This is a genomic window from Roseivirga sp. (assembly GCF_049099775.1).
Taxonomy (GTDB): Bacteria; Bacteroidota; Bacteroidia; order Cytophagales; family Cyclobacteriaceae; genus Roseivirga.
Map to the genome: position 1 here is coordinate 288,358 of NZ_JAGDZM010000004.1, position 57,671 is coordinate 346,028.

Here is a 57,671-nt window from a genome sequence, read left to right on the forward strand (position 1 = left end):
GTAAACTACTATTAGCAGGTAGGTTCTCATAAACACCTACAATGCTAAACTGTATCTTTCTGACACTTATAACTTCTCCTACCGCTTTATTCTTAAAATACCTTTCAGCCATTCTTTGAGATATCAAAGCGCTATTTGGCTCTTTCTCAAAGTCCGGTTCCTTCCCATCAATAATATCAAGGTCAAAAAGGTCGAAAAAACCTGAGTCAACGGATAAGTTTTTGAATGAATCAGAGGAGTCATTTAATGATTGAAAGACAATGGTTTTATTCCAAGCTTCTATCCTAGTGTAAGCTTCTATTTCTGGAAACATTTCAGAAGCCGGAACGGCTAAAGCAGCTGTTAAACCACCATAATGATGACCTCTGCCTTCTTCCTTCCATTCTGAAACACGAAAAATTCGATCTGATTTCTCATGATAAACATCAAAGTTCAATTCATTTTGAACAAATAAATAAATAACGAAAAAGGAAGCCAATCCTACGGAAAGCCCTAGCAAGTTGAGCAAGGAAAACAGCTTATTCCTGACAAGATTTCGAAACGATACTTTTAAATAGTTTTTAAACATATCATTCGTCTTTTAATACCTCTACAGGATTAATCAAGTAAACTTTAACACTGTGAAACGAGGCGACCAATAAGAGTATGGCAGCAGCACCAAGAACAGCGAAAAATATCAGCGTATAGGGAATTTCGATGCGATAGGCAAAGTCGTTCAACCAATTATTCATCCAATACACCACCATGGGAATACTTATACATATGGCCAACATCAACCTTAGCAAATTAACGCGATTCAGCGTGCTCTGTATGGCCATAAAACCGGCACCCAAAACTTTCCTAATGCCTACTTCTTTGGTTCTTCTTTTGGCAGAATAGCCAGCAATACCAAATAAGCCTATAAATGCGACTAACGAGGCGATGATCATAAAGGTGTTGATCATTGTAATCATGACTTGCTCTTGCTTGTATTGGGCCTGTACTTCTTCATTCAGAAAATAGTATTTGGGTACTCTGCCTGCATTATGTTTCTCATAAGCCGCCACTATTAAATCAACTGTCGTGGGTAAATCAGTGGTAGAAAGTTTTACCACCAAATCTGAATCAATTTCTATGGGATGAAATATGACTGGCTCTACTTTATCTCTCTTAGAAGCGAAATGAAAGTCTTTTACAACTCCGATAATTCTTTTATCTCCTCCTTTAAAGTAGAGCATGCTGTCTCTACCAAATGGAATGCTTTTACCAATTGCATCACCATCAGGTGCTAATTCCTTTGCCGCAGTCTCATTAACTAATACTACAGACGAGGCTTTAATCTCTTGCGAAGAGAAATTTCTACCTTCTACTACCGACATGCCCATTGTTTCTAAATAATCCTCATCCACATCGAATAAGAAATACCTGGGGCCAGTATTTGTCAGACGCGTAATGTTACCGGTCTTCGTAGGAAGTGTAGCGGCTTTACTCACGCCTTTTACTCCGCTAATACCCTCAATTTCGTTTTTAAGAATGTTGGACATTCTATAATTGATTGATGGTAATACTAGTTGTTGATCTTGATCAAAACCAAGGTTCTCATTGCGCATAAAGTGCATTTGTCGATTGGCTGTAACTGCTAAACATATCAGGCCAATAAACACTATGATTTGAAAAACTGTAATAGCATCTATTAACCGTTTTGAAGACATAGCAGAAAGACCACCTTTGAACAATGAAACCACTTTCGTTTTAGAACTAATTAAGGCTGGATATGTTGATGCCAAAACACCTATCAAAAGGCTAAACATGAACCCCTTAACTACTATATAACCCGAAGTAAACACACTGATATTCAGATCTCTATCGACTAACAATTCAAGTTTCGGCAATAGTACTTCAACTAATACCATAGCCAATATAAAGCTTATTAAAACCTGTACTACAGACTCAATTGTAAACTGGAAATAGAGTGCAATTCTTCTAGCTCCAATTACTTTCCTGACTCCTATTTCTTTTACCCTTTCTAAAGACTGAGACAAGGCCATGCTAACATAATTAAAGACCGCACAAGCTAATATGAACACTGCTACTAGGCTAAAGATCAGCACATACCGTTCATCTGTCTTCTCCAAGACGGGACCATCTATATCGAGTGAGAAATGAACATCGGATAGTGCTTGAAGCTTAATTTCTGTATTGGCAGCTGAACGGTTTTCTCGGTATACTGCCGTTAACTTCTCTTCGACAGTTTGTAAATCGGCACCATCATTTAAGAGGAAATATGATTGAGTTCTTAAGTTTATATTCCACATATCCCCGCCACCATAAGTAACAGGATCATGTGTTAATAGGAAGATGTCAGTCCTAAATGAAGTAGTGTTTGGCAAATCCTTATAAACACCCGAAATAATATATTTCTGCCTTGATGTATTCATCGTTTGACCAATGATATCCTTCGTTCCGAAATAGGCAAGAGCCTTAGATTCACTGATTAAAATTGAATTCTTGGCATCAGGAAGAATCGGTTCCCTTCCATTTAAATATTCTAGGCTGAAAATTCCGAGAAAGGCCTTATCCACAGTCAGGTAGTCGACGCGTTGCACAGAATCTTGTAAGCCACTAAAAATGAAAAAACGGTAGTCCTTTTTTATCCTTGTGAAAGCCTGTATATCAGGAATTTGATCTGCTGCTAGAGGCGCCAATGCAGCAGTTGACGTACTACTTTTACTTAAAACGTCGCCACTTGCTTCATGCCTGACTAACCGATAAATCTGATCTTTCTTCTCATGAAATTGATCATATGACAACTCGTTTTGAATAAATAGATAAATAATAAAAAATGATGCTAAGCCTATAGAAATGCCCAAGATATTGAGCCCAGAGTAGAGCTTGTTCTTGCGCATGTTCCTAAAAGCGATCTTTATATAGTTTTTGATCATTTCTTATAATTAGTCGTTTCTAAGAATATTTACTGGATTCAATTTTATTGTTGATAAGCCCTTTGCTAATACAATGAGTATGGCCAATAGATAAATGCCCAAACCGGCATATGCACCATGACTAATTGTTAATGGCAACCTATTGAAGAATGCATTCAAAATGTTATCCATTAGAAAATACGCTGCAGGTATAGCCGTCAATAAAGAAAGAGTGATGACCGCAATATAGCGTTTTGACAGTGTCCATTGCAGTTCAAAAAATGACACACCAAGTACTTTTCTAACCCCAATTTCTCGCATTCTAAAAGTGATATTGAATGCGATCATGGCAAAGAGACCAAAAAGCGAAACAGCAATTATCAATGTCGTTACCCCATTTATTATTGTAGTCAATCTTTGAATACGGTGATACTTCATTGCATATGCATCGTCTAGGAAACTTGAAGTCATTACAGAATTTTTATATACACTCGCATAAGCCATTTCCAAAGACTTAAGACCTTCCTTCATGCCATCTTTATCGAGCCGAACCAATAAATTCTGTCGGGGCGTTATTAACTTCTTTGTTGGCAGGATAATTAATGGCCGAACTGGCGACGATGGCCCTTTTAAGAAGACATCTTCAATTACCCCTAAAACTCGTTTATTCACTTTCCCTTGCCCATACATTTCAACTTGGATCAATGTGCCAACTGCTTGTTCTAACTCAAGCTTATTAGCTAACAATTCATTAATTATAACACCTTCTGAAAAGTCAGTAGAAATTGCTGGGTCTATGTTTCTGCCTTGAAGCAGGTTAATCTCAAGGGTAGAAATAAAAGTTTCGTTCGTTTCAAAACTATCGGCATAACGCACTTTCTTATCACCAAAAAAGACATTATTCGCTCCTGCTGATCCAGTCGGAAGTGGCCCAACAGTGGTCCCTAAAACTCCGGAGTTCATATTTACCTGATTCAAAAATCTTTGAGCTTCGGCTTCATTTTTATTAGGAAAAGGAATTGAAACGACTTGATCTTTTGAAAAGCCAAGATCATAATTAAAGTAATGCCCCAGCTGTCCGTTCATAATTGACATTATGGTAATAAGAAATGCACAAAGGGTGAATTGAAACCAGAGTAAAACTCTAAAAAGCGTTTTACTCCTAGCATTACCCATCATGCGAGTTTTCAATATTTTACTTGGCTCAAAACGGGACAAAAAGAATGCTGGATAAATCCCAGCGAATAGTCCCGAAAGCACTGCATACCCTATTAATAGCACTATCTGCCCAGGTTTAAGATAGTTTATACTAAGCGTTACCCCCATAAGCTCAGATACGGATGGCATTAATAGTTCCAGCACTATAATTGCCACCACAAGGCTGATCAACGAAAAGATGATTGATTCAGTAAGGAACTGTGCGATGAGTTGCCTTGGTAAAGCACCATTTACTTTCCTAATACCCACTTCCTTGGCCCTTTGAATGGCTCTAGAAACGGCCATATTCACATAATTAGTTAGCGCAATGATCATTAGAATGGCGGCTAAAACACCACATATTAACATAGCATCTTTGTTGGCCCCCAACCCTTTGTTACGATTGTTCATTGAAGCTCCACTTTCTGACCAATCCCAATAAGAGTCAGTAAATGCGGTAAGACCAATTTTACCTGTATACATCCCACCTTCGGTCACATTTTTTCTATATACGGTCTCCAAACGTGCTATTAATTCTTCATCACTTGTGCTCCCATCTGTTTTTAGGTAAACGAAGTAAGTATTCATATCCCATGACTGTAAAGCTTCTAATGAGTGCTTTACCGATAATGGAATAACAATGTGTGGTTGGAACTGAGAATTGTCCGGGAAATCATTGAGAACCGCTTTCACAACAAATTCCCCTTGCGTTTCAATATTTAGGGACTTACCGACCGCATTTTCATCATTAAAGTACTTTAAGGCGGTCTTTTTCGATATCACGACACTTTTTGGATCGTCTAATGCTCCTTCCAAAGAACCATAGGCAGCACTAAAAGAAAATACATCAAAAAATGAATTCTGAAATTGATAGTATTGCTCGCTAATGGCTTGATTTTCCGCATTGATGACTTTTAAATTTCCAACGCCTGACGATGTCGTTGTCACGTCATCAATACCTGGTGCTTCTTTTTCAATAGCATCGGCAAATACAGCTGGTGCAAATACATTATAGCGTCCACCATACTTATCGGAATACTTAAGTTTTAAAATTTTTATATCCTCTACATCATTATGAAATTTATCATAAGAGAGCTCATAATTGATATATAAAGCCACAATGATAAAGCCCATCATAGCCGATGACAGGCCAATAATATTCGTAATCGTGTAAACCCTGTTCTTGCGAATATTACGTAAGGCAACCTTCAGATAATTTCTCCACATTTTAGTTTTCTCTTAAGGTTTCAACTGGGTTTTTTCTAGTAAACTTGAGCATACAGAAATAAATAGTAATGAGTCCAAGCAACGACATCCCGATCACCACCTGCAATGGAATTAAGGTGGTCAGATCAATCCTATGTGTAAATTCATTAAGCCATTGATCTCCCAGAAACCACGCTAATGGCACGCCTATTAAAAGGGCTAATAACATGGTGTATTTGAATTGCTTCGATATGGCTCCGAAAATATCTTTAAAATGCGCACCCAATATTTTCCGTATACCTAGCTCTTTTACTCTAGACTGAATACTAAGGCTTGTCATTCCGAAAAGCCCGAAGAATGATATGGCTACACTGACTACTGTGAAAAACAAAAGTGTATTTCCCGAAGCTTTATCCTTAGCAAGGATTCTTTCATAGTCGTCGTTCATTGAAGCATACTCGAATGGCTCGTCCTTTATAATTGAATCCCAAATTTGATTAATACTTGTAATTGCTTGGGCTGTATTGTTTCCTGAAAGCTTTATACAAGCCCTAAAAAGTCTTCTTTTATTTCTATAGAAAATGATTGGTTTGTCCTTATCCCTGAGGGTACCGGACTGAAAATCTTTAATAACCCCTATGACATTTAGCTTTCGCTCATATTTATCTTTTCCATTTGTAATAGAAGGTAGGTTATCAAAGTCTTGAATACCCATAATTTTAGCGGCAGACTCATTCAGAATGACTGAATTATCATCAGTCGTCAATTCATCATTCAGGTTACGACCAGCGAGTAATGTAATTCCCATAGACGGAATAAACTGATCATCGATACTCATGTGGAACATCCGTACTGTTTCATCTTCTGGTAGACCTGGCCAGTAATATCCTGTACTAGAATTGAAGATGTTGATCACGTTGCTATCGGTAAACGCTACTGACTCGACTAAGGGCTCTTTCTCGAGTTCATTGACAAACGCTTTGCGAATCTCAGGAGTAGCTAAGTCGACAGAAACCATGGTATCTCTCTGAAAACCAGGATCTTTTACTTGCATAAAACTTACTTGATTGTATACGACTAAGGCTATAATGCCGATAGAGAGCGTAATGGTAAACTGTAAGACCAGCAGCACTTTACTTAAGCCAACTTTTGAGGTTCCGACGTTAATTCTTCCCTTAAGAGAGTCTACAGGCTTAAATTTTGAAATGATTAGCGCAGGATAAAAACCGGACCCTATCACCAAGAAGAACCACAAGAGCACCACGAATGAACAGAAATTATAGTAACCAAAAGCGCCTATCATAGCATTAAGGTTAAAGCTCAAACCAGTCATTGAAGTGATGGATTCATCGAATACCTCAACCAAAATAACACTGAGTATCAACCCAATTGAGACTTGCATGGCCGATTCCGTCATAAATTGAATCATCAAGCTTTTTCTTGATGCACCAATAGTCTTTCTGATACCAATTTCTTTTGCGCGTTCCAAAGAACGGGCTGTTGACATGTTGAAAAAGTTAATACAGACCAATAGAATAATGAGCAAGCCAATTCCAGAAAGAATGTACATATTGGACTTACTTACTTGCCCCGGTATATCGCCAAATGCCGTAAAGTCTTGCATATGAATGTTTGTTACAGGCTGTAATTGCAGTTTATAACCGCTCATATCAAAGTCGCTGTTCTCCACGACAATATCCGCAATACGCTCATCGATAAGCCCTGCACTTACATCATTTATAAGCCTAACATAGGTGAAGCAATTAGAGTTGCTCCACTCCTGCGAAAGGGGTTTCCTACTACCTTTTTTTAGTACATCAATGCTGATTAAATAGTCTGGCCGAAAATGATTATTCGGCTTAACTGTATTAAAAACTCCCCTTACTACTAGCCTTACAGGCTCTTCTTCAAACCAAGTGTCGATTTTAATCTCTTGGCCAACAGCCGATTCGTTTGGAAAATATTTCTGACTTAATTCTTCAGATATCAAGATTGTCCCGTTGGTTTTCAGGGCTTGCTCTCCTTCTCCCTTGTGTATCGCAATAGAAAGGATATCCAACAGTTCTGGGTCGGCATAATAGCCATTTCTTTCTCGAATTAATTCCTCATCGACACGAAAAACTAGAGGCCCTGTTCGTTGAGCTCGTGCTGCTTGAGCAACTTGATCTACCTGAGTATCTAAATAAGGCTTAATGGCAGTTGGTACAATTACTCCTTGCTCGTTATTATCTCTAACACTGGTAACTCTAAAAACAGACTCATGCTCTTTGATCTGCCTGTCAAAACTGAATTCATAAATCAAATAAGTACCAATAAACAGGGCGCATAAAAGTCCGAAGGTCAAACTCGTAATGTTGACGATTGAAAAGAGTCTTCTCTTAACTAAATTTCTTAAGGCACTTTTAATATTCTTATTCATAATGAAGATCGTTGATAGGGTTTCTTCTGGCAGACTGAATAGTGATTGAAGACACGATGAACCAGGCTATTAAAAAAGTAAATACCACAGGTATCGCAAATAGTGCAAATGTGATCTCAATGCGGTTAATATAGTCTTCTAGAAATCGCTCTATAATGAAGTAAGCGATCGGAATGGCGATAAAAATCGATAGGATTAACAGTCTTGTGAACCCTTGGTTTAACATGAAAAGCAAAGTTGCCACTGGTGCTCCCAACACTTTCCTTATACTAATTTCTTTACGTCTTTGCGTAGCGGAGAAGCTTACTAAACCCAAAAGCCCTAAAACGGCAACGGCTATAGCCAAAATGGATGAATAATTGAGCGTTTTAGACCATAAGGCTTCTTTCTTATACAAATTCTGGTTTTCGGCGTCTACAAAACTGATTGCAGTTGGCTCATACGGCAGAATATCTTTCCATTGATCATTGACTGATTGAAGTACAGTAGAGAGTTTTCCGGCATCATATCTGACATAGACATTGTTAACGACATAGCGATTACCTAAATGACTCTCTGCAGTGAGAATGATCGAGTTAATTTTAGATTTGGCGGAATAAACCTGAATGTCCTTAATGACTCCTACAACACGGTATTTGCCATCATAAATCGTTTTTCCAATCGGATCTTCAAACCCAAGGGTAGTTACTAAAGATTCATTAATCAAAACGGCAATAGAAGGGCTGTTTTCATTTGGTTTTGCCACATCAGCACGGTCAAAAGCCCTACCAGCAACCAAATCAATTTCTAATGTTTTTAAATAATCTGGGTCGGCATTGCTTGTTGTTACAAGGACTTTCTCACCGTCCTTATCTTCTAAATAAAGGGCCTCAGCAAAACTACCGGCCGCTCCTATTTCAAGAATATTGGGATCCTTTTCCAGTTCATTTTTAAATCTTTCATAAATAGCTTTAGAGCCATCCGCCGGAATTGTCAGTTTAATAAGATTTTCATCATTATATCCTTTCTCTTTATTAATAAGGAACATGTGTTGCTTATTAATAGTAACCGTCACGATGATGAAAATGATAGCGATTAGAAATTGAAAAGTAACCATCGACTTAGTCAGCATTCGCTTTCCCCCCACACTTATTCCACCCTTAAATACGCGCGTTACCTTAAGCCGAGAAAGAAACAACGATGGGTAAATTACCGATAGCATCGACGCTATTAGGACACAAACAAAGCATGCGGCTAAAATGAACTTATCTTGCGTTAGACCACGATTAAACTGTTTATCAATAATAGTTTCGAAGGCTGGCAATGCCAATTCAGCTAAAATAATGCCCAGCACAAAAGAGATCAGACACAGTATACTTGCCTCAAAAAGAAATTGAGAAATCAGTTGTTTTTTACCTGCACCTATTGTCTTTCTAACGCCTACTTCTTTGGCCCGTTTTATAGAGTTTACGAAAGTAAGATTGGCGAAATTAAAACATGCAATGATCAAGATAAGGAGTGCTATACCTGAAAGAATATAAGACTGACTGAGTACGTTTTTACCATTACTACCTTCAAAATGAACATCCTTTAGCGGCAATAGTCCGTTGCTGTTAGCCCTAGCCATAGGACCAGTTCCATCAGCTTCAGGGTTTCGTGAATCCCTCACATTTTTCATTTTCGCTACAACACTATTAAGGTCCGACTCATCTTCAAGTAATACGAAAGATGTAATTGGAGTAATGAACCAAACGCTCATCGACCATTCGTCTTTAATTGTTTTTAGCTTGTTCCAAGACAAGAGCATCTCGAATGTGAAACTAGAGTTAGAAGGATGGTCTTTAATTACGGCACTGACTACAAAATCTTCGAACCCTTTACCTGCATCTATCCTTAAAGTGCGCCCCACGGCCTTGGCATTTCCGAAGTATTTATTCGCGGCACTTTCAGTAAGCACCAAAGATTCCAGGTTTGCTAACGCCTCGTCAAATGCACCATCAACTAACTCAAAGTCAAACACTTCAAATAGTGATTTTTCAGCAAAGGTTAGTCGTTTCTCATCAAGATACTCTTCCCCAACATTAACAGTGGCTCCTTCGTTTCTTAAACGAACGATAGACTTTATTTCAGGTATTTCCTCTGCAAAAGCTTTAGCTTCTGGGTAAGAGCTCGCATGCATTACACGTTCTTCTCCCTGAAAAGTAGCAATGGTTGAAAGTCTATAAATGTTCTCTTTATTCTTATGCCAACTATCATAAGTCAGTTCGTCCTTTACAAACATGCTGATCAGCAAACAGCCGGCTATACCAATGGCCAAACCAAAAATATTGATAGCGGCATAAGCTTTATTTCTTGAAAGATTTCGAACTGCAGACTTAAGGTAACTTTTCAACATAATTTATTCGCTTCTTAATGAGTTGATGGGGTTTGTTTTGGCTGCTTTAAAGGATATTAATACTACTGTGAGCCATGCGATTGCCAATGACAATGCCATTACTATAAATAATTCAATGCCTGAAAAGTCGACATGATAGACAAACCCTTCTAGCCATTGGCTCATCAAATAATAGGCGATTGGAGCCATTATAATCATGGCTAAAAGCGGTAATACAAGTGATTTAATGGTAAATTTTACGAGTATATGTTCAAGGCTAGCCCCTAACACTTTTCTTATCCCTATCTCCTTAATGCTTCTTTGTGCGTTGATAGAGGTTAGGCCAAATAAACCTAAACATGAAATAGCTATGGCGATTAGGCCAAAAATGGTAGCCAAGTTTTTAATGAGCAACTCACTCTGATACATGCGCTCATGTTCGGCATCCAAAAACTTATATTCGAAAAGGTAACCTGGCATAAAATCGGCGTATGTTTCCTCTAATTTCTTTAGTGCATTGCCTTCCTGACCTGGAGCGATTTTAATAGTTACATAGTCACTATTTTCTGGATAATTGACGATGATGAGTGGTTGGATTTCTTCATAAACTGAGGCAATATGAAAGTCCTTTATAACCCCTATAATCTTGGTATCCACCCCCCAGAAGTTTACCGCCATGCCAACTGGTTCTTCTACATTCATGCCACGGACTGTGGCTTCGTTAACTAGAATCCCCAAATTGTCACTTTCTATTTCTGACGAGAAATTTCTTCCTTCCACAATTTCAAGGTTCATGGTAGGCACAAAGTCTTCCTCTGAGAAGAAAAGCCTAAAACTGGTTTTATCTACCAGCGGATCTTTTCCTTCCCATTCAAAGTTACCTGTTGCTGAGCCTATATTAAGTGGACTACCGGCTACGACTGTGGTAGAGAGAATACTTGGACTTTTGAGGAGTTCTGCTTTAAAACTGTCAAATCGTTCTAGGAGATCACCATGGTTATAAAGCATAACCACCCCCTCTTTATCTATGTTTCCCTTACCATTTAGAATAAATTCTACCTGATTGTTGACCACCCAAGTGGCAAATATTAAGATACCTGCTATTACAAACTGAAAAAGCACTAGCCCTTTTCTGATGACTCTTCCGGTGCCGGAAGTTCCTTTAACATCAACTTTTCCCTTAAGGGCTTTTACAACCCTAAAACCTGACAAAACTAATGCAGGATATACACCTGATATAATCATTGTGAAAATGGCTAAACCAGCCAAAATGAATAGTAGACTACCATCAAGCCAATTAAGAGAAATAAATTTACCGGTTAGGTCATTGAATGGACTGATTAATACTTCTACTGCGACAATGGAAAGGAGAAAAGAGAAAAAAACAATTAATCCCGATTCTGTAAAGAACTGTTTAATCAGTTCAAACCTAGAGGCACCATTTACTTTTCTAACCCCTACTTCTTTTACGCGTTTAAAGGCATCGGCTACCGAAAGATTGATAAAGTTAATACAGGCAATGAAGATGATGAAAACCCCTATTAGGCTTAATAAGCGAACATATTCTATTCTTCCACCACTTTGAACACCATTTTCATAATTGCTTTTCAGATAGATATCATCGAAAGGCTTAAGGAATAATTCTCTGGTGTCTCCTTCGTTATTCTTTTTAAGAAGATCGCTAATTTTATCAGTAACCAGCTCATTATCAGCATTCGGAGCAAGTTTAACATAAGTGGCAATTCCTGAATTACCCCATTTCATGATCCAGTCATTCTCTTTTATCCAGTGTTCCATAGAAATGGCAAAACTGAATTCAAAACGACTATTTTTTGGTGGATCAGAGACAACAGCTCTTACGATAGCATCACGGTTATTGTCAATCTTAACCATTTCGCCGATCACGTCAGTTCTCTTGAACAGCCTTAAAGCCATACTTTCCGTAAGCATAATGTCTCCTCCTGTGGCCAACGTTTCTTCTGTGATTCGACCTTCAATCAAAGGATAACTAAAGACTTGAAAAAACTCCTCATCGGCCAAAAGCCCAGTTTGCTTAATACTGATATCTCCAACAGTTAACTGATGGTCTCTTTCATCTACCCGAAGGGCTTTCTCCACTTCAGGAAAATCGCTATCAAGTACATTTTTAATTATTCCATTTTGATTCCAGCCAGTACTAATCTCTCCATTATCACTGTAGTTATTGGACATCACCATGTGTATGCGCTCACTTTCACTATGAAATCCATCATAGTTAATCTCATCGTTTACCCATAGAAAAATCAGCAAGCTGGTAGTTAAGCCTACCATCAACCCAAAGACATTGATCAAGGTGAATTCCCTTTTCTTTACTAGGTTTCTGAATGCTATTTTAAAATTGTTCTTAAACATGATTCTATTCGTTTCTTAATACATCCACAGGGTTCTTTTGAGCATTTTTATGTCCATGGAGGGAAAGTACAAGCACTGTTGAGAGAAGCACTACGACGCTGGATACAATGAAAAAAGTGCTTAGGTTATTAACACGATATGGAAACCCGTCTAACCAACCAGAGATCAACTCATAGGTGACTGGAATTGAGATTAATAAAGAGATCAGCACCAAACCTATAAACCGACTGTTCGATAGTTTCATAAGGTTCAAGTAACCAGCCCCTAACACCTTCCTAATGCTCAATTCGCGTTCTCTGAATTTACTTTCAAAAGTGGCAATTGTGAATAGGCCGAGGAAAGCAATAATAACGAGCATTGCGGTTAAACCATTAAAAATAGTGATCAGCGTCTGCTCCCTTTTAAATGCGTTAGTATAAAAAGTGGCTAATTCAGAAGTTTGTAATGGTTTTTCAATACCCAGATCTTTCCACAATTTTTCAAGTTGAGCCATCACCACATCCTTTTCTCCCGCAAGAAACTTGAATTGAAGGTTTCTGATATTAGACTTATCAGTAGTCAAGATCACAGGAGCAATTTTTGACTTTACACTAGCCACATGAAAGTCCTTGACGACACCCACGATTTCAAAACGGTCGACTTTTTTCCCAATAATATCCTCAACCCCAATCATCTTCGCGGCGGTCTCGTTGATAATAGCTGCGTTTTCCAGTCTAGATTCCGGGATATCTGCAAAACTTTGACCTTTCACCAATTCGACCTCCATTACTTCATGAAAATTGAAGTCAACTGGTCCATTTCGAAACAAGGCTTGAGTTTCTTTTCCATCTTTTTTAACCGGTAAATACATTGCCATCAGGCTAGCAGGTAAAGAGGATCCTGTAACTGCCGAAATTTGAGGTATTCTGTCTAACTCCGATTTTAGCTGATCATATTTTTGCCCAAATCCATTTTCATACAAACCGATATTATATACGTTCTCAGTATTGTAACCAATATCCTTATTGATCATAAACTTCGCTTGTCCACGAATAATGAGTGCGCTCGAGAGCAGTCCGGCACAGATTACAAACTGAAAACCTACAATCAGCTTTCTCAGCAAGGGCTTGCTCATATTTGGCAAATTCCCTTTTAAGAGGCTTGAAATATTGAAAGATGAAGAAATAAGGGCCGGATAAACTCCTGAAATAACAATGACTAGTACTAAAGCAGATACAGGCAAAACAAGTAAATCAGGCTGCACAGCAAACGACAATTCTAGCCGTTTCCCAAGTAATACGTTTAAATCAGGTAAGGTCAACTCAACAGCAATTAATGCGGCTATAAGTGATATAATGGATACAAGTACAGTTTCACCAATGGACAGGGCAATTAGCCTAATTTTACTAGCCCCAAGGACTTTCCTAACCGCCATGTCTTTAGTTCGTGCAAAAGAGCCAGCTATTTTTAAGTTCACATAGTTGAAGCAGGCTACTAAAAAGATAAGTGCCCCTACAATAGAAAAAACGTAAACGTACTTCTTGTTACCCCCAAAAATCCCGCTTTTTCTTTCGTTGGCACGGCCATCCAAATAGAGATCACTGAATAAATCATAACTCATTTTACGAACATCCTCGTTGGTCGTATTTCGTGTATATATATCTACTAATTCGTTCGTCAAATCCTCTATTGAGTAATTTTCACGCATTAGCACATAATCTTTCCCCCAGCTAAATTGCCATTCGCCCTTATAACTTGAATATGGTTGAGCGTTCATGTCAGCGAATATTATTAAGTCGAATCGAAGATGGGAATTGCTAGGAATGGATTTTAAAACACCAGAAACACTGAATGTTCCTTTGTCTTTAAGCGTTATGAACTTGCCTATAGGATTCTCTTTCCCGAAATGCTTCTCCGCTACCTCGGAAGATATGACAACATCTTTTGGATCGTCAAGCGCGGTTTCTTGATCCCCTAATTTGAGATCAAAATCGAAAACATCGAAAAAAGACGGTTCAGCTGCATATATCAGACGTGATTCAAATGACTCTCCATCTACTTCATATGATTTAAAAAACGAAAATTTGTCTGTAACAGCTGCAGCCAAGTTTACTATAGCTTCCACACCCGGGCTCTCGTTCAATAAAGCGTCGTGTAAGCCAAATGGTGCATTGTTATAGCTTACTCCACTTTCCACCTCCAAACTAAGGGCAGGTATGTAAATTCTATCCGAATTCTCATGCCATTTGTCATGAGTCAATTCATCTCTTACGTAAAGTGATGACACAAGAAAACAGAACATCCCTAGCGTCAAGCCAAGGATATTTACCGCTGAGAATAGTTTATCTCGTTTTAATGAATTCAGTCCGTTTTTAAGTAATCTCATGTGCTTTTGATTAGTCGTTTCTAAGGATATTGGCAGGGTTCTTTTGGGTATTGAAATAGCTGTGAACTCCTAGAATAATAGCCGCCAACAATAAGACAGCCCCACTTGCTATAACAAAGTATGGCGCAACACTATTGATCCTATACGGGAAAGAAGCTAGCCATTCATTAATCAGTAAATAAGATACTGGAATTGAAACCGCTATGGCTACAAGGATTAACCAAGTAAACTTCTTATTCAACACTTTTATTAAGCTTAAATAACTTGCACCCAATACTTTGCGAATGCTCATTTCTTTCTCTCGCAGTTGATTTTCGAAGGTCGATAGGGCAAACAAACCTAAAAACGCAACAACCATTAAAAGACCAGTAAGTAGGTCGAATATATTTACCAAGCTCTCTTCTCTCGAATAGGAATCGGCGAAGTAGTCTTCCACTTCTACAAGTTCGAAAGCCTTTTCAGTACCAAAACCTTCAACTACCTCCCTAACCTGAGCAATAACGGCTTCTCTATTACCCTCTTTAAATTTGAACTGTAGATTTCTAATCTGATCCATTTGATTATCAATCAAGATTGGCCCAATCTCAGACTTTCCAGAACTGTAATGAAAGTCTTTCACAACACCTACGACTATCTTTCCAGTAATCAATTCTTTTCCGATAGGATCATCTTCCCACCCAAGGCGTTTTAACGCTGTTTCATTAATTATGGAAGCAGTCTTAAGTTCAGACTCCGTTAAACCGTCAAAACCGCTCCCATGTACGAACTCTAAACCAAACACATCATTGAAGTCAGCATCAGCAGCACCATAATAACAGCTTAAATCTACTTTTTCATCCCCCTGCTCAACGCTTAGCATGATGATGGAATTAAGGTTCGGCAATGGAGAACCAGTTACTTGTTCAATTTGAGGGATTCGTTCAAACTCACTCCTAGCTTCGGCATAACGCTCGAAAAGACCTGCTTCCGTTAGGTTCAAGCTTAAGATGTTCTCCTCATTATAGCCAAGGTCCATATTGATTAAATATCTCGCCTGACCTCTTATGATTAAGGCACTTGACAATAACCCAACACAGATAAGAAATTGAAACACGATAAGCCCTTTTCTCATCAGGGCTTTCGACGACTTAGGGCTACTGCCTCTTAATATTGAAGACAGGTTAAATCCAGAAACTGTTAAGGCAGGGTATAAACCTGAAATAAGAACTACTAATGCTAAAACTGTAATGGGGATCCATAGTACTTCCGGAGAACCTATAAAGTCCAAGGCCAATTGTTTATCGAGGATACCGTTGATAGCCGGTAAAGTAAATTCTACCGACACTAAAGCTATAATTATAGACAATAGGGATAGAAATAAGGTCTCTCCCATTTGTAGAAGTACTAATCTTGTTCTTGTCGCACCTATAATCTTCCTAATCGCTACGTCTTTAGAGCGAGCAAATGATCTGGCGGTTGTGAGGTTGATATAATTGAAACATGCCACGATCAATAGTAAGCCTCCTATTAACGAGAAGATGTAAATGTACTTTACTTGACCTCCGAAAAGGTTGCTACCAGCGCTTCGCATGGTACTTTCTCCCATATAGAGGTCAGTAAATTTGTTATAGACATATTTCCCAAGTAATTCCGAACTATCTCTTGCGGCGATTACACGTTTGGTATCTTCTAAAAGGTTATCGGGCGAATAATCTGGTCGAATTAAGATGTAATTTAATCCTGCACCGGTTCTCCAGTCATTATAGTTAAAATCATAAGGGGCAACTTTTGGGTTGATTAAAGTCAAAAAATCGAATTGAAGATGTGAATTTGCTGGAATTGGTTTGAGTACACCGGTAATTTTGAAAGTACCCTTGCTCAAAACGTCTATAAATTCCCCGATCGGATTTTGACCTGGAAAGTGTTTTTTTGCCATTTTATCCGAAAGAATAATTTCGTCAGTAGATGAAAGTATCGTTTCCTCATTGCCTTGTTTTAATTCGAAATCGAATACGGAAAATAAAGAAGGCTGGGTATAGAAGAACTCGTTGGATTCGTATTCTTCATCTTTGATCGAATACCTTATTGTTTGTGCCAAACTGATATTCACCGCATCTATAACACCTGGCAGATCCTCTATCATCGCCTCACCCAGTCTTACGGGTGGAAATAAGTTAAACGAAACTGGCCCTCCGCCAAAACTCATTTCAATTTTAGGCATATAGATTTGTTCTCCTTGAGAATGCCAATTGTCATGGGTGATCTCATCCTTCACATAAAGTGTTGTAATCAGAAAACAATACATCCCTAGTGTCAAACCAATGATGTTGACAGCAGCAAAAAACCTTTCTCTCTTAAGGCTCTTCAATCCTGACTTATAAAATCTGCGGAAACTGTTCATGTTGAATTTAAGTTTTGCTTTGGACTTTCGACAATTACATTCCAAGCACCATACCAAACTTAATTAGCTATATATCAACACTTTAATTATTGCTTCTTTAAAGCAAACATCCGCCAGCGAACTCTACTGACCGCTTGCGGACGCTAATCTTTTATTGGTCTACCCGTAAGGAGTTGACAGGGTTGACTCTAGCTGATTTATAGGATTGGAAAACGAGTATTCCCCAGACGACTAACATCAAAGCGACTAAAGGCACAAAAAGTATAATACCATTTAGAGCGATATGATAGGCAAATTCGGAAAGCCAATCATTCATGATATAGTAGACTAAAGGAAGCGTAATTAAAGCTACAAGGGCCATTAATTTCGTAATACTATTGTTCAGTATCCAGATGATATGTCCAATACTTGCGCCTAGAATTTTACGAATACCGATCTCTTTTATGCGCTGTTCCGCAATGAAAATTGATAGACCAAATATTCCCAATCCCGCTACAAAAATGGCTAGTAAACTGAAGGTAGAAAACACATCTGACAGCTTCTTTTCTTGCGCGTATTTTTCGGCAAAATGATCGTCTAGAAATTGAAATTCAAATGGATAATCTTTAGAATAAGACTCAAAAACGCCTTGAATATGCTTTAAGCTATTCTTAACATCAGCTCCATTCAATTTGATATATACTTGACTGAAGCCTTTGGTACTCGTTAACATTACCGCTGGTTCTATCATTTTCTTAGCAGAACCAAATACAAAATCATTGACAATACCCGTGATGGGCGCACCAAATAGTTTTTCATTTAAAGGATCATTCCATCCAAACTTTTCAGCAGCGGCAGTATTTACAAACATGGCTTTTTTAGCAGCACTTTCATCAAGTTTATAAAATGGCTCTCCTACCTCCATTCCTATGCCCATTGTTTCGAGAAACCCTGTTTCTACCGTCATGTAATTGATAGTCTGACTTTCTTCAAACCCCTCAATATCTACAAAGAGGTTCATGTTGCCTTTAAAAACCGAATAAGAAACTCCTGAAGCAGCCGTAATTGAAGCATTTTTGAGAATCTGGTCTTTGAAGATGCTGTAGTTGTCTTTTAGGTTCTGATCTCTAATCGGAACACCGACGATTTGATCTTTATCAAAACCTAAATCGATGTTTTGCATATAATTAAACTGGCTATAAACGATGGTAGTCACTCCGATTAGGCCAAGGCAAACAAAAAATTGAAAACCCACCAGTACCTTTCTAAATGACGCACCTTTTCTTCCTTTAGAAACACTTCCTGAAAGTACCTGAACAGGATTGAATTTGGACAGGTAAAGTGATGGATAAACACCGGATAATAACCCTATCGAAAGAATAAAGGCAATCAGGATCAAGTAAGTATCTACTGAATCATAGGCTATAAAGAGTTCTTTACCAATGAAAGAATTTAGTGAGGGCAATGCCACCTCTGCAATACATACAGCCACTAAGAGTGATATTCCGGCCATTAAAAATGACTCTAGGAAGAACTGTAACATAATCTGCCCTCTATAACCTCCTACTGTTTTTCTAATCCCTACTTCTTTTGCCCTTTTAGCATGTCGGGCAGTGGCCATATTCATGTAATTAATAATGGCTACCCCAAGAATGATGAAAGCAATGATCAGATACAATTGAGCATTTGACTCTTCACCTTTTCGATCGAAATAAGCGTTATTAAACTCAGAAAAATAGATATCCTCGACCGGAAATAATTTAACGATATCAGATGACCTATGTGGACGCAAGGCTTCTTGAAATTTTAGAGCAATTTCTTCTGGATCGAAATTGCCTTCTTTCAGCTTAATGTATAAGGGAAATGCAGATACTACACCCCAATCCAGCACTGATCTAAACTCTTTTCCTAAGACAGAATTTCCCTTACCAAAGGCATTGCCCATAGCCTTATCGGCATTTGCGAATGCCATCAGGTAGTCGAAGCCCAAATGTGTATTATCTTGAATATCTTGGAATACCCCGGAAACAACTAGTTTCCCAAAATCTACGACTTCTAATTCTTTAGAAATGGCGTTCTCAACACTTCCAAAAAGCCGAATGGCTGCGCTTTTAGATATAGCAATATTCTCTGTAGATGCTAAAATATTAGTTGAAGAACCACTCAATAAGTCGATTGAAAAGAAATCAAAAACGGTTTCATCAGCATAGTAAATCTTGTCTACAGGAAATTTATCACCTGCTTTTGTTTTAACTACCTTATTGTTCATTCTGCCAAAGCGGATCGTTTCTTCTACTTGAGGAACCATCTCTTTAAAAAGAGGACCCGTTGGTGCCATTGTTTGAACCGCAAATGAGTTCCTAGTGCTTGCCGTATCTTTTAACAATACTTGAAACATGCGATCCTTATCGGCATGATATTCATCATAGCTAAATTCGTTTTTCACAAATAGTGTCAGCATGATAAAACAGGCCATACCCACCGATAGGCCAAGGATATTGAGAAGACTATATGATTTGTTCTTCCAAAAGAACCTAAACGTTGTTTTTATGTAGTTTATGAGCATGACCGCGGTTTAAGAATTGACTTTTTTAATTAAGCATTTGCGGAGCGACTAAACTGCCACATCCGCAAATGCATGCATGTTTATTAGTACTATTCTGTTCTTAAAGCATTGACAGGATTGGCCTTGGCCGACTTATAAGCTTGATAAAGTAAAATGCTCCACAGTACTGCTAAAAGGGTGAATAAAGGCAAAATAAAATGTACTGGATTTAGATCTATTCTAAAGGCAAAATCGTCTAACCAGCCACTACTGAAGTGAAATACTAAAGGAATAACAATCAAAGCAACCAGTAAGACAAGTGCAGTAATACCACTATTCAATAACCAGATTACTTGACCAATTTTTGCACCTAGTACTTTTCTGATACCTATTTCTTTTACTCTAGATTCTGCAATGAAAATCGACAGACCAAGGATTCCTAAACCAGCGATGAAGATTGTCAAAATACTAAACAGACCAAAAACCTGACTCAAGCGTTTTTCTTCTTCATATTTCATGGCAAAAACATCATCAAGAAACTGATATTCGAAAAGATACTCGGAATCGAAGGCGACAAGCGATTTCTCTATATCAGCTAGTCCGGCCTTGATATTACCGTTTAGCCTCATGTATAAATAACTGTCTGCATCGCTAGCCTGAGTAATGACAACTGGTTTGATTTCTTCTTTTGCAGATTCGAAAATGAAATCTTTTACTATGCCTACTACTTTATTGGTTCCTAAAACACTTTTACCAATAAGGCTGTCCACTTTCATTTTTCGAACAAAAGCTTCGTTAACTAAAACCTTCTTAGCGCGTTCACTTTCAGGTAAGTCAGCAAATAATTGACCTTCCGAAATCTGCACGTCTAATAAATCCATCAAACCAGATTCAACAGTCATCAGGCTACTATTGATTTTTTCGCCGTCTACCGTCACGTTAATACTTACCGCACCATCGCTTAAAGGACTAATATTGGCTGCTTTCACAAAATCAACATGAGGTGACTTAGCTATTTCTGCTTTAATACTTTTTACTGATTTTGGCAATTGATCTCCTGAAAGTGAAACCACCATTACTTGCTCTGTGTCAATACCCAAATCAAGATTATTCATAAACTGATATTGGGAATAAAGAATGTATGTGGCTGACATAAGTCCCAAACAGATAGCAAACTGAACGCCGACCAATACTTTTCTAAAAACACTTTTATCTCGCCCGCCATTAGACTGTGTAAGGCTTTGTTTAGCGCTAAACCTTGATAGATAGAAGGCTGGATAGATTCCAGAAACTGTACCTATGAAAAGGACTGTACCTATAAGAAACAGGTATGTCTCAAAGGCTGCGAAATCGACATCTATCAGTTTACCAGTATAAGAATTGAAATATGGCATGGCTATTTCCGCAAACACGACACCTATAATCATGGCAAAAAATGTAACGGTAATCGATTCAATTAAGAATTGAAAAATCAGCTGATTTCTATGCCCACCAATTGTTTTACGAACGCCTACCTCCTTTGCCCTTTTGGAAAATCTAGCTGTAGATAGGTTCATATAATTGACAATGGCGATTAATAGTAACACCATTCCAACACTGATAAAGAGGTTTAGCTCCTTGCGATCTCCCGCAGACTTAAAATATCCTTTATAGCCGTCGTACAAATAGATATCGTCTATTCTGACATATTCTGCCTCTTTTTGGCCAATGTGCGGCTGAAAAACGTTTTGCGTTTTTTCTGCAAGGTCTTTTAGATCTCTTTTGCCGTCTAACATAACGAATGTGGTAAACGCACTCAACTCACCCCAATTAAAAGCGTCAATATTGATCACAAATGGTGCCCCGTAAAACACCAAATCGTTTACTAAATCAAAAGAAATAAGGGAGTTGAAGGCTAAATGAGAGTTTTCAGGCATGTCTTTGTAGACTCCAATCACTTGGAACTCTTCTAAATCATCAGCTTTTAAAGTTTTTCCAATGGCGTCATCTACATCACCATATAATCTCATGGCTTCTGTCTCTGATAAAAGCATATCACTTTTGGCAAATGTATTTCTTGGTGCCACACCAGCAATAATATCGATGTCGAACATCTCGAAGGAGCTGGCATCTGTGAAGTATATACTTTCTAGCTTGAAAGATTTGTCGTCTGTTACGAACGTAAGTTTAGGTCCAGAGCCGAAACGCGTGAAATTGGTTACTTCAGGAATTCCCTCCAAAATAGCTGGCCCCATAGGTGCTCCAGTGGAATAAGAAAACGGTCCATTGACCAAACTGCTATCAGCTATATACAACTGATATAACTTATCCTTATTAGCATGGAATTCATCATAGTTTGTTTCTCTATTTACAAAGAGAGAAAGCAGGATAAAACAACCGAGACCTAAAGAAAGTCCAAAGACGTTTATTAAAGAATAAATCTTATTACTGCTAAACTGTCTTATGGCGATTCTAAGAAAATTACTAAACATATTTCTAATATTTGATAAGAGCTTTCCAAGCATCGTACCAATTTTAAACACCTGTATATCAACTACTTAAAATCACCAACCTACTATTCCCCATCCGCCAGCGAACTTTACCGTCCGCTGGCGGACGGCTAGATTTGTTTGTATATTAAGCCTTATTATAAATTGTGTCAGCATACAATTTAAGCATTCATACTTATGAACACAGGTCGAATTTTAGTAGTTGATGACAACGAGGATTTACTTAAAGCCGCACGTCTTTTTCTGAAACGTCATTTCGGTCAAATTGACCTTGAAAAAGACCCTACGCTTCTTCCCGATTTATTAAAAAACGAAAGCTATGACGTTATCCTTTTAGACATGAATTTTACGCAAGACGTAAATTCAGGTCAAGAGGGTTTTCATTGGTTAGACAAAATTCTAGAAATAGATCCAGCTGCTGTAGTGGTACTTATTACAGCTTTTGGCTCGGTTGATTTAGCCGTAAGAGCCATCAAAGCTGGGGCTTCTGATTTTGTGATGAAACCTTGGGAAAACGAAAAGCTACTTGCCACTTTAAATTCAGCACTACAACTGAAATCATCTAAAACTCAAATACAGCAGTTAAAAGATCAGCAGGAAATATTGAAAGCTGACTTGGACGAGAAATTCAAAGATATTATTGGGCAGTCTCCCAATATGATTCAAGTGTTCGATACCATAGACCGTGTGGCAGAAACAGATGCTAACCTCTTAGTATTAGGGGAAAATGGTACTGGTAAAGAGTTAATTGCTAGGGCTTTACATAGAAATTCACTCAGGGCAGATAGCCCATTTATCAGTGTAGACTTAGGTGCTATCTCAGAGAGCCTATTCGAATCAGAGTTATTCGGTCATGTGAAAGGTTCATTTACAGATGCCAAAACCGATCGACCTGGTAGATTTGAAATTGCCAATGGAGGAACCTTATTCTTGGATGAAATAGGGAACCTTACCCTTCCATTGCAAGCCAAACTCTTAACCGCAATTCAAAATAAAAGAATCAATCGAGTAGGTTCTAATCGGGTGATTGAAGTAGATATAAGGCTTATTTGTGCTACTAATATGCCTTTATATGAAATGGTGCAGAAAGGTGAGTTTAGGCAAGATTTACTCTATAGAATTAATACCATTGAACTTCGACTACCAGCACTAAAAGAAAGAGTTGAAGACATTCCGGTGTTAGCGGAGCACTATCTTAAGCAATATGCCAAGAAGTACAATAAGGACATTTATAAGTTTAGTGAAGCTGCCATTAAACGTCTAGAGAAATATCAATGGCCAGGCAATGTAAGAGAACTGCAGCACGCTGTAGAAAGGGCGATAATAATGAGCAGAGATAATGTGTTGCAACCAGAAGACTTCTTTTTTAATACGCCTCATCAACCAAAAGACAACAGCGATATTAGTCTGGAGCAGTATAACTTGGAGGATGTTGAAAGAATTTTAATTAGAAAAGTGCTCGCCAAACACAATGGTAATGTGACTCATGCTGCACAAGAATTAGGGCTTACGAGGTCCTCACTATACAGAAGATTAGAAAAGTATGGGCTTTAATAGATTTAGACTTTTTGTCCTTATTCGTGTAATCGTTCTCTTTTTAACGGTCGCCGCGTTTGTTTACCTTATATTCTTTGATAGAAAGTACGTTACCACAGTTGTAACAGGCTTTTTAATCATTTTCGAATTGTTTGAGCTATTCAATTACATTGAAAGTACAAACCAAAAGCTCACTCGTTTTTTCGATGCCATAAAGTACAACGACTTTAATATGAGCTTTACGCATGACAACAAGCTCGGAAAGACCTTTAAAGCATTGAACATTGCCTTTAAAGAGGTGATTGATGCCATTCTCTTAGAAAGACAAAAAAGAGAAGAGTTCTTTCAAGAGCTCCAAGTAGTGATAGATAATATTGCGTCCGGAATCATATCGATCGACGAACAAGGCCAAATTAAACTGATCAATAGGTCGGCATTAGAGCTACTTGGCTTAAGCCGCTTAAGGCATTCTAGGCAAATGACGGTCAAGATCAAGGAGATCGCAGAAATAGTGGAAGCCTTGAAAGACGGTTCAAGAACTATCTATAAATCCCCTGATGGGCGAGAATTAGCCGTTTTCCAAACTTATTATAAACTTGGCCAAGAGTCATATAAACTGTTATCCATTCAAGACATTAAAGCAGAATTACAAGCTAGAGAACTTGAAGCATGGCAAAACTTAACCAAAGTGCTCCGTCATGAAATTATGAATTCTATTGCCCCTATTTCCTCACTTACTTCTACCCTCACTCAAATAATAGCGGAAGATGTGGAAAAAGAAGAAACCCGAAATATCATCTCACACGAAAGCCTAGAAGACGTAGAGGAAGGTTTAAGAACAATATCTGGCCGATCAGATGGCTTGATCAATTTCATCAATGCTTATCGAGACTATACCAACTTACCTACTCCAAATAAAGTTGATATAGCTGTTAATCAGATCGTACAGAACACGGTTAACCTGATGAAATCGGATTTCAAAGAAGGTCAACTCAAAGTCAGATTGCCCAAAACACCTCAACATTTAATGCTCGATGAGCAATTGATAGAACAAGTGTTGATCAATTTGATCAAAAATGCACGTGAGGCTGTAGAGAACACAGCTAATGGCTTGGTTGAAATAGAGGTTAAAATCACCAATCAAAGGACTTCAATCCTTATTCAAGACAACGGACCAGGTATTGTTAAGGAAGCGCAACAAAAGATCTTTATGCCATTCTATTCCACAAAAAACAGAGGTTCAGGTATTGGATTAAGCTTATCGAAGCAGATTATGCAACTTCATGAAGGAGATATTCTCTTAGAAAGTGAGATCGGAAAAGGATCTAAATTCATTCTCATCTTTCATTAATTTAAAGGCATAACAAACGTTAAAGCGAAATTCGAAAGGCGTATGTTTCCAGAATAACAGCATTCCTTCTAATTTGCCGCGGAATGAGTTTAAGCAAGTTAAAAGCAACGCTAACTGGCGATCTGTTTACCGATAGCACTACCCTTAAGTTGTATGCAACAGATGCATCGGCTTACCGAGAAATGCCAAAAGCAGTGGCGATACCCGCTAATAAAGAAGATTTGGTTGCTTTAGTCCACTATGCTAATGCCAATAACACTTCCCTAATTCCAAGAACTGCCGGCACAAGTCTGGCCGGACAAGTCGTGGGAAACGGGATCATTGTCGACATTTCAAAACACTTCAATAGCGTCATTGAAATTAACGCAGAAGAAGGCTATGCGTGGGTAGAACCGGGCATCATTCGAGACGACCTCAACAAACAATTAGCCCCACATGGACTCTTCTTTGCCCCAGAAACTTCTACGGCCAATCGTGCGATGATTGGAGGTATGATTGGAAACAATTCATGTGGCTCTAATTCTGTCACTTATGGCAGCACAAGAGAACATTTACTTGAAGCTAAAACCATCTTAGCCGATGGAAGTGAATCGTGGTTCGGAAATGTAGATTCGGGTGCATTTCTAGATCGGTGCAATGGGCTTTCTGTTAGTGGCGAATTGCAGAATAATATATACTTCGAAACGCGAGAAATTTTAAAAAGTAAGGAGAATCAAAAAGAAATAGTAGAAAGCTTCCCAAAAGCTGATATTCCTAGAAGAAATACAGGCTATGCTTTAGACATGCTCTTAAGACATGAGCCTTTTTCCCCTTCAGGTGCTGACTTTAATTTTTGCAGCCTTATTGCCGGTTCCGAAGGAACATTGTGCCTTGTTACTGAAGCGAAGATAAAGCTCACTCCCCTTCCGCCCGATAATAAACGACTCGTCTGTATACATTCTGAAACTATTGACGACAGTCTAAAAGCCAATTTAGTTGCCCTAAAATATGAGCCTTCAGCCTGCGAGCTAATGGATCATTACATCCTAGAAGCTACTAAGCGAAACGCGATGTACAATGCTTTAAGGTTTTTTGTGCAGGGTGATCCACAGGCTATATTGGTTGTAGAACTTAATGGAAATACAAGCAAAGAGGCTGATGAAAAGGTTGAATCGCTTATCTCAGATTTAAAAAACGAAGGGCGAGGATATGCATACCCTATTGTAAAGGGCAAAAAGATTCAGTCCGTTTGGAAGCTTCGCAAGGCAGGTTTAGGGCTTCTATCTAACATCCCTGGAGATGCAAAACCTGCCCCAGTGATAGAAGATACCGCTGTTGATGTAAAAGACTTACCGGCGTATATAGAGGAGTTTAATGAGATACTGGACAAACATGGACTCTACTCGGTGCATTATGCTCACGCCGGTTCAGGAGAATTGCACCTTCGCCCTATTATTAACTTAAAAACTGCTGAAGGTCAAAAGAAATTCAGGACCATAGCAGAAGAAATTGCCACTCTAGTTAAGAAATACAAAGGATCGCTTTCTGGTGAACATGGTGATGGAAGACTTAGAGGTGAGTTTTTACCTCAAATGATAGGCGAACACAACTATCAGCTGGTTAAGAAAGTAAAAACCATTTGGGACCCGAATAATATTTTCAATCCAGGAAAAATTGTCGATACGCCTCCAATGGATACTTTTTTAAGGTATGAAAAGGATCAAGAAACCAAGGAATTCGATACAAAATTTGATTTTTCACCAACTGATGGCATTCTAAGAACTACAGAACTATGTAACGGTTCGGGAGACTGTCGGAAATCGGAACATAGTGGCGGCACCATGTGCCCTAGCTACATGGCCACACGAGATGAAAAGGACACCACTCGTGCTAGAGCGAATATTCTCAGGGAAATCTTAACACATTCGACTGATAAAAACCCATTCGCGAACGAAGAGATTAAAGAAGTAATGGATCTGTGCCTTTCTTGTAAAGGATGCAGTTCAGAATGTCCTTCAAATGTAGATATGGCCAAGTTAAAAGCGGAATGGCAATATCAATACTATGCTGAAAATGGCATTCCTGCACGCGCAAAGCGCATTGGTAACTTTTCGAAAAGCATGAAGATGGCCAGTAAGGTACCTTGGGCATATGACTTGATTTTCGGAAACGATTTTACAGCAAACTTGGCCAAGTCTGTAGCAGGTTTCGCAAAAGCGCGGAGCATGCCAAAACTAGCCCGAAAACCACTATTACATTGGCTAACGAAAGAATTCAAGCCACAAGTCACCGATAAAAAGGTATACTTCTTCTGTGATGAGTTCACAAACTACAATGATGCCGAAATTGGAAAAACCTGTGTGCTTTTACTTGAAAAGCTAGGCTACCAGGTTTTATTTGTACCCCATGCTGATTCTGGAAGACCTCAGTTATCTAAAGGCCTACTAGACGACGCCAAAATCTTAGCTGAAGAAAACATCGCCATTTACAACGAATTGCTCACGACCAATACACCTTTAGTGGGTATTGAGCCTTCGGCAATACTTACTTTTCGCGATGAGTATATTTCCCTAACTAGAGATAAAATCCAAGAACAAGCCAAAAGAATATCTCAGCACGTATATACCATTGAGGAATTTTTGGCCAACGAAATAGATGCCGGAAGAATCAAAGCGGATTTATTCACTGATAAAACCCAGTTAATAAAAGTTCACGGCCATTGTCACCAGAAATCGCTTTCTTCGATGGTTCCTACTAAAAAAATATTGTCGCTACCAAAGAATTATAAAGTCCATATGATTCCTTCTGGCTGCTGCGGTATGGCAGGTTCGTTTGGCTATGAAAAGGAACATTTTGATGTTTCTATGAAAATTGGCGAACTCGTGCTCTTTCCTACCGTTAGAGAACAACCCGAGGAAGTTTTAATAGCTGCGGCTGGTACGAGTTGCAGACATCAGATAAAAGACGGTACGAGCCGAGCTTCTTATCATCCGGTAGAAATCCTTTGGAAGTCTCTTTTATGAAGCGATTAAGCTTATTTGTTCTCTTAGTGCTGATCAGCCTTTCTTGTTCTAAAAAGTCAGGAGATGAGCTTCGTGTGGCCACTTCCGCGAATATGCAATTTGCAATGGAAGCCTTAGAAATTGCTTTCGAAGAGAAATCAGGTCATGAAGTAGAAATCATTCTAGGTTCTTCTGGTAAACTCACTTCACAGATTATAGCAGGTGCCCCATTCGATCTTTTCTTTTCGGCAGATACTAAATATCCTCAGAGACTTTTCGATGATGGGATTAGTAACAGAGCACCCAAAGTTTACGCTTATGGCAAGTTAGTGGTTTGGAGTGCATTGGACTCTCTCCTTTCCAAGGATGAGGAATCTGAATTAAGAACTATGAAAATGGCCTTAGCAAACCCTAAAACAGCCCCATACGGACAAGCTGCTGTAGAATATTTGACGGCTACTGGCGATTTAGATAAGATTAACGAGCGACTCATTTATGGGGAGAGCATTTCTCAAGTCAATCAGTTCTTATTAACCGGAGCGGTAAAACTTGGCTTCACTTCAAAATCTAGTGTCTATGCTAGCGCGTTCGATGGAAAAGGTGAATGGACAGAAATTCCTACAGACCTCTATACCCCTTTGGCGCAGTCGATGATTTTGCTTAAGGAAAGACCAAGAGCCAATAATCAAGCACAAGCATTCTACGATTTCGTGCTTTCCTCAAAAGGGCAGAAAATTTTAGATAACTTCGGTTATTCTACTGTTGACAATTGAATACACTTGCAGCTGAAATATCATCTATCCAAACCCAAGGAAGTCTTAGTATAGTAAAACTTCGAATTGCTGAAGAAGAACTAACATCAATTGTAATAGACACACCCGAGACTTCTGATTTTCTAAATAAGGACTATCCCGTGAATGCGCTTTTTAAAGAGACCGAAGTAATCATTGGTTTATCAGAAAGCCCTGAGCTCAGTATAGAAAACAGCCTAAAAGGGACTATTTCGGATATCACATCTGACGAACTCTTGATAAGGGTGGTGATTCAAATTGAAACAGACACAATTTCATCCATTGTTAGCACTGCGTCAGTTAAGAAGCTTCAGCTGACAATTGGAAAAACTGTTTATGCTATGATTAAATCAAACGAAATCATGCTAGCTGCCATATGAGTTGGGAACCCATCATATTGACATTAAAGTTAGCTTTAGTCGCGACGGTACTTTTATTATTCATTTCTATTCCATTAGCTAATTGGTTAGCAAATACAAAGAACAGATTCAAACCAGTATTTGAGGCCCTCATCAGCATGCCTTTAGTTTTACCACCAACCGTTTTAGGCTTTTATCTACTTATAGCTTTTAGCCCAAACAACACCTTTGGCGCATGGCTAGATCAAGCATTCGGACTAAGTCTGATCTTTTCATTTGAAGGATTAGTCTTTGCCTCAATCATTTACAGTTTACCTTTTATGGTACACCCAATTCAATCTGGCTTATCTAGTCTACCAAAATCCCTATCAGAAGCTTCATATATCTTAGGAAAATCGAAATTTCAAACATTGAGAAAGGTGCTGCTGCCCAATATAAAACCAGCGCTCATTACAGGCATTACGCTTTCATTTGCCCATACTATGGGAGAATTCGGTGTTGTACTGATGATTGGAGGAAATATACCAGGTCAAACCAAAGTGGCCTCAATTGCCATTTACGATGAAGTAGAATCTCTTAATTATGGGCTGGCAAATAACTACGCTATAATTTTACTGATCTTTTCATTCCTAGTCTTGCTTTCAGTGTACTTGTTTAATAATGGGGCTATAAAACGTTTCTGGAAATGATAGACTTAAGCATAAGCAAATCATTGCAAGGCGATTCCGGCAGCTTCTCTCTGAAAGTTGATATCAAACTAGACAAAGGGTCATTTACAGCTATTCAAGGAAAATCCGGCGCAGGTAAAACGTCTCTTTTAAGGCTGATATCGGGGCTTCTGTTGCCTGATAAGGGAAAGATTACTGTTGGCGAACAGGAATGGTTTAATAGTGAAAGTCGCATTAATATTCCCACGCAAAAGCGAGGTTTAGGATACGTTAGCCAAGATTATTCACTTTTTCCTCACTTAACAGTTTTAGAGAATCTTGAGTTCGCACTGCCGAAAGGCCAGAACAAAAAAGAAATCTTAGAATTAATTGAGGTTACAGCCTTAGGCGACTTGCAGCATTCCAAACCGAAACTGCTTTCGGGCGGTCAGCAACAAAGAGTAGCTTTGGCCAGGGCCCTAGTTCAAAAGCCTAAGCTTCTACTCCTAGATGAACCCCTTTCCGCCTTAGATCCTGAAACAAGGAGAAATTTACAGTCTTACATTATAAATGTTCACCAAAATTATGGGCTAACGACCTTGATGGTAACTCATGACACAGCAGAAACTTTGAAAATGGCAAATCATCTGCTCATCATGGAAAATGGTCTTATTACTAAAAGCGGAAAACCAACCGAACTTTTGGGGAACCAATCAGTCAGCGGTAAGTTTCAATTTACGGGTGAAATCATTGATATAAAACCGGAAGGTGTTGTAAACATTGTTTCAGTACTAATTGGCAAAGATTTAGTTCGGGTAATAGCTGAACTAAATGAAATAGAAGCATTATCCGTTGGCGACAAAGTGCTTGTCGCCTCCAAGGCCTTCAATCCTATTCTAAAACGACTAGATTAACTTCATATCATATATCTCCATCACATGACTTGACTATTTTGACCGGGTACACTGGCTCTGGCATGTTAGAAGGAATTGCCAGACACATGATACAGTTAGAATTCTCTTCAGGTTCAGCAATTGTTATGAAAAAGCTACCCTCAAGATTTTCTGAAAGGTTATCATCGCAGGAATTGAAAATGGCACCAATTACATTAGTATAAATCTGACCGTCGGCGCTGGTCCAAGTACCTAAACTAAGATTTTCGCCACCACTAATTACTTCTAGTACGGCATTACCACAAATTTGAGTAATCACTCTTACTTCAATACAGTCGGGAGCATCATCATTTTCGCAAGACGATAGGCAAAAAAATATAATCGTTAAAAGGGAAAGGCAAAATCGTTTCATAATTCTTCGTTGTTCTAGTGCTTTGACCCTATTAGTATTTCAATGGTTGGAAAGGAGGAACAAAAAAAGTCGTCACTCGAATTATCAAGTGACGACTTTTTTTGTTGTTGACCTTCTTATATATGGACTAGTTCTCTTTGTTTATTTCCTTTTTCATGAAAATAAAGTAGACCAAAAAACCTAATGATGCTGCAGTAATCACAATTCCATAAGCTGCCGTGGAGTCGTAATAGTAGTCCATTGAATTAATTAAAATCAACCCAATACCACTAAAAAACAAGATCAACCCCCATTTCAACGATGTATAGTAATTTTCTTTAGCGCCATCTTTAAGTAGCTCCATCGCTTCTTCATTTATCAGGCCCGCTTCAATCATTCTTCTTCTCAAACGATAACTCGTAATGCCTTTAATAATACCTATTGTAGTAAACCCTGTAAAAGCGAATGTGATTAAAACAGTGAGTACAATATCAAAACCTTCCATAATTCATTTATTTAAAATCCATTTGCCTCATCAGACAGCAATGGTTTTTGGAATGTTGCAGTTTACTAAAAAAAATATCGATCTTATTGTTTTTAGCATAAAGTCAGGTTTTTCTGCAACATAGATCTGATAGATTTTGTCTAACGACCCAAATGGATGATCAGTCGCTGGTAGAAAGCGTTTTAAGGGGCAACGATCAGGCTTTTGAATTTTTGATTCGAAAGTATGAGAAGTTAGTATTTCACATGATTCAAAAATTAACGAATAATCATGTGTTAGTGGAAGAATTGGCTCAAGACGTGTTTATGAAGGTTTATCAGAAGCTACCAGGCTTTAAATTCAATAGTAAATTATCCACATGGATTGCCACTATTGCGTACCGACATACGATCAATACACTAAAAAAGGAGAACAGGATGACTTATCAGGATATGGAAGAAGTTGATGAGGGTAATTTCTTTAAAGAATCAACTACCCCAGAAGATATATTGACAACCACCAATACATCGTCTTTTGTTCAGCAGCAAATTGAAAAGCTTCCGGCTCATTATAGAAACGTTCTCTATTTGTTTCATATTGAGGAAATGACGTATCCTGAAATTGTTGAAATAACCGGTATGCCTGAAGGAACAGTTAAAAACTACCTTTTTAGAGCCCGAAAATTACTAAAAGATCGGTTGGCTAAATTTGTAAAGAAGGAGGAACTATTATGAAAAAGAATAGAGGAATAGAAGATCAACTAGACTTTGATCAATCCGAAGATAATCATCTATACGAGCTGTTATTCAAACAAATTGAACAGGAAGAAGAGATTGCTATCAACCCTCAGTTTTCAACAACTGTACTTTCTAAACTGAAAGAAAAGAGAAGAAAAGAGGCATTCAGAGAGAATATTTATTTCGGTATGGCCATAGCCGGCGTATTCATTTTTGGCTTTATGGCACTCCAAGTTATATCCTCTTTTAGTGGTTCCTCTCAATCAATTCTTCCTCAAATCGTCTTGCCTGCGGCAGGCTTGGTATCCTTGATTGTAACTTTTCAGCTTATAGATCATAAACTTTTAAAGCAAAAAAGAATTAATCGACATTTAGGGATCTAAGCTTTATTTTCCTTGAATCTAGCATATGCTTTGGCATAAGAGTCTTCTGTATTGAAGAAATAGCCCTTAAAACTGATGAATAGTTGATAAGGTCTAAAAACAATTCTGTCAAAATCGTTTATCTCCAGACCAATCATATTGGACACGCTACTACCGACTAAAAAATTCATGAAAGTCTTAGACTTGCCCTCTATAGGTGTGTCTTTTGTGGCCATTTCATAGTAATTCAGTAATGATTGGGTCAGTTTTGTTCCAGCTTCCGAAGCACCAAACTGTCGTTTCCTTATTTTTCGTTCTAATACGGCTGCTTCTTTGTTGCTTTCTGGCAGTAATCCTTCGTTTTGCCCTAAAAGTATTCCGATCTTGTTCCAATAATTGATATAATCATAGGCTTTTTCTGGTAAAATAAGCCTACCTAGCTTCCTTAAGCCGCGTAATACTAAAAGAGAAAATGACAAGTTTGTACCTGCCATATCTTCTTGATTTACAGGCTCTCCAAAAGTTTTGCCCTTCCAGGTTTCATCCTGACCGATATACCAGCGCGTGGCGGCATGGAGTAAGCGAACCTTCAGAATACTGACTAATCCTTTTCCATTCGGTTTAAAGGCATCTTTATGCGTTACATCGAAGACAAACTCCGCGGTATCCATCAATCGCTGCTCAGGGTTATTAAGTATCCTTTGTGACCTAACCAACACTTCTGCCCCATTTTGAGCCGCATAACAGTAAGGTAAAGACATAAAGCCCAACAAGAGCATAATATCTGAGGCGTGCTCATTAAAAAATGCTTGCCCTTTACTGAGCTCTTCATCACTAAAACTGTTAGCCTTTTCTTGAACATCGGCTAGCAAGTGTTTCAACGAAACATCTGCGGTTTCATTCAAGAATGAATTATTCAGTTCAAGACCATCTAAATGTTGCTGCAATAAGGCTTTATCTTTTGGAAAATAATTGCTTATCACTTTGTCGGCCAAGTCATCTTTTTCTACTCGACTATCATTTAATAACTGCTCTGAATATTTCATTTGTTCTCTTTAATGAATACTAGAATTCTCGACCTTTTATTAGCTAAATGGGTGATATTCGGCATGCTCAAAATATGAGCACAACTATATTTAAAACACCTTAATAACTATTAATCAGTACGTTAAATATATTTTAATAAAGCTTTAGTTAAATACGCTTCAGTAACCACTTACAAAATTTGGTTACCTTATAAAAAAGTAAGTTTATACCTTCAAGCTTCAACACTGATCCAGAAAAATGAAACCAGCACTCCTATCCTTTTGTTTTTTAATCTTTACTTCAACAGCCTTTGCCCAGGCCCCACCCGATACGGATATCTTCGTCTTTGATATGAAAGAGAAGAAAGGAAAAATCACTCTTTCCAATGGTAAAAACGTCACCAATCGAAGCGGCTACGACAACCAACCGGTGTTTTTCAACAATGATTATATAATGTTCTCTTCTCATATAGACGGACAAAACGATATAATGATTCTCGATCTTTATGATGATAAGCTCACTAACCTTACCAATACTAAAGAGAGCGAGTACTCTCCTTTCCCTGTGCCGGGCTATGGCAGCTTTGCAACCATTAGAGTTGAAGCGGATAATACTCAACGCCTTTGGATGTTTCAAATGAATGGTAAAAAGGAACCTCAGGTAGTTTTTGAAGACCTAGCTCCTGTTGGTTATTTTGCTTGGAACACCGACAATGATGTACTCATGTTTGTATTAGGCCGTCCCGCTACGTTGGTATTGGCCAATGCGAATGAAGTGGATGATAAAATCATTACTAAAAATATAGGGCGTACGATAAAACTAATACCGGGTACAAAAGACTTTGCTTTTGAACGCAGAGAGGAAAATGGAGACAATATCATTTATCGGCTAGATGCCAGCACAAAAACCTTTGATGCGGTCATAAAAAAGCCTGAAGGCGGAAGTGATTGGGTAATAAGCCAAGAAGGCACATATATAACAAGCTCTGGTACTAAGCTTTGGATGTACAATCCGAAAAACGATAAAACCTGGAAGGAATTAACTGATTTGGGAGATCAGGGCAAGAAAGGCATCACGCGGATGGCCATCAACGCTAAAAACAAACGGCTAGCGGTAGTCATCAATAACTAGTTCCGTACATTTTCGTCAGCAACGGTATATCAAAAATTTAGGCTGTTTTTTCGCTAGCATAAAGGCCAAATTCCGATTTATACGTATTATTGTTGACTCAATACGAATTCAATACCACAAGAATCAAACAACACTATGTTCAAAACCTACACATTTCCAAGTGTATTTGAAGGAAACAACACAGATTTAAGGAATGTATCTCCTGATCTGATCAACGGTCTTAAATTATTTCATAATGGCGACGGGTACGTCGTTGGAAACCTCGCACTAACAGAGGGCGTTTCTCCACATAGAAATATAAACAGTGCTCCGGACGAGTTAGATTATAACTTATTATTGAAATCAGGTATGCTGGTTGCCAACCAAAAACTAGGTAACCCACTCACTATTTCAACTGGATTTCCTTTTTCAACTTTTCAACTTTACAAAGAAACTGCCGCAAACCTGATTAATGCTCAGCATGTGGTAGAGTATGATGCTGCCACTTATGGCGGTGGTACTAGGAAGAATGTACAAATTGAAATCGATCATGTGCAGATCATTCCAGAGGTTATTAGCTGTGCTATTGCTCTAAGGAAAGGCCAGCACCAAGCCGGAGGTAACTTCTTCGTGATTTCTTTGGGTTATGGCACACTAGAGGGGCTTTTAAGCACAGAAGGCGGTATTGTACAAAGAACTTCGCTATCAACTTACGGCTTGAGATACGCTGTGAATTTACTCGAAAAAGAGCTCGCTAAAACTTACTATCTAGAATTGAAAACAGAGCATCAAATTGATGCTGCTTTTCAAAAAGGGGTGATTTTCTTGAATAGAAAGCGTATTGATATTACTGAAATGAGAAATAAAGTCTTGAGACAGTATTATGAAGACGTGATTTCTCCTGCGATGAGAAAAGCATTCAATGATAATGACTTTACTATTTCTCATGACATGTTCTTAGCTGGAGGTGGCGCCATGTACCCTCAATTGGTAGACTGTTTTAAGGCTGAATTTCAAGACATCCTTGAATTAGAGGTAGCGCATGAGCCGCAATCATTGGCTAGTCGTGGCTATTGTATCAATTCAGCTCAATTGAATGGTGGCGTAAAGAGTTCTGCTGTCGGACTTGATATTGGAAATGCGACTACTATTGTGTCTATTTTCGACGAGAATAACGCTAGTTCTGAATCATCTATTCCATCGGCATATTAATGAGCAAGCGAGATCAATCATCGGCTAACCCATCTACTTATATCACGCAAGTGAGGCAAGGTTCTGTCATTTCTGGCAATATGAAGTCAGAGAACAGCATTCGTGTAGATGGATATGTTACTGGAGATTTAGTGTCGGATGAACGAATAATCATTGGCAACCATGGCGAAATAGGCGGAAACTTAAGCGGTATGGAAATCACCATTGAAGGCTATGTAAATGGTGATGTAATTGCCAAAGGCCTTTTGCATTTAGCACAAACTGCTCGGGTGTTCGGTAAGATTTACGCAAAGCATATTTCTGTTGATAATGGGGCAGAAATGAATGGAAAGATCAATGTAGGAGAAAAAATAGAAGTCCCAGAACTCAATAGTAGCTCTCCTTCTCGTTCTAACAAACAAGAGGCTGTAGAAAAACCATTGCCAGAAAAACGTAAAACCAATGTCTTCATTCCAAACACCAAGGTTGACGATGAAGATAAAACTGATAATTATGGAAGTGTAGCCTGGTAATTCAGGCTTTTTCACTTCCTACCTTTTACCCTTGCAAGGCTTATTCTATCTTTGCGACCTTAATACTAAAACTTCATGAATAACCCACTGGTTGAAGAATTGACTTGGCGTGGAATGATCCACGATATAATGCCCGGCACTGCAGAGCAATTATCTAAGGAAATGACATCTGGCTATATAGGATTCGATCCTACGGCAGATTCACTCCATATAGGAAACTTAGTACCTGTTATGCTACTCGTACACTTACAGCGTGCAGGACACAAGCCATACGCTCTTGTGGGTGGTGCCACTGGAATGGTTGGTGACCCTTCTGGAAAATCTGCTGAAAGACAGCTATTAGACGAAGAAGTGCTCAATAAAAACTTAGCAGGTCAAAAAGCTCAGTTAGAAAAGTTTTTAGATTTTGATTGTGGTGAAAACTCAGCCGAAATTGTCAATAATTACGATTGGTTTAAAGATTTCACTTTCTTAGACTTCATTCGCGACGTTGGAAAACACATCACTGTTAACTACATGATGTCAAAAGATTCCGTTAAAAATCGATTAGAAGGCGGTATGTCTTTTACCGAATTCACCTATCAATTAGTACAAGGCTACGATTTTTATCACCTATACCAGAATAAGAACTGCAAAATTCAAATGGGCGGTTCCGATCAATGGGGAAACATTGTAACGGGTACTGAACTTATCAGAAGAAAAGCACAGGGCGAAGCATTCGCATTAACGGCACCATTGATTAAAAAAGCAGATGGTAGCAAATTCGGTAAATCTGAAGGTGGAAATGTTTGGCTCGATAAAGAGCGAACTTCTCCATATAAATTTTACCAATACTGGCTCAACACGTCTGATGAAGATGCCAGCAACTTCATACGAATATTCACCTTATTGGATAAGCATACCATTGAGAATTTAGAGGAAAAACATGCTGAGGCACCGCATATGCGTCTAGTACAAAAAGCACTCGCAGAAGATGTTACCAGAAGAATTCATTCGGAAGAAGATCTTCAAATGGCCATTAAGGCATCGGGCATACTATTCGGCAAATCTACTACTGAAGACCTTGTGTCCCTCGACGAATCGACGTTGCTTTCTGTTTTTGATGGTGTGCCTCAAGTAACAATAAGCCAAAAGGATTTGAACGACACTGAATCATTTATTGATTTGCTTTCTACCACTACGCAGGAAATCATCTTTAAATCAAAAGGTGAAGCACGAAGAATGCTGCAAGGTGGTGGCGTGTCTGTGAATAAGTCTAAGATTGATGACATGAATGCCAAACCTGAAATAAGCCTTTTACAGGGTAAATATTTCTTAGCGCAAAAGGGTAAAAAGAACTATTACTTGGTCACCGTATCATAATATTTCTGTTTTTAGAAAGCACAAAAAAAGGCAACACATTTACATGTGTTGCCTTTTTTATTATTCTGATAATCAATTAATTATCTTCAGGTTCTTCAATCATAATTTGCTCTCTAGAAACCGAACTTACTTGGAAGTAGCCAAGTGCCCCGTTGCTTAAATTATTTCTTGGATCTGCAGGTGGTGGACTAAACATTCCGCCATCATTGTTAAGCAAATTGAAAAGGTCAGAATAGAAGATAAACGCCTCTTGGGTTAGGCTATACATTTCTACCTCAACCATTTCACCGAGCTTGTAAAACCCTGCAATCTCTAGGTCGTCGATCCTCTCTCCTAGTAAATCATCATCTGAAAAATAGATGTCTGTTGGAAAGTCTTTAACAATTTCACCGTTGTTATAAAATTTAAATAGGTATTGATCCTTTCTATCTTGAGGTTCGCTCGCATAGAAAAGCACTTCATAAAACCTTCCTTCTTCTTCAGGGTCCTCTAATTCCTCTTCATCAATTATCACGGTCAAAGAGTCAATTGCCGTCACTGGTAAAAGCTCTTCTGAAGCGCCGTATTGTTCTCCGTCAACAACTACTGACAAACTATAGGTAGTACCCACTTGACCTTGAAAATTAGTTTGAGGGTAATAAAACCCATTATCATCAGCCGTCCCCATTGGATTGTGAACAAACTGATAAGTGTTTCCGTTGTCGTCCGAAACTGAAACTGTTGCATCTTGAATACGTTCTGCCGGACCTGTAGAATAGAAATTTCGAGTTCTGGTCAGTTTTACGAAATGTCCGTTTTGTTCATTCGTAACCAAACCCTCAATCACTACACGTTCTTCTAATTGACCTAAGTCTAACGTAACTGTTTCTTCGCAGCCCATCGTAAAAAGTGCTGCCAATGCTAATAGCGTTAAGTATGTATTTTTGAATTGAATTTTCATGACCTAAAATTTAATATTGAATGTAACAGAAGGTAGAATCGGGAATAGGTAGATTAAACGGGCCTCTTTCTCAGTGCCATCTCCAATCACATTGTCATCATCATCTAGTCTAACCCTTGTGTAAATAGAGAAAGGATTCTTACGGCTATAAACGTTGTATAATGAGAAAACCCATGATGTTTCGTACTTCTTATCCTTATTCTTTTGAGGCACTAATGTTGCGCTTAAGTCAACCCTGTGAAAGTTTGGCAACCTAAAGCCGTTTCTCTCTGTAATCACATCTGCAATTTGCCCGTCACTGAACTCATAAGAACCGGAAGGCAAGGTAATTGGTCTCCCTGTTCCATAGGTAAACGACCCTCCGAAAGTCCATTTATCGCTATAATCATAGGTTCCAATAACGTTTAAATTATGGCGTCTGTCATGGTTAGCAACAAATGTCCTGTTCAAGTTCACGCCGTCAATTGTCCTTGTCACCTTAGATAAGGTATATGCCACGAAGCCAGTCAATTTACCCTTGTTCTTTTGAAGCATAAGCTCTAATCCATAAGCCTCAGAAGAGCCTTGCCTGAATTCGGTTGTTAAGTCTTGGTTAAAGAAGATTTGAGCGTTATCAGCGAAATCTGTTACATTTTGAATGTCTTTATAGAACGATTCTACTGAGAACTCATATCTATTATTGTTGAAGTTCTTGAAAAAGCCCACTGCGAATTGATCGGCCAATTGTGGTTTTAAATAAGTAGAACTCGGTGCCCAGGTATTAAATGGCAGTGGTACTGTGCCACTCGAAATCAAATGCGTGTTCTGTACCATTCGATTATAACTAGCTTTCAAACTGCTTGAATTATTTAATAACAGCCTCGCAGAAAACCTTGGCTCAAGATTTACATACGTTTTAATGTTCTCGAAACTTCCGTATTCTACCGAATCAATACGGATAGGGTTAACATTGTCTAACTTATCGAAATAGGTATAAACAGTGTTTTTACCTATATTTTGAAATACAGAGAGCCTAGCTCCGTATTCAAAAGTCAAGTTATCACTTACTTGATGTTGCAAACCGAAGTAAGCAGCATGATCCAGCGCAAATTCCTCTTGCAGTTCCGTTTCTTTAAAAATCGACTCCTCAGAAGGGATAATTTTACCCGGTGCAAATTTTCTATAAGTAATGTGATAGCCGAAGTCTAGTGTAAGCTTAGGGTTAAAGAAGTAATTTAAATCCTGCTTAAAGCTGTATTCCTGTAAGTTCGAATCCCATTGAAAGCCATCGGATTGTTGAGTAGAACCCAAACCGTAGTCGAAGCTACTAGCGATTAAGGAAGTATTCGAAAACAAGCGATCATTAAAGAGGTGATTCCATCGGAAAGTAGCCGTTTTATTACCCCAATCGAAACCGAAATTCCCATCAAAGTTAAAATCATCTCTTCCGGTATATATGGCTAAAAAGAATCTATTCTTGTTATTCGCTCGCCAATTCACCTTCGCATTTACATCGTAGAAATAAACTAAGTTCTTCTGATTGACAGCTCTTAAGGCTAAATCGATATACGATCTTCTAGCAGAAACAATAAAGGAACTTTCGTCTTTTTTAATAGGTCCTTCGAGCATGATACTACTGGCTAAAAGGCCTATTCCTGCCTCTCCTTCGAACTTTTTATTATTACCATCCTTAGTCCTCACTTCTAAAATTGAAGAGAGCCTACCTCCAAATCTTGAAGGTATTCCTCCTTTATAAAGCTCAGAATCCTTAATAACATCTGCATTGAATACTGAAAATAGACCAAAAAGGTGCGAAGGATCATAAACGGGTGCCTCATCAATAAGAATTAGGTTTTGATCGGCACTACCTCCTCTTACAAAGAAACTCGAAGTTCCTTCGCCAGCCGATACTACTCCTGGTAGCATCTGTATGGTTTTAATAACATCCGGTTCACCAAAAAGAGCCGGTAACTTTTTAAGTTGCTCTATATTCACCTCATTCCTACTCATTTGAATGTTAGTGACATTGGCATCTTCTCGTTCTGCCGTAACCACGATTTCACTTAATTCAACTGTTTCTTCTTCTAAATTGATGTTAAGTGAAACGTCTTTGTTCAGCTGAACTTTTTCTGATTTTCTTTGAAAACCGATATACCTATACTCAATGGTATAGTTCCCTTCAGGCAACGTAATGGAGTAAAAACCATAAGGATTCGTATTTACTCCTCCGCCTGTTTCTTTGATTAATACTGTAACTCCAATGAGTTCTTCTCCGGAGCTAGCATCTCGAACGTAACCGTTCAGTGTAAATTTGTCTTGAGCCTGTGATTCACTAAAAATCAACAAGGCACAAATGAAGCATATTAGTACGCGCATAGTGTTGTTGTGTGATTGAGTTTACCGGACTATCCGGTGACCTTTTCCCTTTGACGAGTACCGAGCTTGGTACACGTAGGCAAATCTCAATTTATTTTAAATTAAGTCGAATGAAATGGAAAAAGGTTGACTAAATGCCTGAATTTATTTCTTAGCAGCGCTTAAAAGGCTAGAAATGCCCTTTTCATTTTTTTGATTTTCGAAAACATAATGAGTGGCCTCATAGCCGAGTTCAAAGATTTCCTTGGCCATTTTAATATCGAAGGTTCCGTAAGACCTGAGGCCTTTTGGTTCTATGAGTAAGTCGCACATCTTCTTACTCCTAGTTACATTGGAATTAATACTCACCATTGAAATTCGTTCGATCATTTTCTTTGTACCTCCTAAAGACTCTTCCTTTAATACTGGCGATACATTGACGGCTATTACGAAGTCACTTTCCTTTCTTATCGCTTCTACTGGTAAGTTACTGACAAGCCCTCCATCCACATATAATTGATCGTTAATATTTATCGGATCAAAAACAAATGGAATACAACAAGAGGCCATCATGGGTTTCACCAAAACACCCTCGTCAAAAACCTGTGGCTCTCCTGTATTTAAATTCGTGGCGACAATCTTCAAAGGAATCTTAGTGGCACTAAAATCATCTCGTTTAAAGTGTTTTCGGAAAGCATCTTCGCTCCGACTCATGCTGAAAATTCCTTTCCAACTGAAAGCTGGCCAGACAATTTGAAAAAGATTGGTCTTAGAAACGATCTTCATGATTTCTTCTGGGGAGAAACCATTGGCATAAAATGCGCCTACTATAGACCCCGCACTTGTTCCAGAGATAAAATCTATGGTAATCCCTAGTTCTTCTAGTGCCTTTAAAACACCTAAATGCGCTATGCCTCTTGCTCCACCGCCTGATAGTGCTATTCCAACCTTCATGTGCCTTTTTTAATAATCTACTATAATATAAAACGGTTAGAGAATTTCGCGTAATGAAAACGTCCTGTCTAATCTAACACCACGATCTGTTCGTTTGACGGTACAACACTCGTTTACGGCATCATGTTCGAGAAAAAGTATGTATTCATTATCGGCCGCTTCCTCTAAAAAAGTTCCTTTCTCTTTTAAGGTAATTAACGGTCGGGTATCATAACCCATCACATAAGGCAAAGGAATATGACCAACTGAGGGAAGTAAATCAGCCATAAAAACAATGGTTTTGTCTTTATACTTGATTTTAGGCAACATTTGCTTGTCGGTATGTCCATCAAAAGTGGCAATATCAAATTGGTCAAAAGGTGATGATTCATTCAATCCAATAAAATTCAATTGTCCGCTCTCCTGAATTGGCAGAATATTTTCTTTTAGAAAAGAGGCTTTTTCTCGTTCGTTAGGTTTTGTTGCCCATTCCCAATGATCTTGGTTCGACCAATATTGAGCATTGGGGAAATGTAAAGCTAGTTTCTCTTTATTCTCTCCAACATAATCTACTCCTCCTCCACAATGATCAAAATGTAAATGCGTTAAGAACATATCGGTAATATCCGACCTATCAAAACCAGCTGCTTTCAATGAGCCATCTAAGGAATTATCTCCATGAAGGTAATAGTGACTAAAGAATTTTGCGTCTTGTTTATTCCCGATACCATTATCAATAAGAATCAACCTGTCTCCATCTTCAATGAGCAGACAACGCATTGTCCACGTGCACATATTTCGCTCATCTGCCGGATTGGTTCGCTCCCATAGCGACTTTGGTACAACGCCGAACATTGCTCCACCATCCAATTTAAAGTTTCCAGTGTTTATGATGTGTAAATCCATTGTTAACCTTAGTCTAAATAGTCCATTAGCTTAGGAACGAGCAAATTAATGTCTTCAAGCGTACGTTCATATATATCAAGTTTCTCTTCCTTCAAATCGCGCCACCTCCCTAAGAGATTTTGAAATTCTAACTCTTGAACAAATTTGTTGTTAGGTATTTGAGCGATGAAATAATCTGAATTCTTGGTCAAATACGGATCCATGTGCTCATCAATAAAATTCTGGCTTATTTCCAGAATCCGATCTGTTTGATAAGTTCTAATTCGATAAAAGAAGCTAATCTCGCTTCTAACATCAAAATCCGTAATGATATCAAGCTTGCCACCGCTTTTCAGTATTTCGTAAGTATTACTATTAATCAACCAGTTGTTACGGTTCATGAAATTACCTACATACCATTGAATCGAATCGTTTTCAAAATCCTTCTTACGGCATATCTCCATAAAGGCTTCAACTCTTTCGAGATTCTCTTCAATATTGGCAATTTGATATACAAAGGCTGCACTGTCAGACTCTAGGTCATTGATCATAGTTCTTACGAACTCATCTCCCATACCTATCTCCTTTCTTCGGTCGCCCCAATTACTCATCCAGAAGGCAACAGTGATTCCAATAATCACAATAATTATTTCAAGCACGATTGCCAAAAATGAATCTCTCTTTAACTTCATACTAGTTTATATTGTTGATTTTAGCGATTAACGAATCGCACTTATTAATCATGTTTTGATAGGCTGACTGACGACCGCTAAGCAGGTTATAGTAACTTCCCAAAAGGTTGAACGCTTTATTTGTTTTTAGAGGGGCATCGTCTAAAATACCATCTCTTGTTTTATCTCTGGTAAACTGAACATTCGATATGATATAGGGCTGAATGTGATTATCTGAGAGGTTTTGAATGACTTTATCTGCTCTTTCAATTTCTTTGTAAGCTACATTGTAAAGACCCGATAGCTCGGCTCGGAGTTCAAAATCTTGGATCAAATTCAAATCTCCTGAGTTGACCATAGACGTGTAGGTACCGTTTTTAGGATAGAAATGAGTGGCTAAATAGCCGCTAGTTGCGTGGTGAAACTTATAGGATTCTACAGGTGCCTGACTACCAACAAAATAGAAGACCTCTCCCACATAGCGCAATACGGTACTCGTTGAGTCATAAATAACTTTTAGATCAGCCTTGTCTTTCTCCAAATCTGACTTAATGGAGTTCAAGTAGTTCTTTTCTAATCTTCTTTCTTTTTTCGAATCTGACCAGCCTTCTAATGTAAAGGCTATGCTAATACCGATAATAACAACTATCAATTCTATAAAATGCAGTTTCCAAGAAATCTTTTGCTTCGCCATATCACTTTGTTGTGATTGAAATTAGCCAAAAACAAAAAAACCACAAAGCTTAGCTTTGTGGTCTCATATGATTGGGGTTAATCATTTATTCAACTACCTCTCCCATATTGGAGAACTTGTCTATTCTTGTATTGATTCTTTCTGAACTTGACATTGCAGAAAGCGTTTCAATCTCTGAAAGAATTCTTTCTTTCAAATTCTTGTACATCCAATCAGGATCTCTATGTGCTCCACCTAATGGCTCTTCTATAATGCCATCGATAAGACCAAAGCCTTGCATATCAGTCGCTGTTAACTTTAAAGCTTCTGCTGCTTGTTCCTTATAGTCCCAACTTCTCCAAAGGATTGACGAACAAGATTCTGGCGATATCACAGAATACCATGTATTTTCCATCATCAATACTCTATCTCCGATAGCAATACCCAATGCTCCACCAGAAGCGCCTTCTCCAATAATAATACAGATTACTGGCACTTTCAGCATAAACATCTCCTTGATATTTCTAGCAATGGCTTCTCCTTGGCCTCTTTCCTCTGCCTCAAGGCCTGGAAATGCACCTGGAGTGTCAATGAGTGTAACGATTGGTCTACCAAACTTTTCAGCCATTTTGAAAAGCCTTAGCGCTTTTCTATAACCTTCAGGGTTGGCCATACCAAAATTTCTCATTTGACGCTGTTTGGTATTTCTACCTTTCTGCTGCCCTACAAACATCACAGACTGGCCATTCAGGGTACCAAATCCACCAACCATCGCCTTGTCATCCTTCACGGTTCTATCACCATGGATTTCGACAAAGTCGTCAGTCATATTATAAATGTAATCTAGTGTATACGGCCTCTCTTCGTGTCTAGAAAGCTGAACACGTTGCCAGCGGGTGAGGTTCTTATAGGTATCAACTTTGAGCTTTTGGATTTTTGTTTCAAGCGCTTTTACCGCTTTAGATACGTCAACTTCACTGCTCTCCGCTAATTGCTTCATTTCAGTCAACTTACCTTCTAGCTCTATTATAGGTTGTTCAAATTCCAATGTTGTCAGATCTTAATTGATGAAGCTACAAAACTAAATATTAATGTCCTTTCGAACTTAATTTTTTCAGATAAATGCCAGTACATCTTTTTTGTCTATTTTCAGCTTTCAGTAGTTTAGCTAGATAGATCGCTGTTTTATGACAGAAATAGACAATTCCAATCTTCGTACGATTAAAAATATATTAATCCTCTTTGCGGCGATTTTAGTGATTGTAATTATAAAAACGCTTTCAGGGCTACTCATTCCTTTAGCATTTGCCCTTTTTGTAGGTATTTTACTTTCACCAGTTATTGAATATCTAGAGAAAAAAGGTTGGCCTTACAGTATTAGCATTACCCTGATCACCATTTTTACACTAGGGTTTATCTTTTTAATCGGCCTAGTCGTTTTCGATACAGGAACTCAAATTCTTGCTCAGAAAGGGAAACTATTAGCCCAAATGGAAGCACGCTTTGAGGTTATTCTCAGTCAAGTTGAGTTTATACCCGGCGTAAAGGAGCTTGAAGCTGATGGTTTTACCAGTGCACTGAACAGAATTATTTCTAAAGATTTTATCATGAGTACCTCTGGAGTTGTAGCTGGTCAACTCGGAACTTTCACTTTTAACTTCATTCTAAGTGCCGTTTACCTCGTTGCCGTTTTGGGCAGTATTGTGAAATACGAAATGTACATCAACTACTTGGAAGGCGATGATCAAACTGGGAAAGAAAGGCTGATTAATTCATTTGTTGAGGTTAAATCTTCTATTGTAAGCTACATGAAGGTTAAATTCTTCACCAGTTTCTGCACAGGCCTTTTCTTTGGCTTGCTTAGTTGGATATTCGGAATCGATTTTGCCCTTTTTTGGGGATTCTTGGCCTTCTTATTAAACTTTATACCAACAGTGGGTTCTATTGCCGCTACTATACCTCCGGTTTTGTTAGGACTTATTCAGATTGATAGCAGCGGTACTTTCGTGCTCTTTATCGCTCTTCTTATCGCCACGCAGTTTGTTTGGGGCAACGTAATAGAACCATTAATGATGGGGTCTTCAGTCGCCTTGAATACTGTTACTGTTATTCTTGGACTTGTTATTTGGGGATATATTTGGGGCATTTCTGGTATGCTTTTATCAGTACCACTAATTGTTATGGCCCGTGTTATTCTGGCACAAATACCTGATGCCGATCTCCTGGTAAAACTTATGGGACGCAGCAAACTGCGAAAAGGTAAATAATTATTCTCTCAAAAATGCGGCAACACTTCGAACATAATGCAATGGCGACTCAGTTTGCGCTGGTAATAGCGAAAGAAACGGAAGACTATGCACAAAATGCTGCAAAACAGGTTTTTAGCCTCATCGACGCGCTTGAGCATCAACTTAGTCGCTTTATTCCTGATAGCGATGTTTCACGGATCAACAGAATGAAGGCCGAAGATCAATTACCTATTGATTTTGAGACATGGGAAGTTTTAAAAATGGCTTTAGGAACGACTGCATTAACCTCTGGGGCATTTGACATTGGCGTAGCCAAACACATAGACATCTTCCGAGCTACAAAAACAGGCATTCTTAACGAATTTGAAATGAATAATGCCTTAACGAAAGTACAAGAAGAAAAAGTCGCTTCGCGGATATATGTTGACCCTGAAAAACCAATGGTCTATTGCCTAACGCCAGGTGCTCAATTTGACTTAGGTGGTATCGGCAAAGGTTATGCGTTAGACAAAGCAAATGATTTATTGGAAGAGTTAGGTATACAGAACTTTTCAATAAGTGCTAGCGATAGTACAGTTCTACTTAAGAATAATGAAGAGGACATCGAACATTGGAGTTATACCATCGCCAATGCCTCAGAAAAAATGGATTTACAATTGAGCAATATTGCTGTCAGCGCATCGGGCACCTCATTTCAGGGCAATCATATTTTCGATCCTAGGACGGGATTTAATGAACTTGCAAGTGGTCATAAAAGAATATGGGTTGCCTCTGAAAAGGCAGCTTATTCTGATGCCTTCGCTACTGCTCTTTTCATCGTTTCTACAGATGAAATACACGAGATTATAAAGAAAAGTGACAATATTATCTGGGTGGCATATTCAGAGGATGGACATCTTAAATTGGTGACAAAAAATAATTTATCTTAGGAGTCAAGAATTCAAAATCAACAATATCCAAATAAGAAGCGCATGGAAAACTCAGGTAGAAGAACATTCATCAAAACAACAGCACTTGTAGGTGGTGGTTTAATGATTGGTAATCCATTTAACATTACAGCAAATCCGTTGAAGGTAGCCGATAAGGTAAATATTGCCGTGGTTGGATGTGGTGGCCGTGGTCGAGGTGTAATTTTTAGCAACATCCCGAAAATTCCAAGTGCCAATTTGGTAGCGGTATGCGATATAGTTGAAAGCAGAAGAGAACGTTCAAAAGATAGATTCAATAAGCAGTATAATACTAAAGTGAAAGCATATGAAGACTTCTACGATATGCTGGAAAAAGAAGAATTAGATGCCATTGTGTTGACTACGCCTGATTTTTGGCATATGCAACATGCTGTAGATGCCTTGAATGCTGGTTTGCACGTTTACTGTGAAAAAGCCATGTCTAATAACATAAAAGACGCTAAAAAAATGGCTCAGGCCATGAAAAAGACTGGCAAACTCTTACAAATCGGTAGGCAGAGAAGATCGAATGATAGGTATCGCTTTACACATCAGATCTTACTAGAGCAGGAAAAAATGTTCGGCAGATTAACACATGCCATCGGTCAATGGAACCGTTCAGAAATCTGGACGCAACAGCCCAATAAATTGGACAGACTTGATCTGAAAAAGCTTGAAAGATATGGATTCAAAACAGCGGACGAGGTATATAACTGGCGAAATTACAAAGCACTTGGTGGTGGTGTGGTTTCTGATTTAGGTTCTCACCAAATTGATATTTTTAATTGGTTCTTTGGCGCATTCCCACATACTGTTTATGCTTCTGGAAACAACTCTTACTTTGGCTTAGAGCAAGCTGATACTATGGCCACAATTCTAGAATACGATACGCCAAAAGGACCAGCCATCGGTATATATGAAAATATTTCTAATTCTAGAGCAGTAGGCGTTTACGAACGTTTTATTGGAGATGATGGCGCTTTTATTATATCAGAAGGCAAAGACAATAAGATCTACCGTGAATCGAAAGTCGCAGCTGAAAACTGGAAAAAGTATATCGACAAAGGTTATATCTCTAACCTAGCTGATATGGAACAATATAAAGCGAAAGAATCTGGTGATTCAGGTATTAAGGAAACTGCTCCACAAATCAGTTATGACATCAAAGACATGAATGATATGGACAAGGTTTATAATCTTGCAGCGCATACGGCTCACCTTTACAATTTTGTAGAATCTGTGAGAGGTGAAGAAACCTTAAACTATGATGCGGAAGAGTCTTACAAGTCAGAAGTGTGTATCTATAAAATACACGAAGCCATCAACAAAGGTGGACAGAGAATCAAAATCAATCCGAAAGAGTATAATATTTAGATTGGTAATTAGTAGTTTTATCAACTATGCTATTAATAGGTGGAATTTCAGGTCCGGAAGCTCTTTTTCTATTATCTTTTTTCGGAATTCCACTGTTGCTTATTGTGGCAAGCTTGATTAGTATTTTAACGAGTGAGTTTAAGGACTCGCAAAACAAATTGATCTGGGTGCTTGTCGCTATTTTCGTGCCTGTTGTTGGTGCATTACTCTACTTGACTATTGGAAGGTCCCAACGCTTAAAAACAGAACCCATTTAGTTTTTAACCAAAAGAATAGCTTATGTTTTTCATGCTTATGCTCTTATACATCATTCCATTCCTGATTGTATTATGGGCTTTGATCGATATAATAAAGAATGAATTCAACCCAAGCCAGAATAAACTGATTTGGGTAATAGTGGTTATACTTTTACCTGTATTAGGTTCAATTCTTTACTTTGCTATCGGCAGACAGCAAAAAGTATAAGTTGATAATCAGACTTCCCAGTCTTTTTCGTGGTTGCTTACCTTCTTATTTGGAAGCATGAAAGGAGCTGCAATGGCAGCGATAAATAAAGCGATTACGATGAGAATAAACATGGTCTTATTTATTTGTTGCGAAGATGCGAATTACTTTAACATAAGTAAAGAAAAGCAGCCATAATTTATCCTTTCATTTACCTTCTTTCGGAGATTATAAATCTCTTTCTGATTATAGAACGGATTCCTAAAGGGAAGTGCCACCTCTAGTTGGTTAAATGACTAAATTAATCTTTAAACCAATGCCTCTTTGGAACCTTTGGATTGAATATATCAGAGGTAAGTTTAATGGCAGCCTCTATGTCTAGGTAATTCTCTACCTGCAAGAGCCGCTCATTTAAGTAAAAAGTAACCTTCTGTTCTACCCATCCCCCATTGACTTTCTTATGGTCGCTATATTGCACGTCTAAGCTTCTGCCTTGACCAACATCACTTATGCGTCTAACTGTGAAAAAATGATCAGCATCTATCCAAAACTGTTTGGATTTTAAGTCTCCCATTTTGGCACCAACCACATAGGCTCTTCTACCATTTAATCGATCTTCTCGGAAAATTGTAACATCATAGCCATAGTCCTCTAACTTCTCTTTTATTTTTGCCGGACTCATAAAGTACATTCCTCCTTTAAAAAGTAGAAATTCTTGAGGTTCTAAAGATGCTCGTTGAAGTTGATACTCTTGAAATCTATAAGCAGAATCGTTTCTAAAGATCACGAATCGTCCTTGATCATTATAGTCAATCCTGAAATGATCTGGATAACTAACGGCCTCATGCCAAATAGCAGTGTCTCTTATGGCACCATTTTGATCATACCGGATCGTTTCTTGTCGAAAGGTAAACTCCTTAAACCAAGTCTTTCGGTTTTTTACTTGCATCGCATCAAGCAATTGTCCCGTTTCGGAAATCTGTGCTTGGGCGAAAGAACAACCTAAGACCATCATAATAAGTATAGGCAATAATCTTCTCATAGAATAAAGCTACTAAACATAGGCCATTCGCCACTCTGCGAAAATTGCTAAGCCTGAAATGGATAAAATTCCTCCCTTTATTGATCCTGAGTTGACATTAAGCTCACTTTTTACCAACTTGACTTTTGATTGCGACGGCAGCTAAGTGAAAAGAATATTTATACTCTTCATACTCTTTCAAACGTTATGGAATTTCAACTCCAATGCCCAATCGACCCCAAAAACCGTTATCGCCGTTTCTGGTGATGGAATTCACAAAATTCTTATTAAAAACGGATTCGACCCAATAAAGTATTATAACGAGTTCATCCGACTGAACAAGAAAAATATTGGTAAAAGAAATGGACTTTATATTGGCAAGAAGTATACACTACCAGCAAAAAAGGAAAGTGATACTGAAACTGCTGCAAAAAACCCTAAATCATTAGTCAACCCTCTTTTCGGTAAAAAATATGAAAACGTACCGATCGAAGGTTCACAACTTAAAGGCGCTATTTACTATCTTATTTCGGGCCATGGAGGTCCGGACCCTGGTGCCGTAGCTAAAAAGAACGGCAACACTTTAGCTGAGGACGAATATGCCTATGATGTAACCTTACGTTTGGCGAGAGGGCTTATGGCCCAAGGCGCAGAAGTTTACTTGATAATTAAAGATGAAAATGACGGTATCCGTGATCAATCAATTCTAAAAGTTGATTACGATGAGGTCAATTATCCGAATCAAAAGATACCTAGGAGTCAAAAATTAAGATTAAGACAACGAACAGCTTCTGTGAATAAACTGTTTAAGCAAAAAGGTAAAGCTTATCAGCGTCTTATCGTGACTCATGTGGATAGTAGAGGTCAGAAAGAAAATGTAGATGTGTTCTTTTATCATCATAAGAGCAGTAAAAATGGTAAAAAGCTGGCTGATCAGCTTCAAACTACTTTTAAGAAGAAATATGAGCAGTACCAACCAAATCGTAAATACACAGGAACGGTAAGCAATAGAAGCAATCTGTATGTTATAAGGAATACCCTCCCACCTATGGTTTACATTGAGTTAGGCAACTTAAAAAATACCAGTGACCAAAGAAGAATTCTAAATTCTGGTAACAGACAAGCTTTAGCTGACTGGATTACCGAAGGCCTACTGGCAGATTACAAATCATCTAAGTAAGGGCTTTCAGCTTCTTTTTCACCTAAATCAGAACGATCACCCTGATCAGGATTAAATTCACTTTATGGATAATCAGTGTATTGCTTCTTTGAATTGACTAATCATTTAGTTAGTATAGAGTACATAAGCTCTTCAAATCCTTTTAATGCGCAATACATCTCTTCTACTTCTTTTGATTTGCCTTTTATATTCGTGCAGTACGTCGTCAAAAGAGAACAGTAAGGCTAAAGGTTCGAACAAAGAAGACCTTTTAGAACACTATTTCATGGATTTGAGTGCACCCAAAACCAAATTCACGGACATTATTGAATCAGTTGAATTGATACGATTAGAAGAAACCGAATTTTCACTCCTATCAAGAATACGGCAGGTGCTATGGCATCAGAACAGACTCATTGTGAACAATGGTAATAGAGAGGTCTTTATTTTTGATGCTACTGGAAACTTTGTCAACAAGATCAGTCGATTTGGAGATGGACCTGAGGAATATGATCGGATTTCAGAGTTATGGATTGATGATGACAGATTATCGATCTATTCTAGGATTTCAGGTACTATTAAGACTTACACCTTTGACGGAGCATTTATTTCCTCAACACGTATACCCTCAGAATTTGCCCGTATGGGTCACTTGCTTCCCTTAAAAGACCAATATGTGATTGAGACTAATTTTTCTGCTCTAAATGACTCATCTCGGTATAAATGGGTAAGCTTAGATAAAAATTTCAATGTTAGCGGTAAATATCTTCCATTCGAGCTTACTGATGAAGAACCGCCACCACACTATTCTAGTGGTTTGCCCATTGCTAATTATAAGGATGGTCTTTTGTTGTTTCGCTCCCATTCCGATACCATTTATCAATTTACTAATGATAGTCTTACTCCATTAATTCATCTTGACTTTGGCAATAACTGGCACTGGAAAGGTCATTCACGACCTACATATGAGATGCTCGGTAAGGTTGAAACGGATGATATACCTAAGGCTTGGGAAATAACGGCTCACATCAGCGAAAACTATGCGTACGCTAAAGCTTTGATAGGCATGTCGCATTGGGAGCACTTTATAATAGATCGGAATTCAGAGGTAATAACAAGATTAGACATTAGAAAAAACTTAGTCGATGAATTTGAAATATCTCCCCTAAAATGGGTGGATAATAAGCTCTCGTTTACGCTTGCATCTGCTGATGTTGCTGAGTTTTTAAGTAGGTTATCGAAAGATCGAATCACTTATCGCGAAGGCACTTCATTGTCGGCCATAGAAGTGTCTGAAAATCCTGTTTTGGCCTTATTCACTTTTAAAAACAACGACTAATGCCTCTCATTAGAAATACCTCAATGCTTATTTCAACTCTTTTCATCATACTTTCTTGTGGGACTTCGGAAAAAGCAACTAAAGAAGGAATCGTTGACATTGACAATTTTAGAGCTTATCCGATTGACGTTGATGTTAAAGAGAGAAGTGTTTTTCAATTTGTAGAAAGTGTTAAGGTATTAGGACTTGAAGAAACTAATGAATCACTTTTAGAGAACCTTACCGATGCGATTTTTTTAGATAATCATATTGTTTTTAAAAACGGCCGACAGGAGGAAATCATGGTTTATTCAGAAGGCGGTAAGTTTTTAACCAAAATCAAACAACAGGGTAATGGACCTGAAGAATATGTATCGATTAGAAATCTTTGGGTAAATGATAACCTGATTCAGGTTTATGACGGGAGACATGTGATTAGTTTTGATTTAGCCGGTGATTTTGTCAGTGTTTTGTCTTTAAAAAATCGTGTATCTCATTTGCATGGCAATACAAATGGATTTGTGGCCGATGTCGGCCGAGCACCTCTTGACGGTGATTTGAGGTACAACTTAGAATTCTTAAATGAGGAGCTAGAACGAGATACGCTGGCTATACCGTATACTAAATTAAAGAAGACTAGCATATTCTGGCTGTCTACTCCTTTTTCTCTTTATAACAAAGATGTAGCCTACCAACACACGAATGGTGATACACTTTATAAGATCTTATCAGACGGAGCTGCTCCGCTTCTTTCCGTAGATTTTGGCGAAAAATGGATATGGAAAGACGAAGCGGTTTATGATAACATACAAAAACAACGTATGCTGAGGAGTGAAAACGGAGCTATTAGTATGTTTTTCATGCGGGCTTCCCAAAATTTCATCTATGCTGATGCCATAAGAAGTGGAAAATTCTTAATCAACCGAGCGACAGGTGATTACCAAAAAATTACCTTCAACAAAAATGGTGAAGGCCAATTCTATCCTAGATATATCAACTGGGTTAATAATGAATTAGCATTCTCTCTAAGTTCCGCAGACATTGGTGAATTTTTAAGCCAACTAGACCCTGCAAAAGTTCAGTATTTGGCTGACCATACACTAGAAACCATTGAAACATCGGAAAATCCGGTAGTGATTTGGATCAAGTTTACGAGTGATCTAAAGTAATTAAATCTTATGGTCTATCATCAGCGATCGTTTTATCTAACGATCGTAATAGACTTTAACCCATCAATTCTGACGACTTAACTAACACGTAATGCTAAAGGTTATCGCCTACATAATCAAGCAATAAAAAACCCGCATACCTTATGGTAGCGGGTTCAAAATCATTTTGACAATCAGTTATTCGACAATGGCAACTGTAACTTCCGAATTGGCCTCGATTAGCTGGGCATTATCATAAATAAATAGGCTCAATGACTCATCTGAAGCATTCTTGATGGTAACATTGGTTTTAGTAGCCGATATCTTGAGGTTGCGTTCTCTGAACTTGATTTTGAAAGAGTAAGCATCCCATTCATCAGGCAACGAAGGACTAAAATATAACTCTCCATTTCTTACCCTCATTCCTGCAAAACCTTTAGCAAACGCCATCCAAGTACCCGCCATAGAGGTTGTATGGCAACCGTCTTCTGTATCGTTGTTATAGTCATCTAAATCCAAACGAGCTGTTCTAATATACATCTCATAAGCTTTGTCTTTACGACCTAACTTAGATGCTAAAATACCATGTACGCATGGTGATAGAGATGATTCATGAACGGTTAAAGGCTCGTAAAAATCGAAATTCCTTTCGATAGTTTCTAGATCAAACTCATCTTCAAAAAGATATACTCCTTGGAGTGTATCGGCTTGTTTAATGTAACAAGAGCGCAAGATTCTGTCCCATGACCACTTTTGATTAATTGGCCTGTCTTCAGGTGCCATATCATCAGTTTTGATCAATTCTTTATCCAAGAAACCATCTTGCTGCAGAAAAACACCCAATTTTTCATCGTACCCTAAATACATATGATCGAGAATGTGATTCCATTTTGTGGTTTCTTCTTCTTTATCAAAGTTTAGCTTTTCGAGCAATGTAGAAAGCTTGGGGTCATCTTTGAAAGTTTCTAAACCTTCCAGTGTATACTTGAGTGTCCACAAAGCCATTTTACTAGTATACCAGTTGTTGTTGACGTTGTTTTCGTACTCGTTTGGTCCCGTTACGCCAAGCATAACGTATTGGTTCTTAGCCTTTGACCATTGTACTCTTTGGGACCAAAATCTGGAGATAGCAATGAGTACTTCTAGACCATAGTCAACCAAGTAATGATTGTCTCCATGATAGTTGATGTAATCATATATGGCATACGCTATTGCTCCATTACGGTGAATTTCTTCGAACGTAATTTCCCATTCGTTATGACATTCTTCACCATTCATGGTTACCATCGGATAAAGTGCAGCACCACTGGTGAAACCTAGTTTTTCAGCATTTTCGATAGCTCTACCTAGATGCTTATAGCGATACATTACCAAATTTCTCGCTACTTCTCTATCGGAAGTGGCTAGATAAAACGGTAAACAGTATGCTTCTGTGTCCCAATAAGTGCTTCCTCCGTACTTTTCGCCAGTAAATCCTTTGGGCCCAATATTTAATCTCTCGTCTTTTCCAGTATAGGTCTGGTTAAGCTGAAATATATTAAAGCGAATACCTTGCTGAGAAGAAACGTCTCCCTCAATGGTGATGTCACTCATTTTCCAGTTTTCAGCCCAAGCCGCTTTCTGCTCATCCATCAGCGCATCGAAACCAGTTGCCATAGCTGCTGAAACTTGATCACTACACTCTGCCGCCAAAGTGTCCTTTTCGAAGTTCATTGACGATATATTCGCGGCATATTTGTAAATGGTAAAGGGCTTACCTTCAGTAACATTACCTTTTTCGCTTACCTCAACGTATTTCTCTTTGTGGGCAGTTGTTCTTCCATTTCCAGACCATTCTCCACCAATATTAAAGCTCATTCCCGTAGCTACCCAAAAATCTGTTTTCTTGGTGCTTGCCACTATATAAGAGAAGTCTGCATTGGCATCTTTTTTCTGTTCTACCCAGAACTTCTCATCATAATTAGAATCTGCATTCACCACATCAAAATCTACATAAGGAGTGATCTTCGCTTCTCCTGAGAAGTTAAGCGGTGTGACTTGATAGGCAATTGCTCCAATTCTATTACGAACCATGCTATTAAACCTTGTTGTAACTACTTCCACAGATTTCCCACTTGGCAAAGTGGCCGTAAATGCCCTCTGCAAGTAGCCTTCTTTCATATTAAGTTCTCTACGGAACTTGGTAACTTCTGCCGAGTGTAAGTCTAATGTTTCTCCATCAAACTCAATGTTAATTCCTATCCAATTGGCAGCATTCAATACTTTTGCAAAGTATTCTGGATATCCATTTTTCCACCAGCCTACCCTTGTCTTATCAGGATAGTATACACCTGCCACATAATTTCCCTGAAGTGTAGCACCAGAATACTGTTCTTCAAAATTGGCTCGGCCACCGAACATTCCGTTACCTATACTAAAAATACTTTCCGAAATCTCGTTGTATTCAGGAACGAAACCCTCTTCTATTATCGACCAAGGGTCATGCTTGATGTAATTCTTCATTACTGTATAATGCTTTTAAGAAATCAATATCTACGTTAGTTAAATCATCGACCACAATATCGGCCTGACTTAATACTTCAGGAGAGCCAACGCCAATGCATTTCATCCCTCCATCTTTTGCTGCTTTTACGCCAGAAATAGCATCTTCTAAAACGACGCATTCTTTAGGTTGAAAACCTAGACGCTCTGCCCCTTTTAGAAATACTTCTGGATTAGGCTTGGATTTAGTGATTTGGTTACCATCCACAATGACTTTGAATACTTTATCTAAGCCAACACATTTTAATATTTGGGGGGTATTTTTACTTGCTGATCCAATAGCAATTGCAATATCATTGGCTTCTAGGGTATCTATAAAATCAATAACCCCTGGCAAAATATCACTAGGTGTCATACTGGAAATAATATCAACATAGATGGAGTTTTTACGCTCTGTATATGCCTGTATTTCCTCATCTGATTTTTCAATATTACCTAATGACAGGATATGCTTCATCGAATCGAAACGACTCACACCCTTTAGATTTTCGTTCTCCTTTTCGTCGAAAGGAACACCTACTTCGTCGGCCATGGCCTTCCAGGCAGTGTAGTGTGCTGGTACAGTGTCAACTATAACGCCATCCAGATCAAAGATGCATGCTTTTGGTAAACTCATTTAAAATTTGGGTAGTGACCTCGGATCATTTCCTCAGTCTCTTCAAGGGATTTAAAAACTTCAAAAGTTGTGCCTTGGGTTCTTTGTGCTCCTAGCGCATTGGCGTACATGGCGGATAGTATAAAATTATCTCCTCCATCTTTCAAACCATAAGCTAAGCCTCCGGCAAACGAGTCTCCGCAACCGGTAGTGTCGATAACATTTTCCATGTAAATGGAAGGCACAAACTCTTCTTTTAACTCGCCGTTCACTTTCGTAAACACTTTACAACCAGAAGAATCTGTGGTGATTATCAATGCTTTAGGGCCCTTATCTAGGATATAATCAGCCATCGGCCTTAAGTGGGCTTGACCAATATCATCTAACAAATCCGTCAATTCGCTTTCAGCGTACTCATGCTTATACCAAGTACACCATGATTCTTCTAAATTCATTTTAAG

Annotated in this window: 45 protein-coding genes (2 of these 45 only partly in view); 21 read left to right on the top strand and 24 right to left on the bottom strand. The window is 38.4% G+C overall.

Annotated features, from left to right (window positions below):
• The 10 genes from JXQ92_RS05750 to JXQ92_RS05795 form a co-directional block, all read right to left on the bottom strand.
• Window positions 1–568 carry the 5' portion of an ABC transporter permease gene (locus tag JXQ92_RS05750; protein WP_421985639.1) on the bottom strand. The gene continues 1,772 nt to the left of window position 1, outside the view, so the window shows 568 of its 2,340 coding nt (coding positions 1–568); it begins with the start codon at window positions 566–568; its stop codon lies off the left edge, out of view.
• Between the two features lies 1 nt (window position 569).
• Window positions 570–2,921, bottom strand: coding sequence for an ABC transporter permease (locus tag JXQ92_RS05755; protein WP_421985640.1), 2,352 nt, complete (start codon window positions 2,919–2,921; stop codon window positions 570–572).
• Between the two features lie 9 nt (window positions 2,922–2,930).
• Window positions 2,931–5,324, bottom strand: a complete 2,394-nt coding sequence (locus tag JXQ92_RS05760) for an ABC transporter permease (RefSeq protein ID WP_421985641.1) — start codon at window positions 5,322–5,324, stop codon at window positions 2,931–2,933.
• A gap of 1 nt (window position 5,325) precedes the next feature.
• The gene (locus tag JXQ92_RS05765) at window positions 5,326–7,722 is read right to left on the bottom strand and encodes an FtsX-like permease family protein (RefSeq protein ID WP_421985642.1); all 2,397 of its coding nucleotides are present in this window, start codon (window positions 7,720–7,722) and stop codon (window positions 5,326–5,328) included.
• Entirely contained in the window at window positions 7,715–10,096 is a 2,382-nt protein-coding gene (locus tag JXQ92_RS05770; protein WP_421985643.1) for an ABC transporter permease, read from the bottom strand. Before JXQ92_RS05770 ends, JXQ92_RS05765 begins: the two co-directional genes overlap by 8 nt.
• A 3-nt stretch (window positions 10,097–10,099) precedes the next feature.
• The gene (locus tag JXQ92_RS05775; protein WP_421985644.1) at window positions 10,100–12,466 is read right to left on the bottom strand and encodes an ABC transporter permease; all 2,367 of its coding nucleotides are present in this window, start codon (window positions 12,464–12,466) and stop codon (window positions 10,100–10,102) included.
• Window positions 12,467–12,470: 4 nt separating this feature from the next.
• Window positions 12,471–14,831 (bottom strand): ABC transporter permease, encoded by a 2,361-nt coding sequence (locus tag JXQ92_RS05780; protein ID WP_421985645.1) that lies wholly within the window; start codon window positions 14,829–14,831, stop codon window positions 12,471–12,473.
• Window positions 14,832–14,841: 10 nt separating this feature from the next.
• Window positions 14,842–17,211, bottom strand: a complete 2,370-nt coding sequence (locus tag JXQ92_RS05785; RefSeq protein ID WP_421985646.1) for an ABC transporter permease — start codon at window positions 17,209–17,211, stop codon at window positions 14,842–14,844.
• Between the two features lie 151 nt (window positions 17,212–17,362).
• On the bottom strand, window positions 17,363–19,756 hold the full coding sequence (locus JXQ92_RS05790) for an FtsX-like permease family protein (protein WP_421985647.1): 2,394 nt from the start codon (window positions 19,754–19,756) through the stop codon (window positions 17,363–17,365).
• An 89-nt stretch (window positions 19,757–19,845) separates the two neighbouring features.
• Entirely contained in the window at window positions 19,846–22,206 is a 2,361-nt protein-coding gene (locus tag JXQ92_RS05795) for an FtsX-like permease family protein (RefSeq protein ID WP_421985648.1), read from the bottom strand.
• 195 nt (window positions 22,207–22,401) lie between these two features.
• Here JXQ92_RS05795 and JXQ92_RS05800 point away from each other — a divergent pair, with 195 nt between their 5' ends.
• The 7 genes from JXQ92_RS05800 to JXQ92_RS05830 all read left to right on the top strand — a co-directional run bounded on the left by JXQ92_RS05800 (window position 22,402) and on the right by JXQ92_RS05830 (window position 30,803).
• Complete coding sequence (locus tag JXQ92_RS05800) at window positions 22,402–23,778, top strand: sigma-54-dependent transcriptional regulator (protein WP_421985649.1); 1,377 nt, start codon at window positions 22,402–22,404, stop codon at window positions 23,776–23,778.
• A complete protein-coding gene (locus JXQ92_RS05805; protein WP_421985650.1) occupies window positions 23,768–25,111 on the top strand; it encodes a sensor histidine kinase in 1,344 nt (447 codons plus the stop codon). The genes JXQ92_RS05800 and JXQ92_RS05805 overlap by 11 nt, the downstream gene beginning before the upstream one ends.
• Window positions 25,112–25,194: 83 nt before the next feature.
• The gene (locus tag JXQ92_RS05810) at window positions 25,195–28,113 is read left to right on the top strand and encodes an FAD-binding and (Fe-S)-binding domain-containing protein (protein ID WP_421985651.1); all 2,919 of its coding nucleotides are present in this window, start codon (window positions 25,195–25,197) and stop codon (window positions 28,111–28,113) included.
• Window positions 28,110–28,865 carry a molybdate ABC transporter substrate-binding protein gene (gene modA / locus JXQ92_RS05815; RefSeq protein WP_421985652.1) on the top strand — a complete coding sequence of 252 codons (756 nt, stop codon included), beginning with the start codon at window positions 28,110–28,112 and terminating at the stop codon, window positions 28,863–28,865. The genes JXQ92_RS05810 and modA overlap by 4 nt, the downstream gene beginning before the upstream one ends.
• Window positions 28,862–29,263, top strand: a complete 402-nt coding sequence (locus JXQ92_RS05820; RefSeq protein WP_421985653.1) for a TOBE domain-containing protein — start codon at window positions 28,862–28,864, stop codon at window positions 29,261–29,263. Before modA ends, JXQ92_RS05820 begins: the two co-directional genes overlap by 4 nt.
• Window positions 29,260–29,931, top strand: a complete 672-nt coding sequence (gene modB / locus JXQ92_RS05825; RefSeq protein WP_421985654.1) for a molybdate ABC transporter permease subunit — start codon at window positions 29,260–29,262, stop codon at window positions 29,929–29,931. The genes JXQ92_RS05820 and modB overlap by 4 nt, the downstream gene beginning before the upstream one ends.
• Entirely contained in the window at window positions 29,928–30,803 is an 876-nt protein-coding gene (locus JXQ92_RS05830; protein WP_421985655.1) for an ATP-binding cassette domain-containing protein, read from the top strand. Before modB ends, JXQ92_RS05830 begins: the two co-directional genes overlap by 4 nt.
• Before the next feature lie 7 nt (window positions 30,804–30,810).
• On the opposite strand, the gene JXQ92_RS05835 is transcribed toward JXQ92_RS05830, so the two are convergent.
• Window positions 30,811–31,194, bottom strand: a complete 384-nt coding sequence (locus JXQ92_RS05835; RefSeq protein WP_421985656.1) for a hypothetical protein — start codon at window positions 31,192–31,194, stop codon at window positions 30,811–30,813.
• 127 nt (window positions 31,195–31,321) lie between these two features.
• Window positions 31,322–31,678, bottom strand: coding sequence for a DUF6249 domain-containing protein (locus JXQ92_RS05840; protein WP_421985657.1), 357 nt, complete (start codon window positions 31,676–31,678; stop codon window positions 31,322–31,324).
• Between the two features lie 152 nt (window positions 31,679–31,830).
• Between JXQ92_RS05840 and JXQ92_RS05845 the strand changes: the two genes are divergently transcribed.
• Both JXQ92_RS05845 and JXQ92_RS05850 read left to right on the top strand, forming a co-directional pair.
• Complete coding sequence (locus JXQ92_RS05845) at window positions 31,831–32,391, top strand: RNA polymerase sigma factor (RefSeq protein ID WP_421985658.1); 561 nt, start codon at window positions 31,831–31,833, stop codon at window positions 32,389–32,391.
• Window positions 32,388–32,777 carry a hypothetical protein gene (locus JXQ92_RS05850; RefSeq protein WP_421985659.1) on the top strand — a complete coding sequence of 130 codons (390 nt, stop codon included), beginning with the start codon at window positions 32,388–32,390 and terminating at the stop codon, window positions 32,775–32,777. Before JXQ92_RS05845 ends, JXQ92_RS05850 begins: the two co-directional genes overlap by 4 nt.
• Here the strand turns inward: JXQ92_RS05850 and JXQ92_RS05855 are convergent.
• Window positions 32,774–33,802, bottom strand: coding sequence for an oxygenase MpaB family protein (locus JXQ92_RS05855; RefSeq protein WP_421985660.1), 1,029 nt, complete (start codon window positions 33,800–33,802; stop codon window positions 32,774–32,776). The two genes, JXQ92_RS05850 and JXQ92_RS05855, sit on opposite strands and share 4 nt — an antisense overlap.
• A 238-nt stretch (window positions 33,803–34,040) precedes the next feature.
• Between JXQ92_RS05855 and JXQ92_RS05860 the strand changes: the two genes are divergently transcribed.
• From JXQ92_RS05860 to tyrS, 4 genes are all read left to right on the top strand, one after another.
• On the top strand, window positions 34,041–34,913 hold the full coding sequence (locus JXQ92_RS05860; protein ID WP_421985661.1) for a TolB family protein: 873 nt from the start codon (window positions 34,041–34,043) through the stop codon (window positions 34,911–34,913).
• Between the two features lie 135 nt (window positions 34,914–35,048).
• Window positions 35,049–36,104 carry a hypothetical protein gene (locus JXQ92_RS05865; protein ID WP_421985662.1) on the top strand — a complete coding sequence of 352 codons (1,056 nt, stop codon included), beginning with the start codon at window positions 35,049–35,051 and terminating at the stop codon, window positions 36,102–36,104.
• Window positions 36,104–36,616: a bactofilin family protein gene (locus tag JXQ92_RS05870; protein ID WP_421985663.1), complete on the top strand. Its 513-nt coding sequence runs from the start codon at window positions 36,104–36,106 to the stop codon at window positions 36,614–36,616. Before JXQ92_RS05865 ends, JXQ92_RS05870 begins: the two co-directional genes overlap by 1 nt.
• 75 nt (window positions 36,617–36,691) lie before the next feature.
• Entirely contained in the window at window positions 36,692–37,978 is a 1,287-nt protein-coding gene (tyrS, locus tag JXQ92_RS05875; protein WP_421985664.1) for a tyrosine--tRNA ligase, read from the top strand.
• A 76-nt stretch (window positions 37,979–38,054) separates the two neighbouring features.
• Here the strand turns inward: tyrS and JXQ92_RS05880 are convergent, their stop codons facing one another.
• The 7 genes from JXQ92_RS05880 to JXQ92_RS05910 all read right to left on the bottom strand — a co-directional run bounded on the left by JXQ92_RS05880 (window position 38,055) and on the right by JXQ92_RS05910 (window position 45,414).
• Window positions 38,055–38,918 (bottom strand): DUF4249 domain-containing protein, encoded by an 864-nt coding sequence (locus JXQ92_RS05880; RefSeq protein ID WP_421985665.1) that lies wholly within the window; start codon window positions 38,916–38,918, stop codon window positions 38,055–38,057.
• 3 nt (window positions 38,919–38,921) lie between these two features.
• Window positions 38,922–41,273, bottom strand: a complete 2,352-nt coding sequence (locus JXQ92_RS05885; protein WP_421985666.1) for a TonB-dependent receptor — start codon at window positions 41,271–41,273, stop codon at window positions 38,922–38,924.
• A gap of 144 nt (window positions 41,274–41,417) precedes the next feature.
• On the bottom strand, window positions 41,418–42,206 hold the full coding sequence (locus JXQ92_RS05890) for a patatin-like phospholipase family protein (protein WP_421985667.1): 789 nt from the start codon (window positions 42,204–42,206) through the stop codon (window positions 41,418–41,420).
• Window positions 42,207–42,242: 36 nt separating this feature from the next.
• Window positions 42,243–43,091: an MBL fold metallo-hydrolase gene (locus JXQ92_RS05895; protein WP_421985668.1), complete on the bottom strand. Its 849-nt coding sequence runs from the start codon at window positions 43,089–43,091 to the stop codon at window positions 42,243–42,245.
• Between the two features lie 8 nt (window positions 43,092–43,099).
• On the bottom strand, window positions 43,100–43,762 hold the full coding sequence (locus JXQ92_RS05900) for a hypothetical protein (RefSeq protein WP_421985669.1): 663 nt from the start codon (window positions 43,760–43,762) through the stop codon (window positions 43,100–43,102).
• Between the two features lies 1 nt (window position 43,763).
• Window positions 43,764–44,435 (bottom strand): DUF6090 family protein, encoded by a 672-nt coding sequence (locus tag JXQ92_RS05905; protein ID WP_421985670.1) that lies wholly within the window; start codon window positions 44,433–44,435, stop codon window positions 43,764–43,766.
• Between the two features lie 85 nt (window positions 44,436–44,520).
• Entirely contained in the window at window positions 44,521–45,414 is an 894-nt protein-coding gene (locus JXQ92_RS05910; protein WP_421985671.1) for an acetyl-CoA carboxylase carboxyltransferase subunit alpha, read from the bottom strand.
• A gap of 187 nt (window positions 45,415–45,601) precedes the next feature.
• Here JXQ92_RS05910 and JXQ92_RS05915 point away from each other — a divergent pair, with 187 nt between their 5' ends.
• From JXQ92_RS05915 to JXQ92_RS05935, 5 genes are read left to right on the top strand one after another with little or no spacing between them, the layout of a single operon-like run.
• The gene (locus tag JXQ92_RS05915; RefSeq protein ID WP_421985672.1) at window positions 45,602–46,681 is read left to right on the top strand and encodes an AI-2E family transporter; all 1,080 of its coding nucleotides are present in this window, start codon (window positions 45,602–45,604) and stop codon (window positions 46,679–46,681) included.
• A gap of 14 nt (window positions 46,682–46,695) precedes the next feature.
• Window positions 46,696–47,592, top strand: a complete 897-nt coding sequence (locus JXQ92_RS05920) for an FAD:protein FMN transferase (protein WP_421985673.1) — start codon at window positions 46,696–46,698, stop codon at window positions 47,590–47,592.
• 42 nt (window positions 47,593–47,634) lie between these two features.
• Window positions 47,635–48,984: a Gfo/Idh/MocA family protein gene (locus JXQ92_RS05925; RefSeq protein ID WP_421985674.1), complete on the top strand. Its 1,350-nt coding sequence runs from the start codon at window positions 47,635–47,637 to the stop codon at window positions 48,982–48,984.
• 26 nt (window positions 48,985–49,010) lie between these two features.
• On the top strand, window positions 49,011–49,241 hold the full coding sequence (locus JXQ92_RS05930) for a PLDc N-terminal domain-containing protein (protein WP_421985675.1): 231 nt from the start codon (window positions 49,011–49,013) through the stop codon (window positions 49,239–49,241).
• 37 nt (window positions 49,242–49,278) lie between these two features.
• Window positions 49,279–49,449: a PLDc N-terminal domain-containing protein gene (locus JXQ92_RS05935; RefSeq protein ID WP_421986414.1), complete on the top strand. Its 171-nt coding sequence runs from the start codon at window positions 49,279–49,281 to the stop codon at window positions 49,447–49,449.
• Window positions 49,450–49,729: 280 nt separating this feature from the next.
• On the opposite strand, the gene JXQ92_RS05940 is transcribed toward JXQ92_RS05935, so the two are convergent.
• Window positions 49,730–50,470, bottom strand: a complete 741-nt coding sequence (locus tag JXQ92_RS05940; RefSeq protein ID WP_421985676.1) for a hypothetical protein — start codon at window positions 50,468–50,470, stop codon at window positions 49,730–49,732.
• A 145-nt stretch (window positions 50,471–50,615) separates the two neighbouring features.
• Here JXQ92_RS05940 and JXQ92_RS05945 point away from each other — a divergent pair, with 145 nt between their 5' ends.
• The 3 genes from JXQ92_RS05945 (at window position 50,616) to JXQ92_RS05955 (ending at window position 54,095) form a co-directional block, all read left to right on the top strand.
• A complete protein-coding gene (locus JXQ92_RS05945; RefSeq protein ID WP_421985677.1) occupies window positions 50,616–51,629 on the top strand; it encodes an N-acetylmuramoyl-L-alanine amidase family protein in 1,014 nt (337 codons plus the stop codon).
• 145 nt (window positions 51,630–51,774) lie between these two features.
• A complete protein-coding gene (locus tag JXQ92_RS05950) occupies window positions 51,775–52,947 on the top strand; it encodes a 6-bladed beta-propeller (RefSeq protein WP_421985678.1) in 1,173 nt (390 codons plus the stop codon).
• Window positions 52,947–54,095, top strand: coding sequence for a 6-bladed beta-propeller (locus JXQ92_RS05955; RefSeq protein ID WP_421985679.1), 1,149 nt, complete (start codon window positions 52,947–52,949; stop codon window positions 54,093–54,095). The genes JXQ92_RS05950 and JXQ92_RS05955 overlap by 1 nt, the downstream gene beginning before the upstream one ends.
• 177 nt (window positions 54,096–54,272) lie before the next feature.
• On the opposite strand, the gene JXQ92_RS05960 is transcribed toward JXQ92_RS05955, so the two are convergent.
• The 3 genes in view from JXQ92_RS05960 to JXQ92_RS05970 are tightly spaced (each overlapping or abutting the next) and all read right to left on the bottom strand, a layout consistent with a single transcriptional unit that may run on beyond the window.
• Window positions 54,273–56,576, bottom strand: a complete 2,304-nt coding sequence (locus JXQ92_RS05960) for a family 65 glycosyl hydrolase domain-containing protein (protein WP_421985680.1) — start codon at window positions 56,574–56,576, stop codon at window positions 54,273–54,275.
• A complete protein-coding gene (pgmB, locus tag JXQ92_RS05965; RefSeq protein ID WP_421985681.1) occupies window positions 56,554–57,231 on the bottom strand; it encodes a beta-phosphoglucomutase in 678 nt (225 codons plus the stop codon). Before pgmB ends, JXQ92_RS05960 begins: the two co-directional genes overlap by 23 nt.
• Window positions 57,228–57,671, bottom strand: the final stretch of a protein-coding gene (locus JXQ92_RS05970) for a carbohydrate kinase family protein (protein ID WP_421985682.1). The gene runs 549 nt beyond the window's last position; only the last 444 of its 993 coding nucleotides appear in the window; its start codon lies off the right edge, out of view; its stop codon occupies window positions 57,228–57,230. Before JXQ92_RS05970 ends, pgmB begins: the two co-directional genes overlap by 4 nt.

Bases quoted from the DNA above. Each gene is read 5' to 3' on its own strand.
- JXQ92_RS05755 (WP_421985640.1), bottom strand. From the start codon at position 2,921: ATGATCAAAAACTATATAAAGATCGCTTTTAGGAACATGCGCAAGAAC.
- JXQ92_RS05760 (WP_421985641.1), bottom strand. From the start codon at position 5,324: ATGTGGAGAAATTATCTGAAGGTTGCCTTACGTAATATTCGCAAGAAC.
- JXQ92_RS05765 (WP_421985642.1), bottom strand. From the start codon at position 7,722: ATGAATAAGAATATTAAAAGTGCCTTAAGAAATTTAGTTAAGAGAAGA.
- JXQ92_RS05770 (WP_421985643.1), bottom strand. From the start codon at position 10,096: ATGTTGAAAAGTTACCTTAAGTCTGCAGTTCGAAATCTTTCAAGAAAT.
- JXQ92_RS05775 (WP_421985644.1), bottom strand. From the start codon at position 12,466: ATGTTTAAGAACAATTTTAAAATAGCATTCAGAAACCTAGTAAAGAAA.
- JXQ92_RS05780 (WP_421985645.1), bottom strand. From the start codon at position 14,831: ATGAGATTACTTAAAAACGGACTGAATTCATTAAAACGAGATAAACTA.
- JXQ92_RS05785 (WP_421985646.1), bottom strand. From the start codon at position 17,211: ATGAACAGTTTCCGCAGATTTTATAAGTCAGGATTGAAGAGCCTTAAG.
- JXQ92_RS05790 (WP_421985647.1), bottom strand. From the start codon at position 19,756: ATGCTCATAAACTACATAAAAACAACGTTTAGGTTCTTTTGGAAGAAC.
- JXQ92_RS05795 (WP_421985648.1), bottom strand. From the start codon at position 22,206: ATGTTTAGTAATTTTCTTAGAATCGCCATAAGACAGTTTAGCAGTAAT.
- JXQ92_RS05800 (WP_421985649.1), top strand. From the start codon at position 22,402: ATGAACACAGGTCGAATTTTAGTAGTTGATGACAACGAGGATTTACTT.
- JXQ92_RS05805 (WP_421985650.1), top strand. From the start codon at position 23,768: ATGGGCTTTAATAGATTTAGACTTTTTGTCCTTATTCGTGTAATCGTT.
- JXQ92_RS05810 (WP_421985651.1), top strand. From the start codon at position 25,195: ATGAGTTTAAGCAAGTTAAAAGCAACGCTAACTGGCGATCTGTTTACC.
- modA (WP_421985652.1), top strand. From the start codon at position 28,110: ATGAAGCGATTAAGCTTATTTGTTCTCTTAGTGCTGATCAGCCTTTCT.
- modB (WP_421985654.1), top strand. From the start codon at position 29,260: ATGAGTTGGGAACCCATCATATTGACATTAAAGTTAGCTTTAGTCGCG.
- JXQ92_RS05830 (WP_421985655.1), top strand. From the start codon at position 29,928: ATGATAGACTTAAGCATAAGCAAATCATTGCAAGGCGATTCCGGCAGC.
- JXQ92_RS05835 (WP_421985656.1), bottom strand. From the start codon at position 31,194: ATGAAACGATTTTGCCTTTCCCTTTTAACGATTATATTTTTTTGCCTA.
- JXQ92_RS05840 (WP_421985657.1), bottom strand. From the start codon at position 31,678: ATGGAAGGTTTTGATATTGTACTCACTGTTTTAATCACATTCGCTTTT.
- JXQ92_RS05845 (WP_421985658.1), top strand. From the start codon at position 31,831: ATGGATGATCAGTCGCTGGTAGAAAGCGTTTTAAGGGGCAACGATCAG.
- JXQ92_RS05850 (WP_421985659.1), top strand. From the start codon at position 32,388: ATGAAAAAGAATAGAGGAATAGAAGATCAACTAGACTTTGATCAATCC.
- JXQ92_RS05855 (WP_421985660.1), bottom strand. From the start codon at position 33,802: ATGAAATATTCAGAGCAGTTATTAAATGATAGTCGAGTAGAAAAAGAT.
- JXQ92_RS05860 (WP_421985661.1), top strand. From the start codon at position 34,041: ATGAAACCAGCACTCCTATCCTTTTGTTTTTTAATCTTTACTTCAACA.
- JXQ92_RS05865 (WP_421985662.1), top strand. From the start codon at position 35,049: ATGTTCAAAACCTACACATTTCCAAGTGTATTTGAAGGAAACAACACA.
- JXQ92_RS05870 (WP_421985663.1), top strand. From the start codon at position 36,104: ATGAGCAAGCGAGATCAATCATCGGCTAACCCATCTACTTATATCACG.
- tyrS (WP_421985664.1), top strand. From the start codon at position 36,692: ATGAATAACCCACTGGTTGAAGAATTGACTTGGCGTGGAATGATCCAC.
- JXQ92_RS05880 (WP_421985665.1), bottom strand. From the start codon at position 38,918: ATGAAAATTCAATTCAAAAATACATACTTAACGCTATTAGCATTGGCA.
- JXQ92_RS05885 (WP_421985666.1), bottom strand. From the start codon at position 41,273: ATGCGCGTACTAATATGCTTCATTTGTGCCTTGTTGATTTTTAGTGAA.
- JXQ92_RS05890 (WP_421985667.1), bottom strand. From the start codon at position 42,206: ATGAAGGTTGGAATAGCACTATCAGGCGGTGGAGCAAGAGGCATAGCG.
- JXQ92_RS05895 (WP_421985668.1), bottom strand. From the start codon at position 43,091: ATGGATTTACACATCATAAACACTGGAAACTTTAAATTGGATGGTGGA.
- JXQ92_RS05900 (WP_421985669.1), bottom strand. From the start codon at position 43,762: ATGAAGTTAAAGAGAGATTCATTTTTGGCAATCGTGCTTGAAATAATT.
- JXQ92_RS05905 (WP_421985670.1), bottom strand. From the start codon at position 44,435: ATGGCGAAGCAAAAGATTTCTTGGAAACTGCATTTTATAGAATTGATA.
- JXQ92_RS05910 (WP_421985671.1), bottom strand. From the start codon at position 45,414: ATGAAGCAATTAGCGGAGAGCAGTGAAGTTGACGTATCTAAAGCGGTA.
- JXQ92_RS05915 (WP_421985672.1), top strand. From the start codon at position 45,602: ATGACAGAAATAGACAATTCCAATCTTCGTACGATTAAAAATATATTA.
- JXQ92_RS05920 (WP_421985673.1), top strand. From the start codon at position 46,696: ATGCGGCAACACTTCGAACATAATGCAATGGCGACTCAGTTTGCGCTG.
- JXQ92_RS05925 (WP_421985674.1), top strand. From the start codon at position 47,635: ATGGAAAACTCAGGTAGAAGAACATTCATCAAAACAACAGCACTTGTA.
- JXQ92_RS05930 (WP_421985675.1), top strand. From the start codon at position 49,011: ATGCTATTAATAGGTGGAATTTCAGGTCCGGAAGCTCTTTTTCTATTA.
- JXQ92_RS05935 (WP_421986414.1), top strand. From the start codon at position 49,279: ATGCTCTTATACATCATTCCATTCCTGATTGTATTATGGGCTTTGATC.
- JXQ92_RS05940 (WP_421985676.1), bottom strand. From the start codon at position 50,470: ATGAGAAGATTATTGCCTATACTTATTATGATGGTCTTAGGTTGTTCT.
- JXQ92_RS05950 (WP_421985678.1), top strand. From the start codon at position 51,775: ATGCGCAATACATCTCTTCTACTTCTTTTGATTTGCCTTTTATATTCG.
- JXQ92_RS05955 (WP_421985679.1), top strand. From the start codon at position 52,947: ATGCCTCTCATTAGAAATACCTCAATGCTTATTTCAACTCTTTTCATC.
- JXQ92_RS05960 (WP_421985680.1), bottom strand. From the start codon at position 56,576: ATGAAGAATTACATCAAGCATGACCCTTGGTCGATAATAGAAGAGGGT.
- pgmB (WP_421985681.1), bottom strand. From the start codon at position 57,231: ATGAGTTTACCAAAAGCATGCATCTTTGATCTGGATGGCGTTATAGTT.